This is a genomic window from Candidatus Methylomirabilota bacterium, assembly GCA_035709005.1.
GTDB lineage: Bacteria > Methylomirabilota > Methylomirabilia > Rokubacteriales > CSP1-6 > 40CM-4-69-5.
Genome location: DASTFB010000097.1, coordinates 1 through 56,525, shown reverse-complemented (window position 1 = coordinate 56,525; position 56,525 = coordinate 1). Strand labels below are relative to the sequence as shown.

Annotated in this window: 57 protein-coding genes; 43 read left to right on the top strand and 14 right to left on the bottom strand. The window is 71.0% G+C overall.

The features are described 5' to 3' along the window. Window positions 1-1,181 (bottom strand): histidine kinase dimerization/phospho-acceptor domain-containing protein (locus VFR64_18105; GenBank protein HET9491657.1); only part of this gene is annotated, 1,181 nt, incomplete at its 3' end. Between the two features lie 13 nt (window positions 1,182-1,194). Further along, window positions 1,195-1,620 (bottom strand): PaaI family thioesterase, encoded by a 426-nt coding sequence (locus VFR64_18100; protein ID HET9491656.1) that lies wholly within the window; start codon window positions 1,618-1,620, stop codon window positions 1,195-1,197. A gap of 24 nt (window positions 1,621-1,644) precedes the next feature. Between VFR64_18100 and VFR64_18095 the strand changes: the two genes are divergently transcribed. From VFR64_18095 to tcuA, 4 genes are read left to right on the top strand one after another with little or no spacing between them, the layout of a single operon-like run. Beyond that, window positions 1,645-4,611: an ATP-dependent DNA helicase gene (locus VFR64_18095; GenBank protein HET9491655.1), complete on the top strand. Its 2,967-nt coding sequence runs from the start codon at window positions 1,645-1,647 to the stop codon at window positions 4,609-4,611. A 15-nt stretch (window positions 4,612-4,626) separates the two neighbouring features. Next, the gene (locus VFR64_18090) at window positions 4,627-5,424 is read left to right on the top strand and encodes a DUF2470 domain-containing protein (protein ID HET9491654.1); all 798 of its coding nucleotides are present in this window, start codon (window positions 4,627-4,629) and stop codon (window positions 5,422-5,424) included. Window positions 5,425-5,483: 59 nt separating this feature from the next. Next, complete coding sequence (locus tag VFR64_18085) at window positions 5,484-5,798, top strand: EthD family reductase (GenBank protein HET9491653.1); 315 nt, start codon at window positions 5,484-5,486, stop codon at window positions 5,796-5,798. A gap of 1 nt (window position 5,799) precedes the next feature. After that, window positions 5,800-7,284 carry an FAD-dependent tricarballylate dehydrogenase TcuA gene (gene tcuA / locus VFR64_18080; protein ID HET9491652.1) on the top strand — a complete coding sequence of 495 codons (1,485 nt, stop codon included), beginning with the start codon at window positions 5,800-5,802 and terminating at the stop codon, window positions 7,282-7,284. 16 nt (window positions 7,285-7,300) lie between these two features. Here tcuA and VFR64_18075 read toward each other — a convergent pair whose 3' ends face one another. Next, window positions 7,301-7,681, bottom strand: coding sequence for a roadblock/LC7 domain-containing protein (locus tag VFR64_18075; protein HET9491651.1), 381 nt, complete (start codon window positions 7,679-7,681; stop codon window positions 7,301-7,303). Between the two features lie 346 nt (window positions 7,682-8,027). Between VFR64_18075 and VFR64_18070 the strand changes: the two genes are divergently transcribed. Then, a complete protein-coding gene (locus tag VFR64_18070; protein ID HET9491650.1) occupies window positions 8,028-9,428 on the top strand; it encodes an amidase in 1,401 nt (466 codons plus the stop codon). Here VFR64_18070 and VFR64_18065 read toward each other — a convergent pair. Beyond that, window positions 9,406-10,011: a hypothetical protein gene (locus VFR64_18065; protein HET9491649.1), complete on the bottom strand. Its 606-nt coding sequence runs from the start codon at window positions 10,009-10,011 to the stop codon at window positions 9,406-9,408. The genes VFR64_18070 and VFR64_18065 overlap by 23 nt on opposite strands. Window positions 10,012-10,059: 48 nt before the next feature. Here VFR64_18065 and VFR64_18060 point away from each other — a divergent pair, with 48 nt between their 5' ends. Then, a complete protein-coding gene (locus VFR64_18060; protein HET9491648.1) occupies window positions 10,060-11,208 on the top strand; it encodes a glycosyltransferase in 1,149 nt (382 codons plus the stop codon). On the opposite strand, the gene VFR64_18055 is transcribed toward VFR64_18060, so the two are convergent. After that, window positions 11,120-12,046 (bottom strand): hypothetical protein, encoded by a 927-nt coding sequence (locus VFR64_18055; GenBank protein ID HET9491647.1) that lies wholly within the window; start codon window positions 12,044-12,046, stop codon window positions 11,120-11,122. The genes VFR64_18060 and VFR64_18055 overlap by 89 nt on opposite strands. Here VFR64_18055 and VFR64_18050 point away from each other — a divergent pair. Together VFR64_18050 and VFR64_18045 are read left to right on the top strand one after the other, a co-directional pair. After that, window positions 12,045-12,632: an SRPBCC family protein gene (locus VFR64_18050; protein HET9491646.1), complete on the top strand. Its 588-nt coding sequence runs from the start codon at window positions 12,045-12,047 to the stop codon at window positions 12,630-12,632. The two genes, VFR64_18055 and VFR64_18050, sit on opposite strands and share 2 nt — an antisense overlap. A 29-nt stretch (window positions 12,633-12,661) precedes the next feature. Next, window positions 12,662-13,069: an NUDIX hydrolase gene (locus tag VFR64_18045; protein HET9491645.1), complete on the top strand. Its 408-nt coding sequence runs from the start codon at window positions 12,662-12,664 to the stop codon at window positions 13,067-13,069. 12 nt (window positions 13,070-13,081) lie between these two features. Here VFR64_18045 and mscL read toward each other — a convergent pair whose 3' ends face one another. From mscL to VFR64_18025, 4 genes are all read right to left on the bottom strand, one after another. Beyond that, entirely contained in the window at window positions 13,082-13,522 is a 441-nt protein-coding gene (gene mscL / locus VFR64_18040; protein ID HET9491644.1) for a large conductance mechanosensitive channel protein MscL, read from the bottom strand. Between the two features lie 25 nt (window positions 13,523-13,547). After that, a complete protein-coding gene (locus VFR64_18035) occupies window positions 13,548-14,837 on the bottom strand; it encodes a hydroxyacid-oxoacid transhydrogenase (GenBank protein ID HET9491643.1) in 1,290 nt (429 codons plus the stop codon). A gap of 187 nt (window positions 14,838-15,024) precedes the next feature. Further along, window positions 15,025-15,675: a transglycosylase SLT domain-containing protein gene (locus VFR64_18030; GenBank protein ID HET9491642.1), complete on the bottom strand. Its 651-nt coding sequence runs from the start codon at window positions 15,673-15,675 to the stop codon at window positions 15,025-15,027. Between the two features lie 215 nt (window positions 15,676-15,890). After that, on the bottom strand, window positions 15,891-16,124 hold the full coding sequence (locus VFR64_18025) for a hypothetical protein (protein ID HET9491641.1): 234 nt from the start codon (window positions 16,122-16,124) through the stop codon (window positions 15,891-15,893). A 91-nt stretch (window positions 16,125-16,215) separates the two neighbouring features. Between VFR64_18025 and VFR64_18020 the strand changes: the two genes are divergently transcribed. From VFR64_18020 to VFR64_17990, 7 genes are all read left to right on the top strand, one after another. Beyond that, window positions 16,216-16,818, top strand: a complete 603-nt coding sequence (locus tag VFR64_18020; GenBank protein ID HET9491640.1) for a response regulator — start codon at window positions 16,216-16,218, stop codon at window positions 16,816-16,818. 225 nt (window positions 16,819-17,043) lie between these two features. Continuing rightward, window positions 17,044-17,412 (top strand): response regulator, encoded by a 369-nt coding sequence (locus VFR64_18015; GenBank protein ID HET9491639.1) that lies wholly within the window; start codon window positions 17,044-17,046, stop codon window positions 17,410-17,412. Between the two features lie 91 nt (window positions 17,413-17,503). Beyond that, window positions 17,504-18,514, top strand: coding sequence for a D-cysteine desulfhydrase family protein (locus VFR64_18010; protein ID HET9491638.1), 1,011 nt, complete (start codon window positions 17,504-17,506; stop codon window positions 18,512-18,514). A gap of 12 nt (window positions 18,515-18,526) precedes the next feature. Next, window positions 18,527-19,378 (top strand): alpha/beta fold hydrolase, encoded by an 852-nt coding sequence (locus VFR64_18005; protein HET9491637.1) that lies wholly within the window; start codon window positions 18,527-18,529, stop codon window positions 19,376-19,378. 14 nt (window positions 19,379-19,392) lie between these two features. Beyond that, on the top strand, window positions 19,393-19,710 hold the full coding sequence (locus VFR64_18000; protein HET9491636.1) for a rhodanese-like domain-containing protein: 318 nt from the start codon (window positions 19,393-19,395) through the stop codon (window positions 19,708-19,710). Beyond that, window positions 19,710-20,486, top strand: a complete 777-nt coding sequence (locus VFR64_17995) for an enoyl-CoA hydratase-related protein (GenBank protein HET9491635.1) — start codon at window positions 19,710-19,712, stop codon at window positions 20,484-20,486. Before VFR64_18000 ends, VFR64_17995 begins: the two co-directional genes overlap by 1 nt. Then, window positions 20,483-21,229 carry an HAD family hydrolase gene (locus tag VFR64_17990; GenBank protein ID HET9491634.1) on the top strand — a complete coding sequence of 249 codons (747 nt, stop codon included), beginning with the start codon at window positions 20,483-20,485 and terminating at the stop codon, window positions 21,227-21,229. Before VFR64_17995 ends, VFR64_17990 begins: the two co-directional genes overlap by 4 nt. A 63-nt stretch (window positions 21,230-21,292) precedes the next feature. On the opposite strand, the gene VFR64_17985 is transcribed toward VFR64_17990, so the two are convergent. Beyond that, a complete protein-coding gene (locus tag VFR64_17985) occupies window positions 21,293-21,613 on the bottom strand; it encodes a hypothetical protein (protein ID HET9491633.1) in 321 nt (106 codons plus the stop codon). A 260-nt stretch (window positions 21,614-21,873) separates the two neighbouring features. Here VFR64_17985 and VFR64_17980 point away from each other — a divergent pair, with 260 nt between their 5' ends. From VFR64_17980 to VFR64_17865, 24 genes are all read left to right on the top strand, one after another. Further along, window positions 21,874-22,398 (top strand): adenine phosphoribosyltransferase, encoded by a 525-nt coding sequence (locus VFR64_17980; protein ID HET9491632.1) that lies wholly within the window; start codon window positions 21,874-21,876, stop codon window positions 22,396-22,398. Window positions 22,399-22,420: 22 nt separating this feature from the next. Continuing rightward, window positions 22,421-22,750 carry a hypothetical protein gene (locus tag VFR64_17975; GenBank protein ID HET9491631.1) on the top strand — a complete coding sequence of 110 codons (330 nt, stop codon included), beginning with the start codon at window positions 22,421-22,423 and terminating at the stop codon, window positions 22,748-22,750. A gap of 70 nt (window positions 22,751-22,820) precedes the next feature. After that, complete coding sequence (locus VFR64_17970) at window positions 22,821-23,681, top strand: 3-hydroxybutyryl-CoA dehydrogenase (protein ID HET9491630.1); 861 nt, start codon at window positions 22,821-22,823, stop codon at window positions 23,679-23,681. 88 nt (window positions 23,682-23,769) lie between these two features. Further along, window positions 23,770-24,495, top strand: coding sequence for a GntR family transcriptional regulator (locus tag VFR64_17965; protein ID HET9491629.1), 726 nt, complete (start codon window positions 23,770-23,772; stop codon window positions 24,493-24,495). 6 nt (window positions 24,496-24,501) lie between these two features. Further along, a complete protein-coding gene (locus tag VFR64_17960) occupies window positions 24,502-26,574 on the top strand; it encodes a hydantoinase/oxoprolinase family protein (GenBank protein ID HET9491628.1) in 2,073 nt (690 codons plus the stop codon). Further along, window positions 26,571-28,337 (top strand): hydantoinase B/oxoprolinase family protein, encoded by a 1,767-nt coding sequence (locus VFR64_17955; protein ID HET9491627.1) that lies wholly within the window; start codon window positions 26,571-26,573, stop codon window positions 28,335-28,337. Before VFR64_17960 ends, VFR64_17955 begins: the two co-directional genes overlap by 4 nt. Before the next feature lie 208 nt (window positions 28,338-28,545). Next, a complete protein-coding gene (locus VFR64_17950) occupies window positions 28,546-29,706 on the top strand; it encodes an acyl-CoA dehydrogenase family protein (GenBank protein ID HET9491626.1) in 1,161 nt (386 codons plus the stop codon). Beyond that, complete coding sequence (locus VFR64_17945) at window positions 29,703-30,881, top strand: 3-ketoacyl-CoA thiolase (protein HET9491625.1); 1,179 nt, start codon at window positions 29,703-29,705, stop codon at window positions 30,879-30,881. Before VFR64_17950 ends, VFR64_17945 begins: the two co-directional genes overlap by 4 nt. Continuing rightward, window positions 30,878-31,306, top strand: coding sequence for an OB-fold domain-containing protein (locus tag VFR64_17940; GenBank protein ID HET9491624.1), 429 nt, complete (start codon window positions 30,878-30,880; stop codon window positions 31,304-31,306). Before VFR64_17945 ends, VFR64_17940 begins: the two co-directional genes overlap by 4 nt. Then, window positions 31,303-31,818: a metallophosphoesterase family protein gene (locus VFR64_17935; GenBank protein ID HET9491623.1), complete on the top strand. Its 516-nt coding sequence runs from the start codon at window positions 31,303-31,305 to the stop codon at window positions 31,816-31,818. Before VFR64_17940 ends, VFR64_17935 begins: the two co-directional genes overlap by 4 nt. After that, on the top strand, window positions 31,815-32,195 hold the full coding sequence (locus VFR64_17930; protein ID HET9491622.1) for a cobalamin B12-binding domain-containing protein: 381 nt from the start codon (window positions 31,815-31,817) through the stop codon (window positions 32,193-32,195). Before VFR64_17935 ends, VFR64_17930 begins: the two co-directional genes overlap by 4 nt. Further along, entirely contained in the window at window positions 32,192-33,049 is an 858-nt protein-coding gene (locus VFR64_17925) for an alpha/beta fold hydrolase (GenBank protein HET9491621.1), read from the top strand. The genes VFR64_17930 and VFR64_17925 overlap by 4 nt, the downstream gene beginning before the upstream one ends. A 9-nt stretch (window positions 33,050-33,058) precedes the next feature. Continuing rightward, window positions 33,059-34,654 (top strand): methylmalonyl-CoA mutase family protein, encoded by a 1,596-nt coding sequence (locus tag VFR64_17920; protein HET9491620.1) that lies wholly within the window; start codon window positions 33,059-33,061, stop codon window positions 34,652-34,654. Then, window positions 34,648-35,337, top strand: a complete 690-nt coding sequence (locus VFR64_17915) for a thioredoxin family protein (GenBank protein HET9491619.1) — start codon at window positions 34,648-34,650, stop codon at window positions 35,335-35,337. Before VFR64_17920 ends, VFR64_17915 begins: the two co-directional genes overlap by 7 nt. A gap of 22 nt (window positions 35,338-35,359) precedes the next feature. After that, window positions 35,360-37,627, top strand: a complete 2,268-nt coding sequence (locus tag VFR64_17910) for a xanthine dehydrogenase family protein molybdopterin-binding subunit (protein HET9491618.1) — start codon at window positions 35,360-35,362, stop codon at window positions 37,625-37,627. Window positions 37,628-37,632: 5 nt separating this feature from the next. Next, window positions 37,633-38,826, top strand: coding sequence for a CoA transferase (locus tag VFR64_17905; GenBank protein ID HET9491617.1), 1,194 nt, complete (start codon window positions 37,633-37,635; stop codon window positions 38,824-38,826). After that, the gene (locus VFR64_17900; protein ID HET9491616.1) at window positions 38,826-39,860 is read left to right on the top strand and encodes an NAD/NADP octopine/nopaline dehydrogenase family protein; all 1,035 of its coding nucleotides are present in this window, start codon (window positions 38,826-38,828) and stop codon (window positions 39,858-39,860) included. The genes VFR64_17905 and VFR64_17900 overlap by 1 nt, the downstream gene beginning before the upstream one ends. Window positions 39,861-39,941: 81 nt before the next feature. Further along, window positions 39,942-40,979 (top strand): PQQ-dependent sugar dehydrogenase, encoded by a 1,038-nt coding sequence (locus VFR64_17895; protein ID HET9491615.1) that lies wholly within the window; start codon window positions 39,942-39,944, stop codon window positions 40,977-40,979. Continuing rightward, a complete protein-coding gene (locus VFR64_17890; protein HET9491614.1) occupies window positions 40,979-43,015 on the top strand; it encodes an acetate--CoA ligase family protein in 2,037 nt (678 codons plus the stop codon). The genes VFR64_17895 and VFR64_17890 overlap by 1 nt, the downstream gene beginning before the upstream one ends. After that, on the top strand, window positions 43,012-44,160 hold the full coding sequence (locus tag VFR64_17885; GenBank protein HET9491613.1) for an acyl-CoA dehydrogenase family protein: 1,149 nt from the start codon (window positions 43,012-43,014) through the stop codon (window positions 44,158-44,160). The genes VFR64_17890 and VFR64_17885 overlap by 4 nt, the downstream gene beginning before the upstream one ends. A 121-nt stretch (window positions 44,161-44,281) precedes the next feature. Continuing rightward, the gene (locus tag VFR64_17880; protein ID HET9491612.1) at window positions 44,282-45,499 is read left to right on the top strand and encodes an ATP-binding protein; all 1,218 of its coding nucleotides are present in this window, start codon (window positions 44,282-44,284) and stop codon (window positions 45,497-45,499) included. After that, a complete protein-coding gene (gene trpD, locus VFR64_17875; protein HET9491611.1) occupies window positions 45,500-46,579 on the top strand; it encodes an anthranilate phosphoribosyltransferase in 1,080 nt (359 codons plus the stop codon). It begins immediately after the preceding gene. A 245-nt stretch (window positions 46,580-46,824) separates the two neighbouring features. Beyond that, a complete protein-coding gene (locus tag VFR64_17870) occupies window positions 46,825-47,628 on the top strand; it encodes an aldo/keto reductase (GenBank protein HET9491610.1) in 804 nt (267 codons plus the stop codon). A gap of 13 nt (window positions 47,629-47,641) precedes the next feature. After that, window positions 47,642-48,352, top strand: coding sequence for a DUF72 domain-containing protein (locus tag VFR64_17865; GenBank protein ID HET9491609.1), 711 nt, complete (start codon window positions 47,642-47,644; stop codon window positions 48,350-48,352). Here the strand turns inward: VFR64_17865 and ligD are convergent. Beyond that, entirely contained in the window at window positions 48,336-50,294 is a 1,959-nt protein-coding gene (gene ligD / locus VFR64_17860) for a DNA ligase D (GenBank protein HET9491608.1), read from the bottom strand. The two genes, VFR64_17865 and ligD, sit on opposite strands and share 17 nt — an antisense overlap. An 81-nt stretch (window positions 50,295-50,375) precedes the next feature. On the opposite strand from ligD, the gene VFR64_17855 reads away from it, so the two are divergent. Genes VFR64_17855 through VFR64_17845 form a run of 3 tightly spaced genes read left to right on the top strand, consistent with a single transcriptional unit; the run spans window position 50,376 to window position 52,017 of the window. Next, on the top strand, window positions 50,376-51,263 hold the full coding sequence (locus VFR64_17855; protein HET9491607.1) for a Ku protein: 888 nt from the start codon (window positions 50,376-50,378) through the stop codon (window positions 51,261-51,263). A gap of 26 nt (window positions 51,264-51,289) precedes the next feature. Beyond that, on the top strand, window positions 51,290-51,535 hold the full coding sequence (locus VFR64_17850) for a hypothetical protein (protein HET9491606.1): 246 nt from the start codon (window positions 51,290-51,292) through the stop codon (window positions 51,533-51,535). Beyond that, a complete protein-coding gene (locus VFR64_17845; protein HET9491605.1) occupies window positions 51,532-52,017 on the top strand; it encodes a hypothetical protein in 486 nt (161 codons plus the stop codon). The genes VFR64_17850 and VFR64_17845 overlap by 4 nt, the downstream gene beginning before the upstream one ends. On the opposite strand, the gene VFR64_17840 is transcribed toward VFR64_17845, so the two are convergent. The 3 genes from VFR64_17840 to VFR64_17830 form a co-directional block, all read right to left on the bottom strand. Beyond that, a complete protein-coding gene (locus tag VFR64_17840) occupies window positions 52,004-52,918 on the bottom strand; it encodes an ABC transporter permease (GenBank protein HET9491604.1) in 915 nt (304 codons plus the stop codon). The genes VFR64_17845 and VFR64_17840 overlap by 14 nt on opposite strands. A 180-nt stretch (window positions 52,919-53,098) precedes the next feature. Beyond that, complete coding sequence (locus VFR64_17835; protein HET9491603.1) at window positions 53,099-54,046, bottom strand: ABC transporter permease; 948 nt, start codon at window positions 54,044-54,046, stop codon at window positions 53,099-53,101. An 18-nt stretch (window positions 54,047-54,064) separates the two neighbouring features. Continuing rightward, window positions 54,065-55,675, bottom strand: a complete 1,611-nt coding sequence (locus VFR64_17830) for an ABC transporter substrate-binding protein (protein ID HET9491602.1) — start codon at window positions 55,673-55,675, stop codon at window positions 54,065-54,067. Between the two features lie 119 nt (window positions 55,676-55,794). Here VFR64_17830 and VFR64_17825 point away from each other — a divergent pair. Then, a partial coding sequence (locus tag VFR64_17825; GenBank protein HET9491601.1) for an enoyl-CoA hydratase/isomerase family protein occupies window positions 55,795-56,525 on the top strand: 731 nt, incomplete at its 3' end.

Here is a 56,525-nt window from a genome sequence, read left to right as displayed (position 1 = left end):
ACGCGTGGCAGGCCCGGGCTCAGGCTCAGGCCCAGGCTCAGGCCGGCGGCGCCGAGCCCCGGGCGGACCAGCTCGATGGTCTCGCGCACGAGACCGTTGACGTCCACCGAGGCGGCCTCGCCGGTCGGGCGACGGGTGAGGTCGAGGAGCTGGGTGATGATCTCCGTGACGCGCGCCAGCTGACCCTCGACCACGTTGAGTCGCCGGGTGGTGGCCTCCGGCGGCGCGCCCGCGGTCACGTCCTGACGCAGCAGCTCCAGGTGGCCGGCGATGGAGTGCAGGGGCGTGCCGACCTCGTGAGCGATCTCGGCCACGATGCGCCCGGAGAGCGCCAGCCGCTCGGCGTGGCTGAGGCTCCGCTGCATCGCGAATAGCTGCTCGTTGAGCCGCTCCACTTCCCGATAGCGCGCCTGGAGCTGACGCGTCGCCTCCTCGATCCGGGCCTGGAGGTCGTCGTTGAAGGTCCGGATGCGGACGACCATCTCGTTGAATTGCCGGCCCAGCACGGCGAACTCGTCATCGCCCGTCACCGGCAGCGCCACCCGGGTGTCGCCCTGCCGGACGCGGTCGATCGTGTGCAGAAAGCGGCGCAAGGGGCGGTCGACGACGAAGTGAACGGCGAGGCTCATCAGCAGCCCCATCACCACGACCGAGACGGCGGTGAGGACGAGGGCGCCCCGGCTGACCCGGGCGGCCACCGCGTCGGCCCGGTCCAGCGAGAACTTGGCCGCCACCGCTCCCGCCACCGACTCACCCAGCGTGACCGGCGCCAGGACCTCCCAGTAGCGCCCGGACGCCTCGTGGATCAGGCGCGAGACGACGCGACCACGGCGGACCTGCTCCGTTTCCTTGCGGGTGAGGGGCAGGCGCACCTCCGGGTGGCTGGTGGCGACCACCCGGGCTCGGCCGCCGTCGAGGTCCAGCACGTCGAGCTGCAGGACGTTCTGGCGGACGGCCATGATGTCGCGGATCTGGCGCTCGAGGAGCAAACGACTCTCGAACTCGCGCCGATCGCCGATGGTCGCGGCGATCTCGCGCGCGAAATTGACGGCGCGCTCGCGCAGGTCTTCCTCCACCCACGCCCGGGACATGGCGTGGTTGAGCAGCGTGAAGGCGAACGAGACGACGACCAGGATGAGAAGGCTGAGGAGGACGAGCTTCCGGCGGATGGTGGCCTGCATGCCGGCGACGGGCTCACGTCCGGCTGAGGAGCATGTAGGTGGCGCGGCCGATCGCGAGCAGTCGGCCGGCGGTGTCGGTGATCCGGGCCTCCCCGAAGGCGATGGTGCGGCCCTTCCTCAAAATGGCGCCCTCGGCCACGATCTCGCCCTCGCGGATCCCGGCCAGGAAGCTGACGTTGAGGTCGAGCGTGGTCTGATCGAGCCCGCCGCTGGCCGGAGCCGCGTAGGTGCCCAGGGCGCCGCCCACCGCCATGTCGACCAGTGCGGAATAGATGCCGCCGTGCAGCGGGGCGCCGGTATCGTTGCAGAGGTCGTCGCGGACGGCCAGGCGCAGCCGCACCCAGCCTTCCCGCGCGTCGTCCACCTGCACGCCCAGGTGGGCCCAGAAGCGGTTGCGTCGGGCGCGCTCACGGACGGTGGCCACGAGGTCGTCCGCCACGGCTCGTAGTATAGTCGAGGCGGCATGGCCGCCGACCGCATCCTCGAAGGCCTCAACGAGGGTCAGCGGGCGGCCGTCACTCACGATGCCGGTCCGCTGCTGATCGTGGCCGGCGCCGGCACCGGCAAGACCACCGTCATCACGCGCCGCATCGCCTGGCTCATCGCCGCGCGCCGGGCCCGTCCCGAGGAGATCCTGGCCCTGACCTTCACCGACAAGGCCGCCGCCGAGATGGAGGAGCGTGTCGACACGCTCGTGCCCTACGGCTACGCCGACGTCGAGATCGCCACGTTCCACGCGTTCGGCGACCGCATCCTCCGCGAGCACGCCCTGGAGATCGGGCTCACCCCCGACTTCCGCGTGCTCAACCGCGCCGAGCAGATCATCTTCCTGCGCGACCGTCTCTTCGAGCTGCCCCTCAGCCATTACCGGCCGCTGGGCGATCCCACCCGGCACATCCACGCCCTGATCACGCTGATCAGTCGCTGCAAGGACGAGGACCTCGCGCCCGAGGAATACCAGGCCCACGCCGAGCACCTGGCCAGGGCCGCGGCGGCGGCCGACGACTTCGAGGCGGCCCGCGAGCGCGCCAGCCAGCAGCGGGAGCTGGCGGCCACCTACGCGAGCTATCAGGAGCTGATGGCCCGGCACGGGTACGTGGACTTCGGCGACCAGATCGTGCTGGTGCTCCGCCTGCTGCGCGCGCGGCCCTACGTGCTGAGCGGGTATCAGCGGCGCTTCAGGTACGTGCTGGTCGACGAGTTCCAGGATACCAACCACGCCCAGTTCGAGCTGGTGAAGCTCCTGGCCGCGCGCCACGGCAACGTGGCGGTCGTCGCCGATGACGACCAGGCAGTGTATCGGTGGCGCGGGGCGGCCATCTCCAACGTGCTCGGCTTCCAAACGGTCTATCCCGAGGCGCGCCAGGTGGTCCTCACCGAGAGCTACCGGGCGCATCAGTCGATCCTCGACGCCGCCCATCGCCTGATCACTCACAACAACCCCGACCGCCTGGAGGTGCGCAGCGGCATCAGCAAGCGCCTGGTCGCCGTGCACCAGCCGCCGGGACCGGCGCCGCTCCACCGGCACTTCGAGACGGGCACGCAGGAGGCGGACGCCGTGGCCGAGCTGATCCGCGAGCGGGTCGCCGCCGGGGTCTGGAAGCCGGACGACGTCGCCATCCTCGTGCGGTCCAACGACGACGCCGACCAGTTCCTGCGCTCCCTGAACCTCAAGGGCGTGCCCTGGACGTTCTCCGGCAACTCCGGGCTGTACGGCCGGCCGGAGATCCGCCTGCTCATCGCGTTCCTGCGCTCGCTCGTGCACACCGACGAATCGGTGAGCCTGCACTACCTGGCGTCGTCCGACCTCTACGACGTGCCCATCGTGGATCTCACCCGCTGCTCGACCCACGCCGACCGCCGGCACGTCCACCTGTTCGACGTGCTCCGGCGGACGGCCGAGATCCGCGAGCTCCGCGACGAGATCGGCGAGGCCGGCCACGCGGCGATCCGCCACCTGGTGGCCGACCTCGAGCGCTACATGGAGCTGGCCCGTGAGGTGCCCACCGGCGAGGTGCTCTACCAGTTCATCAAGGACTCCGGCTGGCTCACCCGCATGTACCGGGCCGAGACCGCGCGCGACGTGGCCGAGACGAAGAACATCGCGAAGTTCTTCGATCGCGTCCGCTCGGCCTCCCAGGCCCTGCGCTACGACAACGTGCGGGAGTTCGTCAAGCACCTGGACGCGCTGATCGAGGCCGGGGACGATCCCGCCGTGGCCGAGGCCGACGTGGAGACGCCCGCGGTGCGCGTGCTCACCGTCCACAAAGCCAAGGGTCTGGAGTTCCCCGTCGTCTTTCTGGTCACGCTGGTCCAGGACAAGTTTCCCTCGCGGCGCCGCCGGGACGCGCTCGAGCTGCCGGTGGAGCTGATGAAGGATGCGCTGCCCACCGGCGATCATCACCTGCAGGAGGAGCGCCGGCTGGCTTACGTCGGCATGACGCGGGCCCGGCGGGAGCTCTACCTCACCAGCGCCGGCGACTACGGCGGAGGCCGGCCGCGCAAGGTGAGCCAGTTCGTGCTGGAGGCCCTCGACTTGCCTCGCGACGCGGCCCACCCGGTCAAGGCGCGCGCCGTGGAGGAGATCGAGCGCTTCGGCCCGCCGGCCGTCGGCGAGGACGCGGCCCTGGGCCCGCTGCCCCCGGACAGCGAGCTGGTGCTCAGCCACAAGCAGATCGACGACTACCAGACCTGCCCGCTCAAGTACCAGAACATCCACGTCAAGCGGATCCCGATCCGCCGCCACCACGCCGTCGCCTACGGCGCGGTGGTCCACAAGGTCGTGGAGTACTACCTGCGGCGCCGTGCCGTCGGCAACTACACGCCGCTGGACGATCTGCTGGCCGTCTACGAGCGCGCCTGGGCCGGCGAGGACATCCTGCGCGACCGTCCCGGGGCCAGCGAGCCGGCCGAGGGCTTCCTCACCCGCGAGCACGAGGAGGCGCGCAAGGCGGCCGGTCGCGAGGCGCTCCGGCGCTTCTGGCACCAGGAGGAGGCGGACGGCGTCAAGCCCACGTGGGTGGAGAAGGAGTTCGGCTTCACGCTCGGGCCCGATCGCGTGCGCGGGCGCTTCGACCGGGTGGACGAAGACCTGCTGGGCGCGGTGATCATCGACTACAAGACGAGCGACGTGACCCGGCAGAAGGACGCGGACCGTCGGGTGGCCGGTAATCTCCAGCTCAAGATGTACGCGCTGGCCTGGCGGGAGATGACGGGCCAGTTGCCCCAGCGCGTGGAGCTGCGTTTCATCGACGCCAACGTGGTGGGGCGCCATACGCCCACCGCCGGCGACACCGAGGAGGCGATCGCCGCGGTCAAGACGGCTGCGGCCGGCATCCGGACCCGCCGCTTCGAGGCCACGCCGTCCTGGGGCGCCTGCCGCTCCTGCGCCTACAACCAGATCTGCCCCTTCACCGCCACCAGCGAGTAGGGAAGGAGTCCGGACTTGAGCTCCCACGCCGGGCCACCGGCGGCCCAGACCGACAGACCGCCCGTCCCCGAGCCCACGTTCGCCGAGCGGGCGCGGACGCTCGTGGCCCAGGCGCGCACCGGGACCCTGGCCACGCTGTCGCGCAAGCACCCGGGTCACCCGTTCGCCTCGCTCATGCCCTACGCGCTCGATCCCGCCGGCCGGCCGCTCGTGCTCATCTCCTCGATGGCCGTCCACACGCAGAACCTCACGGCCGATGCGCGGGCGAGCCTGCTCGTCACCCAGCCCGACCCGCCAGCCGAGCCGCTGGCCGGAGGGCGGGTGACGCTGATGGGTGAAGTCACGCAGGTCCCGACGAGCGAGCGCGCCGACCGGGAGATCTACCTGACGCGGCATCCCCCCGCCCGCTCCTGGGCGGAGTTTCCCGACTTCGCGCTGTGGCGCCTCGAGGTGCGCGACGTCTACTTCGTGGCCGGGTTCGGCGCCATGGGCTGGGTGAGCGCCGGCGAGTACGGCGCCGCACGGCCGGACCCGCTGGCCGACGTGGCGGGCGGAATCCTGGAGCACATGAACCGCGATCACGCCGAGGCCTTGCGGCTCTATGCTGGCTTCTTCGCCGGCACGGAGGCCGACGAGGCCAGCATGACCTCCCTCGACCGTCTGGGCTTCAAGCTGCGGCTGCGTCGCGGCCCCCGACGCTGGAGCGTGCGCGTCGCCTTTCCCCGGGAGGTCACCACGGCCGCCGAGGCCCGCGCCGTCTTGATCGAGATGCTGCAACAGGCGCGCGCCAGTCGGCCCCCCTCCAGTTCTTGACAGGCTCGCGCCGGGCGCTTAGCGTACCCGTCACACTGACACCCGCCGAGGAGGCAGCGATGATCCGGATCAGCGTGCTCTACCCCAACGAAGCGGGCAAGAAGTTCGATCACGCCTACTACAAGGACAAGCACATGCCGCTGGTCGCCCAGCGGCTCACGCCCTTCGGCATGATCCGGTACGAGGTCGACAAAGGCATGGCCGGTGGGGCGCCCGGCAGCCCGGCGCCGTTCGTGGGCGCCTGCCACATCTACTTCGACGCGCTCGCCAACTTCCAGAAGGGCATGGGCCAGCACGGCAAGGAGCTCATGGCCGACGTCGCGAACTACACGGACATCCCGCCGCAGATCCAGATCAGCGAGATCGTGAGCTGACGTGGCCAGGGCGGCCGACGTCATCGTGGTCGGTGGAGGCAGCGCCGCGCTCTGCGCGGCGCTGTCGGCGCGCGAGCACGGCGCCCGCGTCCTGGTGCTGGAAAAAGCCCCCGAGGCCTGGCGGGGCGGTAACTCGTACTTCACGGCCGGGGGCTTTCGCTTCGCCTTCAAGTCCTTCCAGGAGCTGCGCGCGCTGGTCGGCGACCTGTCCGACCAGGAAGTGGCCGCCATGGAGGTGGACCCGTACACGGAGGACACCTACTACGACGACCTGATGCGCGTGACCGAGGACTGCGCCGACGCCGACCTGGGCCTGCTCCTGGTGCGGCAATCGCTGCCCACGGTGCAGTGGATGCGGGACATCGGCATCCGCTGGATCCCCATGTTCGGCCGCCAGGCCTACAAGATCGGCAACCGGTTCCGGTTCTGGGGCGGCATGGTGCTGGAGGCGGTGGGCGGGGGCGCCGGCCTGATCGACATGGAGTACGCCGCCGCCGCCAAGGCTGGCATCGACGTGCGCTTCGAGGCCAAGGCGACCCGGCTCGTGACCGACGACCGCGGCAGCGTCACCGGCGTCGTCATCCGCACGCCGCAGGGCACCGAGACGATCGGCGCCCGCGCGGTCGTGCTGGCCGCCGGCGGGTTCGAGGCCAATGCCGAGATGCGCACGCGGTACCTGGGCCCGAACTGGGAGCTGGCGCGCGTGCGCGGCACCCCGTACAACACGGGTGACGCGATCCGGATGGCCCTCGACGCCAACGCCGTCCCCTGGGGCCACTGGAGCGGCTGCCACGCCGTGCAGTGGGACCTCAACGCGCCCTGGCACGGGGACCGCAAAGTGGGCGACAACTTCCAGAAGCACTCGTACCCGCTGGGGATCATCGTCAACCTGCGGGGCGAGCGCTTCGTCGACGAGGGCGCCGACTTCCGCAACTACACCTACGTGAAGTACGGTCGCGCCGTGATCCAGCAGCCCCGCCGCGCCGCGTTCCAGATCTTCGACCAGAAGGTGGTGTCGCTGCTCCGCGAGGAGTACCGGATCCGGGAGGTGACCAAAGCCGAGGACCCCACGCTGGAAGGGCTGGCCCGCAAGCTCGAGATCGACGTCGAGGGGTTCGTGCGCACCGTCCGCGCGTTCAATACCGCCGTGCAGCCGGGCGAGTTCAATCCCGCCGTCAAGGACGGTAAGGCCACCCGCGGCATCACACCCCCCAAGTCGAACTGGGCGCAGCCGCTGGATACTCCACCGTTCGTGGGCTACGCGGTCACCACCGGCATCACGTTCACGTTCGGGGGCCTGCGGATCGGCAGCGAGGCCCAGGTGATCGACTGCGAGGAGCGCCCCATCCCCGGGCTGTTCGCAGCCGGGGAACTGGTGGGTGGTCTCTTCTATCACAACTATCCGGGCGGGGCCGGGCTCATGGCCGGAGCCGTCTTCGGGCGCATCGCGGGGCGCTCCGCGGCGAAGGCCGCGCTGGGAGGCTAGGGCAGGGCGAGTCGGTTCAGGCGCAGGCCGGCCGGACCGCCTGCATCGCCGCGATCAGGGCGTGGCGGACGGCCTTGCGATTCATCTCGGGGTCGGCGAGGAGCACGATGAAGCCGACGGGCGTGGCGCACACGAACACGGTCCCGTCGCCGGTCGCGACGTGGGCCATCATGAAGGTCCCCCGGCGTATCGGCGGCTCCTGCAGCTCCAGATCACGTCCCAGCGTGGTGGCCATGGCGGCCAGCGGCTCGACGGCAAGCTCACGGGGCAGGTGGATCGCCATGACCCGGCCGTCCGGGGAGATCACGAGGCCGCCCTGGACGTGCTCGAGGCGGGCCAGGTCGGCCAGCATCAGATCGAGATCGAGGCTGGGCTTGGCGGCGGTGGGCGGGATCATCACGCGTTCCGCGTAGGCAACGCATTCAATTTCCCGGCCAAACCGGTTACCGACGGAAACGATGCGGCGACGCCGGGTTCGCGGCCGCGCCGCCACCCGGACATGACAGGGTGTCATGGGCCGCTCAAGTTGTCACCGACCTCGATGGAATCCCGTCGCCGGCGAGCGTATCCTTCCTGGCCGTGGAGGCTCCGCGACGCGATCCCACGCTCGCGATCGACCTGGCCTATCTCGCCGGCGCCATCGAGCGCTGGGCTGGTGATCTCGCTCTAGCCGAAGAGCCGGCGCGCTTCCAGGTGGTTCTGGAGTCGGCGAGCTCGGCCCCGTCGCCTGCGGAGCCCGCGTGATGACGGACTGGACGCTCGAAGCCCAGAGCGCGGCGGTGCAGGCTCGCCGGATCTCTTCGCTGGAGCTGGTCGAAGCGTGCCTGGCTCGGATCGCCCGCCTCGATTCCCGGTTGCGCGCCTTCATCACGCTCGACGCCGAGGGCGCACGGGCCACGGCCAAAGAGCGGGACGCGGAGCTGGCGTCGGGCCGCTGGCGAGGACCGCTTCACGGCCTGCCGCTGGCCTACAAGGACCTCTGCTTCGTCGCCGGGCTACCGACGTCCTGCGGGACGCAGACCGCCGAGTACTTCCGGACCGAGCGCGAGTGCACGGCCGTGGCGCGCCTGCGCGCGGCCGGAGCCGTCACCCTGGGCAAGCTCAACATGTCGGAGCTGGCCCTGGGCCCCTTCGGGGACAACGCCCACCACGGGCACGTGCAGAACCCCTGGCGGGTCGGCCACTGCTCGGGCGGCTCGAGCAGCGGATCGGGCGCGGCGGTCGCCGCTGGGCTCGCGCTGGGGGCGCTCGGCACCGACACCGGGGGCTCGATCCGGCTGCCGGCCGCCGCGTGTGGGATCGTCGGGTTCAAGCCCACCTATGGCCGGGTGAGCCGCGCCGGAGGGATGGCGCTTTCGTGGTCGAACGATCACTTCGGCCCCATGACCCGCACCGTCCGGGACGCCGCCGTGCTGTTGCAGGTGATCGCCGGGCACGACGCCGAGGACGGGACATCGAGTCGTCGCCCGGTGCCCGACTACCTCGATGGCCTCGAGGGCGGCGTGGCCGGTGTGCGGCTGGGCGTGCCGGAGAACTACTATTTCGACGGCATCGACGGCGCCGTCGCCGCCGCCGTCGAGGAGGCCGCCCGTCGGCTGGCCGAAGCGGGCGCGCGTCTGGTTCGCCTGCGTGTGCCGGACCCCGCGCCGGTGGCCGACGTGACGGGCGTGATCAGCCGGGCCGAGAGCGCCGCCATCCACGTGCAGATCTTGAAGGAGCGTCCCCACGAGCTGCAGCCCGTGGTCCGGGCCCGCCTGGAGGTCGGGCTGCAGATCTCCGCGTACGATTACATCCAGGCGCTCCGGCTCCGCGCCGGGATGGCCCGCCACTTCGTCGGCGAGGTGTTCGCGGACGTGGATGCGCTGCTGGCGCCGACGATTCCCGAGCCGGCGCCGAGCATCGACGAGGTGACGCGGCCGCCCGTCGGCGAGATCATCGCCCACATGACGCGGTTCTCGCGCCTGACCCGGCCCTTCAACGGCCTGGGGCTGCCGGCGCTGTCGGTGCCGTGCGGGCTATCACCCCAGGGGCTGCCGCTCGGTCTGCAGATCGTGGGCCGACCGTTCGACGAGGCGACGGTGCTCCGGGTGGGCCGCGCCTGGGAGCGGCTCGTCGGCGGGTTCACCGGCGCGCCGCCGACGTAGCCGCCGGCCGCTCCAGATATCGGGCCAGCAGCGTCTCGCGGGAGAGCCACAGCCGCCGCGCCTCGCGATAGGCCGCCGGGCGGGGGCGCCGGCGGCTGCCGGGATGAATCGTGGCCAGGAGCGCGCGCTGATACGCGGCGACCAGCCGCGGGCAGGCCGGGCGGCCGGGCTCGACGGTGAAGCCCAGCCGGACCAGCCCGGAGTGAAAGATGGTGGTCGCGGCCACGGCCCGCACGTCGCTCAGTTGCTGGCCGGGCGCCACCAGCGCCGCCAGCGCGCGCAGGGAGACGAGAAGCTGCCGGCGGAGCTCGAGGCCGACGCCCAGCGGCGAGCGAGCGTCGCCGTGAATGGCGACGATGCGAGGATTGTCGAGGTGACAGATGCCGACGCGGTCACCGAATCCCAGATGGGTGCCATCGGGGAGCGTCCGGGGTCGCAGGCAGCGCCGGATCTCGACGCTGAGCGCCGGACCGATCCTGGCGCCCGGCCGATCGAGCCCGTGCACCCACCGGTAGGCGCGGTCGTAGGCCACGACGGCCCACTCGGAGGCGTGCCGGCGTCCGCGCCTCGCCGGAGAGACCATCACCCCATCGTCGGTCTCCCGACGCGGCCGGTCATCTGAGGGCGCGCGATGACCGCACTGTCCATCTACCACCTCGTCGCAGGCGCGGGGCTCGCCGCCCTGAGCCTGCACACGCTGCTCAATCACCTGACGCTGCGCCGACTCGATCGCATGCGGTCGTCGGCGCCACCGCCCCGGATGTCCGTCCTGATTCCCGCCCGGAACGAGGCGGCGCGCATCCGAGCGTCGGTGACGGGCTGGGTAGGCCAAGACTATCCAACCTTCGAGGTCATTGTCTACGACGACGACTCCGCCGACGACACGGCCGCGCGTGCGCTGGCCGCCGCCGCGGGCCGGTCCCGTCTTCGTGTCGTCCGCGGCGGCCCGCTGCCCCCGGGATGGGCGGGCAAGCCGTGGGCCTGTCACCGGCTGCGTGCCGAGGCGGTGGGCGAGGTCCTCGTCTTCGCCGACGCGGATATCGTGCCCGCGCCCGACGTCCTCGGCCGCACGGCGGACGCGCTGGCCCTCCTGGGCGCCGACGCGCTGTCCGCAGTGCCTGCGCACGAGAGCCCGCACGTGGGCGTGCGCCTGCTGGCCGGGCTGCAGAACTGGGGAGCGCTGGTGTTCGTGCCGTCATGGCTGGACACCGGCCAGGGTCGCGTCCGCTGCGCCGCCCTGAACGGGCAGTTCCTCGCTATTCGCAGCACCGTCTACGACGCCAGCGGCGGGTTCAGCGTCGCCCGCGATTCGCTGGCCGAGGACGTGCACCTGGGCCGTCATCTCGCCGCCGGAGGTTACCGGGTGCGATTGCTCGACGGCGCCCGCCTGCTGCGCTGTCGTCCCTACGCGACCGTCCGCGACCTCTGGGGCGCGAACGCGCGCAACCTCCTCGCCGTCTTCTTCGACTCGCCCGCGGTGCTCCTGCTGGCGCTGGCGGCCCTGGCCGCGCTGTTCGTCGGCCCCCCGGTGATCCTGGGGCTGGGCGCGGCGCTCGGCCGGACTGGCGCGCTGTGGCGCTGGATGCCTCTGGCCGAGATCGCCGCGGCGGTCTTGCTCAGGCTGGCCTCGGATCTTCGCGCCGGATACCCGCCGTGGCTCGCGCTCGGGCAGCCGCTGGCGATCCTGGCCCTCATCGCCATGAGCCTGGACTCACTGCTCCGGCTTCGCGTGTGGAGGGTGGTCGAGTGGCGGGGCCGGCGCTACGACGTGGCGGCGTGAGCGACGCGTTGGCCAGGCCGCAGCCGTTCGGCGTGGAGGTGGACACCACGTCGAGCAGGCGCGCGCGGCGCGCCTGGGGGATCGGCGCCTCGGCCAGCCACGCGCAGAACGCTTCGGGCTGAGCGGCCGCCCACGCGGCCACGCCGGCCGTGACCCTGAAGCCCTCCGCGAGCTTGTCGTCGGCCAGATGGCCGAACACCGCGATGAGCACGCGGGCCACCGCCGCCGCCACGCGATTGTCGATGTGGACGTGGGCGGTGAGCCTGGGCTGGACACCGTCGCCGAGGGGCTCGAGCTCGAGGATCGTCAGCGCGCTGCCCCCGATGTGGCCCAGCAGCCGGCCGGAGTGCTCGCCGCGTGACAGCACGATGCGCCGGGTGGGCCCGCGGGCCAGGATGCGCCACACGCCGCGCGCGCCGTCGTTGTCGGTCGCCCGGTACCATCCATCGTCGATGGCCTCGACCTCGTACCGGGCCAGTCCCAGATGCCGCGCGGCGGCCGCCATCACTGCCGGCTCATCGACCAGCGCCAGGTAGAGCTCGAAGGGGACATGGGCCGGGTCCCCCTGGACGGTGCGCGTCAAGGTGGGAGCCGACCACAGACGTTCCACAGTGGCCACGATGTCCTCCGAGAACATCGAGGCCGGCGCCAGGAAGGGGGGCCAGTGGCGGTCACCGGCGTCGCCGGACGCCGTCGCCGCGCAGGTCAGGAGCAGCAGGAGGGCGATAATGCGACTTTTGGCTTTCAGGTCGGCCTGGGCCGTGGGAGACTTTGATCGTTCGCTGGCCGGGTCGAGCGTATCGCCCCTCCCGCCGGAACTCAAAACCGAGGTGTTCATGACCTACCGCGCCCTCGTTCTGGCCCTCCTCATTGTCGCAGCCTGGAGCGCCGACGCCAAGCCCGTCGGGCTCTCGCGCGACCAGCTCGATCGGCTCCAGCGCCGCGAGATCGTCCTGCTCGATCACCTGCCCCCCGGGGGCGCCGGCCAGTCCGCCCAGGGCGGCACCGGCGTCGCCCTGATTCAGGCTCCCGCGGAGGCCGTGTGGCGGCTGCTGGTCGACTACCCCGCTCACCGGGGGCTGTACCCGCACGTCGTGGACGCCGAAGTGGTCGAGGCCGACAGCCGTCACGCTCTCGTCCGCTACGTCGTCGGGGTCGGGCCATTCTCGTTCGGCTTCCACGTCACCAACTACCCCGATTCCAGCCGGCACCGGCTCGAGTGGCGACTGGCCGCCGACCGGTCCAACGCCCTGTTCCGCGACAGCTGGGGATACTGGCAGATCGACCCGCGCGGGCAGACGAGCTTCCTCACCTACGCGATGGCCGCGCGCACCGTGTTGCCGGCCTTCGTCACCCGTGCGGCCGAGCGCGACGGGGTGGTGGCGACGCTGAAGGCCGTGCGGGATCGTGTCGAAGGACGTTGAGCCGGCGGGCCTCGCGTATCATCTGAAGCATGGCCACGCGCCGCCCGATGCTCGAGTTCTCCGCCGGCGGCGTGGTCGTCGATGACCACGGCCGTGTCCTGCTCATCCGGGCCCGCGACTTGCGCGACCGCTCCGTCTGGACCTTGCCCAAGGGCGCCCCGGGGGCCGGCGAGTCGAGCGAGGACACGGCCATGCGCGAGGTCCGAGAGGAGACGGGCTACCGCTGTGAGATCGTGCGGCCGCTGGAGCCGGTGACCTACTGGTTCCAGCGCAACGGGCGCCGCATACGCAAGACCGTGCGGTGGTACCTGATGCGGCCCCTGGAGAAGGTCGGCGAGCACGACCACGAGGTGGACGAGGTCGCCTGGCTCGAGCCGGGAGAAGCGCTGGCCCGCCTGCGCTACGAGTCCGACCGCAAGCTGCTGTCTTCCCTCTGAGCGCTCCCCGGGTCAGGCGGCGGGGGTCAGCGCGCTGGTGCAGTGCGGGCAGCGCGTCGCCCGCACGTGGGCCCTGCCCAGGCACGCCGGGCACTCTCGCTCCGTGGGCACGGCCGGCGGCGGCTGGCGACGAGCCGCGTTGACCGCCTTGACCACGAAGAACAGCGCCGCGGCGACGAGCGCGAAGTTGATCACGGTGTTCAGGAACAGCCCGTAGTTGATGGTGGCGGCCCCGGCATCCTGAGCCGCCTTGAGCGAGGGGTAGCTCCCGGCGCCCAGGACGACGAAGAGATCCGAGAAGTCCACGCCGCCCAGGAGCTTGCCGATCGGGGGCATGAGCACGTCTTTGACGAGCGAGGCCACCACGGCGCCGAAGGCAACCCCGAGCACCACGCCGATCGCCAGGTCCAGCATGTTGCCCTTGAGCGTGAATTCCTTGAACTCCTTGAGCATATGAACCCTCCCCGCCTGGACCTGATCACCACAACGTCAAAGAGTCGCGCAGGATGAAATCCAGCTCCTGAGTCCCCACGGTCCGGGGGGCCCCGGCGAGCAGCCGCGGCTGCTTGAGCGTGCCCTCGATCAGGGCGGGCAGATCGTGCTCTCCGTAGCCGATCGCGGTCAGGCCGTTGGGGATGCCGACATCCCGCATGAGCGCCAGGAGCGCCCGCGGCAGCGCCTCGCGGCGCTCCCGCTCCGACAGCCCCGCCGTGGGGGCGCCCATCAGCTCGGCCGCGCGGAGGTGGCGGTCCGGCGCCGTCGGGTAGGTGAAGCGAAAGACCGCCGGGGCCGTCAGGATCACCGAGACGCCGTGGGGCACGAGCGGGTGGGAGGTGCGGTAGCCGGGTGGCACCCAGTCCCGGACGAGCCCGGCGATCGGGTAGGCGACGGCGTGCGGGATGTGCACGCCCGCATTTCCGAACCCGATCCCCGCGTAGTTCGCGGCCAGCGCCAGGTGCACGCGGGCCTCGAGGTCGAGCCCATTGAGGACCGCGCGGCGCAGGTACCGGCCCACGTACTCGATGGCCTTCTCGCACCAGATGTCGCTCGCCGGATTGGCCCCGATGTACGCCGGCCGATCGGGGGGATGGTGCTTGGACCGTGCGTCGAACGGCCGCGTCGTGTAGGACTCGATGGCGTGCGTGAGAATGTCGGCCCCCGCTGCCGCCGTGACCTCCGGCGGGGCGGTGAGGGTATTGAGGGGATCGACGATACCGAGAGACGGGCGCAGCAGCCGGTGCGAGACGCCGGCCTTGACGTGCTGCCCCAGCACGTGCGTCACGGCCACCGCGGTCGTCTCGCTCCCTGTTCCGGCGGTGGTGGGCACGGCGATCAGCGGCTTGAGCGGTCCCGGCACCGTCTTGCCCCCGCCGACCGGCTTGTTGACGTAGTCGAGAAGCGGGGCCGGGTAGGTGGTCAGCAGGTTGACCGCCTTGCAGGTGTCCAGGGCGCTGCCGCCCCCCACCCCGATCAGGCCATCGAACTCCTTGGTCCTGGCGTACTCGGCGGCCTCTTCCATCGAGCGGTCGGTCGGCTCGACCTGGACGCCGTCGTAGACGTCGGCCTTGATGCCCTGCTCGGCCAGGAGCGCCCGGACGCGCTCGGGCAGGCCCAGCTCGCCGATGACCCGGTCGGTCACGATGAGGACACGTCCGAGGCCCAGCCGCTGGGCGTCGTAGGCGATCTCCTCGGTGGCGCCGAGGCCGAACTTGATGGGAGACATCTCCATGACGAAAACCGTTTCGGTGGGTAGCGTGACGCCTTTCATCGAGGCACCTCCGGTGACGGCAACGGCCACGGCATTATAGCCCGTGTGCTGGACTCCGGGCCGTGGCAGCGGCTGCGCCGCTTACAGGGGCCGGGGCAGGCTCGGCGGGCTCGCAGAGCAGGGAGCGGGCGCCGGAAGCCGGTGCTTCCTTCCCGTCAAGACCGGGATCTGGGCTCGGGTCGAGCCGTCAGACCCGCGTCAGCAGGGTCAACAACGGTGGCTGCTGCGGAGCCTCCTGGAACCGGCAGCGCAGCGAGGGGCGTTCCAGGACCTCGACGTATGCCCCCATCACCATCCGGTAGTAGTGCGGGTGCCGGCCAGTGGGCCCGCCGTTGTACTCGGTCAACGCCTCTCGAATAGTGGCCCGCCGCTTCATGATGTCCCGCAGGTAGGCCATGGCGAAGCGCGTGCTGACCGCCGGATCGGCCAGGTCCCCCAGGTCCCGCCTGGGCTTGTTGAGCTGCGGGCGTCGGAACTTGCCGAGCTCGGGCTCGAAGATTGCCGCTGTGCTGGGCAGGATCTGGAAAAGGCCGATCTCTCCGGCCGCCCCGACCGCATCGTGCCTGAAATCCGACTCGACCTCGGCCTGGGCCAGCGCCAGGCAGTGATCGATCTTGGTTCGCTGGGCTTCCACCATGAGGGTCTCGGGGAAGCCCCGGAAGGCGCTGATCGGCGCCTGGGGGTTTTTCTCGGCTACGTGACTGAGGATGGCACGGCGCAGCCGCTCGAAATCCGCCTCCCCGGCTACCGCAATGACCTGCCGCGAGAGGGCCATCCCGCTCACCGCGACGACGATGAAGAAGGTCAAGCCCGCGAGGGTCTTGCTATGCCGACTCATACGGAGAATCCTCCTTAGCCTCACCTCAATCTCGATTCCGAACCGACTAGACGATCAGAAGGAAGGATCCTTACGTAACCGGGCTCATGATTGCACGGGCGCGAGGGCTTGCGCAAGGGGTGGGAGGCTATAACGTGTCAGCCCACTAGCCGAGGTAGTTCGGGCGTACTAGATACGGTAGTTGAAGTCCTTCGCCTACCGGCCCTGGAGTGCTTCTAGCGACCTCCCGGGAGCCGGGGTCGCCGGGGCCCGGCCGTCCGGTAGAACTCGGTCGGGTCGTTGTCCGTCTTACCCCCGACGGGGGTCCCGCACTCAGCGCAGACGTAGTCGTACTTGGTTCCGGTGGGCAGGACCAGCAGCAGCTTCTTGCGGGTCGGCGTGGCCCGGCGGCACCTGGGGCAGAACAGACTCGCCGCCTCGAACTCCTCGAAGGCGCTCCCCTCGGTCATCGCGGCGAATTGTACAGGAACCCGGGCGCTTGAGGAGGCCCTCGCAGAAGTTGACACCTAAATATCAAAACCGTCATACCTATCAGTAGGTATGTCCCGTCGCCCCCGGCAAGCCAGTCCTGACGGCACGCGATATCTGACCACCCGGGAGTCCGCCGAGCGGCTGGGCGTGACGATCAACGCGATCAAGGCCTGGATCCGCGAGAAACGGCTGCCTGCCCTGCGGACCCCCGGCGGCCACCACCGTATCACCGAGCGGGACCTGATGGCCTTCCAGGCCGAGCTGGTGGAGAGCTGCCAGAACGCCGCCCGGTCCCGGATCCTGGTCGTGGACGACGACGCCCCCCTGGCGGAGATCCTCAAGGAATCCCTCCAGGACGAGATGCCGGACGCGCAGATCAGGACGGCCACCGACGGCTACGAGGCGCTGGTGCAGGTGGGCGCGTTCCGACCGGATGTGCTCGCCCTGGACATCCGGATGCCCCGGCTGGACGGCTTCGAGGTCTGCCGCCGCCTCAAGGCTCGGCGAGACACCGCCGGGATCCGGATCCTGGCCATGACGGCGTACTCCGAAGGTGAGGTCAAGCGCAAGATCATCGCCTGCGGGGCCGAGGACTTCATCGAAAAGCCCTTCTCCATCACCGACTTCCGAGCCCACATCCTGACCCTCCTGGGCAAGGCCGCTTCCCGCTAAAAAGCCCTGGCCCCTGGCAGGACGGGGGCGCTCACTGCAACAGACCGCTCGTCGCGGCACTCACCATCGTGGCGGCCGCCGTGGCGTCGACGATGGCCATGCGCCGGGTAGTCGCGCGGCCTCTTGATCCCGTCCGCAGCGTCCGAGCCGATCGTCGAGCGTGCCCGATGGGCGCGCGAAGAAAATGATTTCAGGGCTTGCGGGCGCTGGCGCGAGACAGGTAGCGTGCTGTCTGTGGGCCGTCATGTCCTGGTCGTCGAGGACCATGCAGATGCCCGCGAAGCTGTGCGCTGCCTGCTCGAAGTCCGCGGGCATCGCGTCGACGTGGCCGCCGACGGACCCGGAGCGCTCGAAACCGCGTTGACCTCGTGTCCCGACGTCGTCCTGATCGACATCGGGTTGCCGGGGCTCGACGGCTTCGAGGTCGCGCGGCGGATCCGGGCGACCAACGAGGGCAAGCGCATGAGGCTCGTGGCCCTGACCGGCTACGGTGAGGTCGCCGATCGCCGGCGTGCGCTGGAGAGCGGCTTCGACGCCCACCTCGTGAAGCCCATCGATCCCGACCAGCTGTACCGGCTGCTCGAAAGTCCCTAGCCTCGACGCTGCACGCTCCGCGGTCCTGCAGGCCCGGACGCGTGTCGGCAACGCTTGCCTCCCGGCGGCCCCCCCTGAGATAGTGGTGGCGATGCCCACGGTGGCGTCGGCGATCCCGCGAGTCGAGCTGGCGCTCGGCCCCACGCCGCTGTTGAAGCTGGAGCGCCTGTCGGCGGAGCTCGGTGTGGAGCTGTGGATCAAGCGCGACGACCTCACCGGGCTGCTCGAGAGCGGGAACAAGATCCGCAAGCTGGAGTTCCTGGTCGGCGAGGCGCTCAGCCAGCGGGCCGACACCCTCATCACCTGCGGCACGCTGCAGTCCAACTGCTGTCGCGCCGTCTCCGCCGTGGCGGCCCGGCTGGGCCTGCGAGCGGTGCTCGCGCTCAAGGGGACCCCTCCCGAGGAGTACGACGGGAACCTCCTCCTGGATCACATGCTCGGCGCCGAGGTCCACTACTGCGACGACGCCGCCTGGCGACGCATCGACGAGGTGCTGGGCGACCTGGCCGACCGGGTCCGGGCCCGGGGCGGCACTCCGTACGTCATTCCGGAGAGCGGGGCCACCGTCACCGGCGCGCTGGGTTATCTGGCGTGCGGCCGCGAGCTCGCCGAGCAGGCCCGCCACGGCGCTCCCCCGTTCGACACGGTGGCGATCACGGCCTTCAGCGGCGGCAGCCAGGCCGGGCTCCTGATGGCCAAGCAGCTGGCCGGCTTGCGGGCGCGGATCGTGTCGATCCCCATCGCCTGGGAGGCCGGGCGCGTCCGCGCGTACGTCGAGGACGTCATCCGTCAGGCCCGCCTGCGCTACGGTCTCAACGTCGCCGTGTCCGAGGAGATCCAGCTGATCGACGGCTATCAGGGATCGGGCCGCGCCGAAGTACAGCCGGAGGAGCTTCGGACCGTCGTTCGGCTGGCCCGGCGTGAGGGAATCGTCTTCGATCCCGTGTACACGGGCAAGGCGTTTCACGGGCTGCTCGACACGCTCCGCCGCGAGCGAGGCGCCCTCGGCCGCCGCGTCTGCTTCATCCACACGGGCGGTATCTTCAGCATCTTTCCCTTCCGTCACGCGCTGCGCCCGCTCATCGACCGGCGCGACTGGTAGAATCCTCCTCCTATGCCGCAGTTGCGCCTGCGAGGAGGTGCTCTCGACGGCCTTGACCTCCACTACCTCGTCCAGGGACGGGGCCCGGTGGTGGCGCTCGTCCACGGACTCGGGGGGTTCGCGGCATCGTGGGGGCCCACTATGGAGGCGCTGGCCGGACGGGCCACTGTGCTGGCGCTCGACCTGCCCGGCTTCGGGCGGTCGGCCAAGCCGCGCACCCGTTACGGGCTCGGGTTCTTCGCCCAGGTCGTCGACCGCTTCCTCGACGCGCTGGGCGTGCGGCAGGTCGGTCTCGTCGGTCACTCGCTGGGGGCCGCCGTCGCGCTGACCTGCGCGCTCGCTCGCCCCGAGCGCGTCGACCGGGTCGCCTTCGTCGGCGCTCTCGTCCCGGGCTTCCCGTACCGGCTGTCGCCCGTGTATCGGGCCCTGGCGATCCCCGCGCTCGGGGAAGTGCTCGCCCTGTGTGGCTGCGCCGCCGTGTATCGGGCCGCCCTGGCCCGGTGCTTTCATCGTCGGCGGGCCGACGAGATCGAGTTCCTCGTGAACTGCGACTATGCGGTACGCACCGGATGGGGGGCGCGGGCGGCCTATCTCTCCACCGTGAGAGCCGTGCGCCAGGATTTTCACGAGCAGGGCGCGGAATATCGCCGACGGCTCCAGGCCCTGAGGATGCCGATGCTCCTCATCCACGGCCGGCAGGACCCCGTCGTGCCGGCGGCGCACTGCGAGGCGATGATGCGGGACCTGCCGCGCGCGGAGACTCGATGGGTCGACGCCTGCGGGCACTTTCCCCAGCTCGAACATCCCGAGCCGGTCAACGGCTGGCTGAGTCGCTTCCTCGTCGCCCGACCGGCCCCTCGTTGAAGGAGCAGCTTGCGATGAACGAGATCAGCCCCCAGGAACTGAAGCAACAGCTGGACGCCGGCCCTGGTCCGGTGCTGCTCGATGTCCGCGAGGACTGGGAGACGAAGCTGTGCCGCCTCCCCAACGCGGTGCACATCCCGATCGAGGAGATCGAGTTCCGCGTCGAGGAGCTCGACCCCGACGACGCGATCGTCGTGTACTGCCATCAGGGCGTGCGCAGCGCCGCCGTGGCCGAGTACCTCCGCGGGCTGGGCTTCTCGAGCGTCCGCAACCTGATGGGCGGGCTCGACTACTGGGCCCGCGCCGTCGACCCCCAGATGCGGCGGTACTGATGGCGGACGCGCCGGTCCGCATCGAGCGTGCGGGCCCGGTGGCATGGTGCACGGTCGACCGACCGCCCCTCAATCTCCTGGAGCCCGGGCTCATCCGGGCCCTGGGCGCGACGTTCGCCGACCTCGCGGCCGATGGCGCGCTCCGCGCCGTGGTGCTCACCGGCGGTGGTCGCGCCTTCTGCGCGGGGATGGACGTGCGCGTGCTCGGCGACCTCGACGGGCCCGGCGCGCGCGAGCTCATCACGGCGCTCCACGCGGCCATCGAGGCCGTTCATCACAGCCCGGTCCCCGTCGTGGCCGCGGTGAACGGCCCGTGCCTGGGCGCCGGCTTCGAGCTGGCTCTGGCCTGCGACATACGGCTGGCCTCCGCGGATGCCATCTTCGGTCTGCCCGAAGTGAGGGTCGGCGTTCCCTCGGTGATCGAGGCGGCGCTCTTGCCGCCGCTGGTGGGCCCCGGGCGGGCCGCCGAGCTGGCTCTCACCGGCGAGGCGATCCCGGCCGAGCGGGCGCTGGGCTGGGGGCTCGTCAACCAGGTGGTCGAAGCGCCGCGGCTTCGGGATGCCGTCGAGGCGCTGCTGACGAAGATCTTGAAGGCGGGGCCGGGCGCGGTCCGGCTGCAGAAGCGCCTGCTCGTGCGGTGGCGCTACTCGGACCTCGAGACCGCCATCCGGGCGGGCATCGAGGCGTTCGTCGAGGCCTACGCCACCGGAGAGCCGGCCGAGGGCGCAGAGGCCTTCCTGGCCAAGCGAGCCCCCCGCTTCGAGGGCGGCCGGTGAAGATCCGAACCGTGACCATCGACTTCTGGGGAACGCTTCTCTGGGACTTGCCGGTCAGTGACGAGCGCTACAAGCGTGTCAGGCTGGACGGCTTTCAGAACGCCCTGGCGGCCGCGGGCCTGACGGTGGCCCGTCCCGCCCTGGAGAGGGCCTACGAGGCATCGCGCGGGTTCCTGGCCCGGGTGTGGGCGACTCAGCGCGACGTGTCGGCGGAGGAGCACGTGCGGGCGATCCTGACGGCGGCCGATCCGGCGCTGCCGCAGCGGCTGCCGGCGGCGACGCTGGCGGCGCTCCTCGATGCCTTCGCCCGGCCTGCCCTCCTCGTGCCCCCGACCGTGGATCCGGGCGCGCTCGGCGCGCTGCCGGCGCTGCGGGCTCGTGGGCTCACCCTCGCGGTGGTCTCCAACACGATGCGGACGCCGGGCGCCATCCTGCGCCGGCTGCTGGCTCACTACGGGTTGCTCGAGCACTTCTCGCACACCACGTTCTCCGATGAGGTGGGGGTGCGCAAGCCGGCGCCGGAGATCTTCTGGCTGACGCTCAAGGCCGTGGGCGGGGAGGCCGAGAGCGCCGTGCACGTCGGAGACGACCCCGTGCTCGACGTGCAGGGCGCCCGTGTCGCCGGCATGCGGGTGGTCCAGGTGAGCCGCGGCGGGCGACGGGCCGCGGGCCTGGAGGCCGACGCGGTCATCGAGGGGCTGGCCGCGCTTCCCGACGTGATCGACGAGCTCGCAGCGCGCTGACGGCCCGGGGCCGGCCAACACGAGTCGGGCGCAGGGCTGCGCACCGTGCGCGCCGGGAAGGACCTACGCGGTTCTGAGCGCCGCGCTGCGCTGCTGGTAAGAGGCGAGCCCGACCTCACTCAGGTAGCGCCAGATCGGGTCCATGTTGCGCTGCGCGTACGCTTGCAGCAGCACGAAGGAGATCCCGCGGTGGTAGGTCGCTCCCGGCCCCGCCCCCGCGCGCCGCCCGAGGACCTTGAGCTTGCCGGTCGGGCGGTGTTGCAGCATGACGCCGAACGTGCCGTTTCCCGACAACCAGTGTTCCGGGTCGCGGACGGTCACCTCGGTGACCTCGCCCACCACTTGCCAGTCGGGCGCAAGCTCACCGAGGAGGCTTCGAACCATCTGAGCCGCATCGGAGCGAAACACCATGAGTCCTCCCCTCGCCTGGCTTCACGCGACGCGCCAACGAGGGAGCAAGGGAGGTGCCAGGGCGACCAGGAGCCATTGTTCCCGGGAAATCGCGGACGTGGTCGGGGCGGCCGGCGCGCGGATCGTCGCGAGATTGACACCCCGACGTCCGTGCGTGCCAGCGTGGCTGCGCGCCGGGCGCGCGCAGGGGACCGCCTTGCGCAGCGCGCCATGCCGCCGGTAATATACGCGCCGTGGACGTCGCCGGGCTGCGCTCGAAAATCCGTGATATCAAGGATTTTCCGACCGAGGGAGTCCTTTTCAAGGACATCACCACGCTGCTCAAGGACGCCTCGGCGTTCCGGTACGTCGTCGACCGGCTCTCCACGCTGCACCGCGGCGAGCAGGTCCAGGTGGTGGTCGGCGTCGAATCTCGCGGGTTCATCTTCGCCGGCGCCGTCGCACATCAACTGCAGGCCGGTTTCGTGCCCGTGCGCAAGCTGGGCAAGCTGCCGGGCAAGACGATCGAGGTGGAGTACGAGCTCGAGTACGGCCGTGATGCCCTGGCCATTCATGCCGACGCCATCCGGCCCGGCCAGCGGGTGCTCGCCGTGGACGATCTCCTGGCCACCGGCGGGACGATGGCGGCGACGCTGAGGCTCATCGAGCAGCTCGGCGGTCAGGTCGTCGGCGTCAGTTTTCTGATCGAGCTCGCCTTCCTGCACGGCCGGGAGAAGCTGAAGAACTATCCCTTGCACTCCCTGATCGTCTATGAGTAGCTTCGGGCGTAGGAGGCCGAGCATGGTGCCCTGGTTGACTCTGGTCGCTGCGCTGATCCTCGTGGCCGGTGCCGCGCCTGCCGCCGCCGACGAAGCCAAGACCCCGGTGAGCGCCTCGATGCTCCTGAACATCCTGTCGGCGCCCGTGTCTTCCCGCGACGTCGCCTACGACGAGTCACTCAAGGACGCGGGCTCGGCCCCGCCGCAGCGGGGTTTCGTGCTGCAGCCCGACGGCAGCCTGCGCTACGGCACCGACCGTCTGGGGGTGAGCGTCACGGTCAGGAACCCCTGCCCTCCGGGCTCGTTCCACGACGAGCCTCGCCCCCTGCCCGGTCGTCGCGCCCGGAACTGATCGCCCACCGAGCAGACCACCGTTGCGGCCCCGTCCCGCCGCCTGCGGGCCGAGGGCCTTCGGAGGCCCGATGATGGTTGTCAAGCACGTAGGCGTTCTGGGATGCGGGCTCATGGGTTCGGGCATCGCCCAGGTTTCCGCGCAGGCAGGCTTCCGGACAACGGTCCTCGAGGCCACACCGGAGCTGCTGGAGCGGGGAATGGGCAACCTCCGCGCCACGCTCGAGGGGCTAGCCGCCCGCGGCAAGCTCGAGCCCCAGGCGAAGGACGCCACGCTCGGGCGCATCGCCGGCACCGTGCGCATCGACGACTTCAAGGACTGCGATCTGGTCGTGGAGGCGATCACCGAGAACCAGACGCTCAAGAACGAGACCTTCGCCCGGCTGGACCGGGTCTGCCCGCCCCACGCGATCCTGGCCAGCAACACCTCGTCGTGCAACGTCACGGCGATGGCGGCGGCCACCAGCCGGCCGGGTCGCGTCCTCGCCCTGCATTTCTTCAACCCGGTCCCACTCATGAAGCTGGTAGAGGTCGCCCGCACGATCCTCACCGAGGAGGACGTCGTGTCGGCCGCCACCGAGTGGGTGCGGGCGGTGGGCAAGGTGCCCGTCCAGACGAAGGATTCCACGGGGTTCATCGTGAACCGCCTCCTGGTCCCCTATCTGCTCGACGCCGTCCGTCTCTACGAGAGCGGCCTGGGCTCGCTGGAGGACCTCGACCAGGCCATGAAGCTGGGCTGCGGGTACCCCATGGGGCCGTTCACGCTCCTGGACCTGGTGGGCCTGGACACGACCCTGTACGTGGCCGAGGTGATGTTCGAGGAGTTCCGCGAGCCCCGCTATGCGGCGCCCCCGCTGCTCAAACGCATGGTGATGGCCGGGCATCTGGGGCGCAAGACCGGACGCGGATTCTACAGCTACCGCAAGGGCTGATCGTCGCGTAACTCGCTGCCAGGCCCTCGTTTGACGTGACAGGCTTCCGGTGATAACTGTCTGGACATTCTGACAGCAGGAGGCCGCAGTGGATTATCGCCACGGAATTCCGCGGTACCTTCAGATAGCCGACGCGATCCGGCAAGATTTGCGGGGAGAAGGCGAACGGATCCCCTCCGAGCACCAGCTCTGTGCGAGGTTCCGGGTGAGCCGCCCCACCGTTCGGCAGGCCCTCGACGTCCTCGTGCAAGAAGGCCGGCTGTACCGCCACGCCGGCCGCGGCACCTTCAGCACTCCGACCCCGGGCGGCGATCCCAAGCTGCGCGTCATCGGCTCGGTCGATGACATGATCGCGCTCGGTGATGAGACCTGGTTCAAGCTCGAATCGCGCGACCGGGTCCGCCTGGCCCCGAACATCGCGCAGGCGCTGCGGCTGCCGCCGGGCGCCGACGGGTACCGGGTGGTCGGCATCCGGCATGCCGACGTCGGGCCGTTCCAGCACGTGACCGTGTACCTGCCCTTCGAGATCGGCCGGGCGCTGTCCGACGAGGACCTCTCGAAGACGTCGCTGGTGGCCGCGATCGAACGGCAGCTCGGCCTGCCCATCAAGGTGCTCGAGCAGGTGACCGACGCCGCCCTGGCGCCGCGGCACGTGGCCGAGCTGCTGCAGGTGCGGCCGCGCACCCCGCTGCTGCTGTTCGAGCGGACGTGGTTCGCGGTGAGCGGCGACCCTGTCGAGTACGTCGTCGCCTACCAGGCCGGGCGCCGGTATCCGTTCCGCGTGGTGCTCTCCCGTCCCGAGCGACGGAGCTGACCCGGCGTGCCCTACCGACTGGGCTTCGACGTCGGGGGCACGTTCACGGACTTCGTGCTGCAGGCGCCGGGCGGCGAGCTGGTCACGGCCAAGCGGCTGACCACGTATCCCGACCCCGCCCAGGCCTGCCTGGCGGGCCTCGACGAGCTGCTCGATCGGGCGGCGGTGGCCTGGCCCGCCGTCGCCGAGGCCGTGCACGGCACGACGCTGGGCTCGAACATCGTCATCGAGCGCAAGGGGCGTAACGTCGGCTTGCTGACGACCCGCGGCTTCCGGGACGTGCTTCTGATCGGCCGGGAGAAGCGCTACCAGGTCTACGATCTCAACATCGACAAGCCGCCGCCGCTGCTGCCCCGTCGCCTCATCGGCGAGGTCACCGAACGGGTCCTGGCCGACGGCAGCGTGCGCACGCCCCTCGACGAGGCCGACGCCCGCCGGGCCGTCCGCGAGCTGGCCGCGCGCGGAGTACGGACGCTGGCCGTGTGCCTGCTCCACGCGTACGTCAATCCCACGCACGAACAGCGCGTGGCCCGGATCGTCGCCGAGGAGGCGCCCCACATCGTCGTGAGCCTCTCTCACGAGGTGTCGCCCACGGCCCGCGAGTACGAGCGGACGTCGACGACCGTGGTCAACGCCTACGTGATGACGGCGGTGCGCGAGTACCTGCGTGATCTCCAAGTTTCGTTGCGGCAGCGCGGCTGCCGGGGCCGGCTCTTCGTGATGCAGTCCTCGGGCGGCGTGGCCACGGCCGAGGCGATGGAGCGGTATCCCGTGCGCATGCTGGAGTCCGGCCCGGCCGCCGGGGCGCTCATGGCCGCCGCCTACGGCGAGCTGGCCGGCTACCGCGACGTGATCGCCTTCGACATGGGCGGCACCACCGCCAAGCTCGCCCTCATCGAACAGGGCCGGCCCTTCACGACCGCGTCCTTCGAGCTGCATCGCGTGGGGCTGGCCCCGGGCAGCGGGCTGCCCATCAACATCCAGGCCCTGGACCTCGTCGAGATCGGCGCCGGAGGCGGCTCCATCGCCCGGCCCCGGATGGGCGTCATCGCCGTCGGCCCGGAGAGCGCGTCCTCGACGCCGGGTCCCGTCTGTTACGGTCGGGGAGGCGCGGAGCCGACGGTGACGGACGCCAACCTCGTCCTGGGCTACCTGAACCCCGACTTCTTCGCCGGAGGCGCCATGCGCCTGTCGCTCCCCGCGGCCGCCCGGGCCATCGAGGAGCGGCTGGCGCGCCCGCTGGGGCTGGCGCTGGAAGAGGCCGCCTGGGGCGTGCACCAGATCGTGACGACGAACATGGAGCTCGCCACGCGGGTGGTCTCGATCGAGCGCGGTCGTGATCCGCGCCAGCTGACCCTGGTCGCGTTCGGCGGCTCGGGGCCCGTGCACGGCTGCCGCCTGGCCCAGGCGCTCGGGGTCCCCCGGGTCATCCTGCCCGCCGCCGCCGGCGTGACCGGCGCCATCGGGCTGCTCGGCGCCGAGGTGCGCTTCGACGTGGCGCGCACGCACGTCGATCGCCTGGACGAAGCCGACCCGGCGGCGCTGGCCGCGATGTACGCCGAGATGGCGGACCAGGCGACGGCCGTGGTGCGCGATTCAGCGGTGTCCGGCCAGCTCACGGTGAGCCGCGCCGCGGACGCGCGCTACGTCGGGCAGGGCTACGAGCTCAGCGTGCCGGTGCCGGCCGGCCCGCTGAGCGCGGCCGGCCTGGCCCGGATCCGGGCCAGCTTCGACGAGATCTACGCCGCCCGCTACGGCTACGCCCAGCCCGCCGAGCCGGTGGAGGTCGTGACGTGGAAGCTCTCGGCGGTCGGGGGCACGCCGGGCCTGGCTCTGGCCAAGGCCGGGACGGAGCCCGGCGAGTCGCCTCGCAAGGCCGTGCGCCGGGCGTACTTCCCGGAGGCCGGCGGGTACATCGACACGCCCGTGTACGATCGCGACCGGCTGTGGGCCGGTCTGTCGCTGACGGGGCCGGCGATCGTGGAGGAGCGCGAGTCCACGACCGTGCTGCCGCCCGGCGCCCAGGCCGTCGTCGACGCCTATGCCAACCTTATCGTGACGCTCGCCGCGGCGGCATGACCGCGCTCGATCCCATCACCCTGGGTGTCGTGTGGGGGGCGCTGCAGTCCATCGCCGTGGAGATCGGCACGGCCGTCCAGCGGACCGCCTACTCCGAGCAGGCGCGCGAGGGGCAGGACTTTTCGGTCGCGGTCTTCGACCCGGCCGGGCGCATGGTGGCCCAGGGGCCCTACTCACCGGGACACATGGGCGCGATGTCCTTCGCCGTGCGCCACGCCCTGGCCGCGCACCCGCTCGAGACGCTGCGCCCGGGGGACGGCGTGCTGCTGAACGACCCGCTGCTCGGCTCCGGTCACCTCCCGGACTTCTTCATCACGCAGCCCGTGTTCTCGAGTGGGGAGCTCGTGGGATTCGTCGTGAACATCGTTCACCACACCGATGTGGGAGGCCAGCGTCCGGGCAGCCAGGGCGTGGTCGGCATCTTCGACTATCACCAGGAAGGCCTCCGGATCCCGCCGACCAGGGTGTGGCGCGAGTACCGGGAGGACGAGGCCGTCATCGGCCTCATCGCCGCGAATACCCGCACGCCGGACAAGGTGCTGGGCGATCTCCGGGCCCAGCGCAGCGCGCTGCGGGTGGGCGAGCTGCGGCTGCAGGAGCTGGTGGAGCGGTACGGGCGCGCCGTGCTGTCGGCGGCCATGGAGCAGATCCTCGCGCGGACGGAAGCCAGCGTGCGGGCGGCCGTCCGTGCGATCCCCGACGGCCGCTACACCTTCGAGGATTTCCTCGACGACTGGGGGCCCGGGACCGATCCCTTGCGGGTGTGCGTGACCGTGACGGTCGAGGGCGACGCCATCACCGTCGACTACGCGGGCTCCAGCCCGCAGACGCCCTCGGGACTCAACTCCTACATCAACTACACGCGCTCCTACTCCTATGCGGCGGTGAAGTGCCTGACCGATCCGTTGGGGCCGATGAACGAGGGCGCGTTCCGCCCGGTGACGGTCTCGGCGCCGGAGGGCTCGTTTCTCAACCCGCGCCCGCCGGCCGGCGGCGGGCCGCGCGCGCTCATCTGCTATCGGATCTTCGAGGCCGTGCTGGGCGCGCTGGCCCCGGCCCTGCCCGAGCGAGTGGCGGCGGCGGCCTCCCACATGGCCAACCCGACCTTCGGCGGCTGGGACCGTGGGCGCGGGCGCCGCTTCGTGGCCTACGAGCTGGTTCTCTCGGGCACGGGGGCCCGCGCCACCAAGGACGGGTGCGAGGCGATGGCCTGGGCCTTCAATGCCGCGAATATTCCGGTGGAGGCGCAGGAGGCGCGCCACCCGATCGTCGTGGAGCGCTTCGAGCTCATCCGCGACACGGGCGGCGCCGGCAAGTTCCGGGGCGGCTGCGGCATCCGACGGGACCTGCGCTTCCTGGCCGACGACGGCAAGCTCACCAACCTCACGGACCGACAGCGCATTCCCGCCTGGGGGCTGTTCGGCGGCCGGCCCGGCGCGCTGGGCCGCACCGTGATCAATCCGGGGCCCGACGAAGTCGTGGTGCACGGCAAGGAGTCGCGTGACTTCGGCTACGGCGACGTCGTCTCCTTCCAGCAGCCCGGGGCGGGCGGCTACGGCGATCCCTTCGAGCGCGACCCGGCCCAGGTCCTCGAAGACGTGCGAGAAGAGCTCGTGTCGCCAGCGTCGGCCCGCGCCGACTACGCCGTGGTCATCACCGGCACCGGCCCCGACCTGCGCGTGGACGAGCCCGCCACCCACACCCTGAGACAAAAAAGAAAGCAGAAGCAGCAGCAGAAGATACAGAAGAAGATCAATCGGTGAAACGGACGGAGCCACACCTGCCTAGAGCAGCCCACCCACGGCTCGAACCGGGCTGGCGGCACCCGCTACAACGAACGCAGCCACACGCACCCAAGGCAGCCCACCCACGCCCCGAGCCGGCCTCACGGCCCCCGCTACAACGGACGCAGCCACACGCACCTAGGGCAGGCCACCCACGCCCCGAGCTGGTCTCGCGGACCCCGCTACAATGATCCGGTTTACTACCGAGCAAGAGAGCTTTCGCCGCGCCGTGGCGCGCTTCGTCGACGCCGAGGTCGTGCCCCAGGCCCACGCCATCGACGAGCGCGCCCAGTTCCCCATGACGCTGTTCAAGCGGGTGGGGGAGCTGGGTTACTTCGGCCTGCGCTACCCCGAGCCGTACGGGGGCGCCGAGGCCGACATGGTGACGTACTGTCTCTTCGCGGAGGAGCTGGCCCGGGGCTCGCTCTCGCTGGCGGCGGCGGTGGCCATGCAATCGCTGATGGGCACCTACTTCGTTTACCGCTACGGGTCTCAGGCGCTCCACCAGCGCTATCTCGTGCCCGCCCTGCGCGGTGATCTGGTGGCGACGTTCGCGCTGACCGAGCCGGGCGCCGGCTCGGACGTGGCCAACCTCGCGACACGGGCCGAGCGCCGCGGTGATCGCTGGGTACTGCGCGGAGCCAAGACCTGGGTCACCAACGCGCCCGTCGCCGACGTCCTGACCGTCGCCGCCAAGACCTCGCCGGAGCGGGGCCTGGGAAACATCGCCCTGTTCCTGCTGGACCGTGCCACCATGCGAGGGATCACGCTGGGCAAGACGATCGACAAGATGTCCGTGCGGGCCTCCGAGACCGGCGAGATCCTCCTCGACGATGTCGAGGTGCCCGCCGAGCACCTGCTGGGCGGCGAGGGCGGAGGCGTGGAGAAGATCGGCACCATCCTGGCCGAGATCCGGGTCATGACGGCCGCCCTCGCTGTCGGCCTGGCCCGGGCCGCCTACGAGGCGGCCCTGGCCTACGCGCGCCAGCGTGTCGCCTTCGGCAAGCCGATCGTCGAGCACCAGGCGATCGCCTTCAAGCTGGCCGACATGCTCACCTCGCTCCACGGGGCGGCGCTCATGACCTATCAGGCGGCGGGCGCCATCGATCGGCGGCGTCCGGTCGCCCGCGAGGCGGCGATGGCCAAGCTCTTCGCTTCGGAAATGGCCGTTCGGGTGACCGACGAGGCGGCCCGGATCTTCGCTTCGTACGGGCTGGCCATGGAGTATCCGGCCCAGCGCTACTTCCGCGACGCCCGCTTCTTGCTGCCCGGGGGCGGGACGTCGGAGATGCTCCGCATCGTGATCGGGCGAGAGCTGGACTGGGATCGCGCCGAGGTATTCGCGTGAGCGCCTCGCGAGGGGTCGCGCTCGTCGGCGCGGGGGTATGCAAGTTCGGCGTCCGCCGGGCGAGCTTCCGGGAGCTCATCTGGGAAGCCGGCAAGGCCTGCTTCGACGCCGTCCCCGGACTGCGTCCGCGCGACCTCGAGGGGCTGGTGGTGGGCTCGGTGCTGCCGGAACGGACGGCGTTCCAGAGTCACATCGCCTCGCTGGCCGCCGAGGCGCTGGGGATCCGGCCCAGCGCGCTGAGCGCGCGCACCGAGCACATGTGCGCTTCCGGCACCGTGGGCATCCGCTACGCCTACGCCTTCATCGCCGCCGGCCTCGCCGATCTCGTCATGGTCCTGGGCGTCGAGAAGCTGAATCAGCCCTCGGGCGAGGAGGCCATCCTCAACATGGGCACGGGGGTCGACCGGGAGTGGGAAGCCGCCTTCGGTCTCACCGCGCCGCCGTGCTTCGCGCTGGCCGCCCAGCGCCACATGATGCGCTACGGCACGACCGAGGAGCAGCTGGCGCTGGTCGGGGTCAAGAACCATACCCATGCCGCCCGCAACCCCAACGCCCATTTCCAGAAGGGCGCCACGCTCGACCAGGTGTTGTGCTCCCGCATGATCTCGAGCCCGCTGCGTCTGTTCATGTGCTCACCGATCACCGACGGCGCCGCCGCGGTGGTCCTGGCCAGCGCCGAGCGGGCGCGGGATCTCACGGACCGTCCCGTGTGGATCCGGGGCACCGGGCAGGCCCTCGACGGCTTCCAGCTCAGCTCGCTGCCCGACGATCTGGCGCGCTGGCCCGCCCTCGAGCGGGCCGCGCAGGCCGCCTATCGTATGGCCGGGGTGGGCCCCCGGGACGTGGACGTGGCCGAGGTGCACGACTGCTTCGCCATCGCCGAGCTCATCGCCTACGAAGAGCTCGGCTTCTGCGACCAGGGCGAGGCCGGGCCGTTCATCGCGGCCAGGCGAAGCGACGACGGCGGCGATGTCGTGGTCAACCCGCGCGGCGGCCTGATCGGCTGCGGGCATCCCTTGGGGGCCACCGGCGTCGCCCAGGCCGCCGAGATCTTCCTGCAGCTGCGCGGCCAGGCCGGCCCGCGTCAGGTGCCGGACGCCGCCATCGGGCTCACCCACAACAACAGCGGCATGGGCGAGCACGTCGTGATGATCTACGGCAGGGAGCCGGCGTGACGTACTGGCGGGCCGTCGACCCGTTTCCGCTGCAATCGGCCGACCACACGAAGCTGGCCGAGTTCTATGCTCGGCTCGGCCAGGGTCGGCTCAGCACCACCCGCTGCGCCGGATGCGGCCGCCTGGCCTGGCCGCCGCGCGCCTTCTGCGGGGACTGCTGCGCCGACCGCTTCGAGTGGGTCGACCTCAGCGGGGAAGGCGCGATCCAGGCCTTCACGGTGCAGGAGACGGGGTTGCCCGCCGGCTTCCCGGGACCCCGGGTGTTCGCCATCGTCGCGGTGGACGGCCTGCGCATCTTCACCGTCATTCTGAACGGCGAGGCCGGCCGCGTGGCTGTCGGCCAGCGCGTGCGGCTCCGGCCGCTGCGTGTGGCCGACGGGCCCACCGGCGAGCCCCGCTGGCTGCCCGCCTTCGCCCCGGCATGACGCCCGTCGCCACGCTCGCGGTGATCGCCGACACCCACGGGCTGCTGCGGCCGGAGGCGGTCGCCGCGCTCCGGGGCGCCGACGCCATCGTGCACGCCGGCGACATCGGCTCACCGGACATCGTGCCCGCGCTGGCGGAGATCGCGCCGGTCACCGCCGTCCGGGGCAACAACGACCGGGGGGTGTGGGCCGAGTCGCTGCCCGACGATGCCATCGTCGAGATCGCCGGCGTGCGCGTCTACGTCCGGCACGACGTGAAGACGCTCGACCTGGATCCGCGGGCCCGGGGCTTCGCCGCCGTGCTGGCCGGGCACAGCCACCAGCCCCGCGCCGAGGAGCGCGACGGCGTGCTGTTCTTCAACCCGGGCAGCGCCGGCCCGCGACGCTTCCGCCTGCCCGTCACCGTCGGCCGCCTGACCATCTCCGACCGCCGCATCCGCCCCGCGATCATCCCCCTGCTGGGGCCGGGCCCGGGCGTGGCCAAGCCCGGATGCCCGCACCCTGTTCAATGAAAATCCTCATCGCCAAGCCCGGCCTCGACGGCCACGACCGCGGCGCCAAGGTCGTCGCCCAGGCCCTGCGCGACGCCGGCTTCGAAGTGCTCTATACCGGTCTCAAGCGCACCCCCGAGGAGATCATCGAGGAGGCGATCCAGGAAGACGTGGACGTGATCGGCCTCAGCATCCTGTCGGGCGCTCACCTGACGCTGAGCCGCCGGGTCATCGAGGGCCTGCGGCGCCAGCACGCCGACGAGATCGCGGTCGTGGTGGGGGGGACGATCCCGCCGCAGGACGTGCCGGCGCTGCTGGCCGCCGGGGTCCGCCGGGTGTTCCCCATGGGCACGTCCCTGCCCGACGTGGTGGCGGCGTTCCGCGAGGATCGCCTGTGAGCGCGAGCTGGCTCGACCCCGCGCTCTACCCGTTCGCGCCGCACTGGCTCGAGGTCGACACCGGCCGGCTGCATTACGTCGACGAGGGCACGGGACGTCCGGTGGTGCTGGTCCACGGCACGCCGACGTGGTCCTTCCTCTACCGCGATCTCATTCTGGCGCTGCGCGAGCGCGTTCGGTGCATCGCCCCCGACCTGCCGGGCTTCGGCCTCAGCGACAAGCCTCCTGGCGCCTGCTACCGGCCGGCGGAACAGGCCCGTCGCCTGAGCGGGTTGATCGACGCGCTCGGGCTCAAGGACCTCACGCTGGTCGTGCACGACTTCGGTGGTCCCATCGGCCTGGCCCATGCCATCGAGCGTCCCGAGCAGGTGCGGAGCCTCGTGCTCTTCAACACCTGGATGTGGTCGTTCGCCGGCGAGCCACGGATCGCCTGGGCCGGCCGCGTGCTCGGAGGCCCGCTCGGCCGGGTGCTCTACGAGCGCTGGGGCTTCTCGGTCAACGTCATGTTCCGGTACAGCCTGGCCGACCGGCGCCGCTACACGCCGGCCGTGCACCGGCATTACGCGTCCCCGCTGGGGCCCGGACAGCGGGAAGCCACCTGGGTGTATGCGCGCGAGCTGCTGGGGTCGAGCGCGTGGTATGACACGCTCTGGCAGCGGCGAGCCCGGCTGGCCAGAATCCCGGCCCTGCTCGTGTGGGGATTGAAGGATCGGGCGTTCGCCAGCGCGCTGCCGCGGTGGCGGACGGTGTTCGAGCAGGCCGAGGTGGTGACGCTGCCGGATGTCGGCCACGCGCCGCCCGAGGAGCGGGGTCCCGCGCTGGCCCCGCTCGTTGTCCGCTTCGTCGAGGGCTAGGAGGCCACGATGCGAGACGTCACGCTGCACGCCGGGATCCCGGTCAATCCGGTGTACGGGCCCGAGGACCTCGCCGGTCGCGACGTCGCCCGGGACGTCGGGCGTCCCGGCGAGTATCCCTACACCCGCGGGATTCACCCGCACATGTATCGCGAGCGGCTGTGGACGATGCGCCAGTACGTCGGCTTCGGCACGCCCGCGGAGACGAATGCGCGGTTCAAGTACCTCATGGCCCACGGCCAGGACGCTCTCAACGTCGCCTTCGACCTGCCCACGCAGCTCGGTCTGGATTCCGACCACCCGCGGGCCGAGGGGGAAGTGGGGCGGGTGGGCATGGCCGTCGACTCCCTGGCCGACATGGAAGAGGCGTTCGCCGGCATCCCGCTCGACCGGGTCAGTGTCTCGCTCACCATCAACGGTATGGCCGCGCCCATCACGGCCATGTACTTCGCGGTGGCCGACCAGCAGGGTGCCGCGGCCGACCGTGTGGTGACGACGCCGCAGAACGACATCCTCAAGGAGTTCATCGCTCGGGGCACCTGGATCTACCCGGTGGAGTCCTCGCTGCGCCTGGTCGGCGACCTCGTGGAGTTTTCCATCCGCCGCTATCCGCGCTCGAATCCCCTCTCGGTGTGTGGCTACCACATCCGCGAAGCCGGCTGCACCACCGCCCAGGAGATGGCCTACGGGCTGGCCATGGCGGCCGCCTACATCGAGCTGATGCAGAGCCGTGGCATCGCCGCCGACGAGTTCGCGCCGCGCCTGTCGTTCAACTTCACGTGCTGGGGGAAGATCTTCGAGGAGGTCGCCAAGTTTCGGGCCGGCCGCCGGCTCTACGCCCGGATGCTGCGAGAGCGCTTCGGCGCCCGCAATCCCCGCTCGTGGATGTTCCGCACCCTCATCGGCGGCGGCGGCTCGGCCTTCACGGCCGAGGAGCCGGAAAACAACATCGTGCGGGGCGCCTACATCGCGCTGGCCGCGGCGCTCAGCGGCGCCCAGACGATGGCCCTGCCTACCTACGACGAGGCCTACACGATCCCCTCGGCCCAGGCCCAGCTCCTCGCGCTCAGGACCATGCAGATCTGCGCCGAGGAGACGGGCGTCACCGATACCGCGGATCCGCTCGGCGGCGCCTATTTCGTGGAGACGCTCACCAACCAGATGGAAGAGCGCATCCTGGACGAGCTGGCCATGGTCGAGCGGCTGGGCGGCATCGTGGAGGCGGTGAAGACGGGGGCCATCCAGGCCGAGGTGGCCAGACAAGCGTACCGGTTCGAGCAGCAGCTGGCCGCGGGCGAGGTCCGGAAGGTCGGCGTCAACTGTCACGCGGGCGACCGGCTGACCGCCGACGACCGGGTGGTGGAGCCGTACACGGTCGATGCCCGCGTCGCCGGCGCGCAGGTGGCCCGGCTCCAGCGTTTGCGCCGGGAGCGGGACGGCGCGGCGGTCGACGCCGCGCTGCGGCGCCTCACCGACGGGGCGCGGAGCACCGTCAATCTCATGGAACCGATCATGGAAGCCGTGCGCGCGTACGCGACGGTCGGCGAGATAGCCGACGCCCTGCGGCGCGTCTTCGGCGAGCACAAGGAGGCGGTGAGATGGTGACGGCGGAGCGTTTCGCAGCCGGGATGACCTTCGCTCAGTACGTGGCGTACACGGGGAGCCCGGAAAACCTCGAGCGGGAGGGGTCCCACGGCGCCCGCAGGGACTGGAGCGGTTTTCTCGGCAAGGCGTACGAGGCGGCCCGTCTGTCCGAGGCCCAGGCGCAGGCGTGGAAGTGGCTGGCGGCCCAACCGGGCGGGCCGGCCAGGGTGCTGGTCATCTCGGAGGAGTGGTCGTCCGACTGTCGCCGCGACGTGCCGATGGTGGCCCGGGTCGCCGACGTCGCGGGCCTGGAGCTGCGCATCGTCCCCCGCGATGGACAGCGCTGCAGCCGGGCCGCCGCCCCGGACCCGGCCGAATCGCCCAACGCCGACCTCATGAGCCAGTTCCTCAACCTCAAGCGAGGGCAGACGTGGCAATCGATCCCGGTCGTGGCATTCTTCACCCGGCAGATGGAGCTGCTGTACCACTACATCGAGTATCCGGCCGTCTATCACAAGGACCGCATCCGAGCCAGCATGCGAGCCCGCCGGCCCGGTGAGAGCGAAGAGCAGGCCCAGGCCCGCGGGGACCGCGAGTTCATGGAGCTGCAGGCCTCGCCGTTCTTCCGCGTGTGGGCGTGCGCCGGGGTCGATGAGATGGTGAGCATGCTGTACGAGCGGATCCAGGTGGGCGCCCTGGCATGAGCCACGTCGGGGCGGGCAGCCGGTGAGCGGGCTCAGCGTCGTCGGCACGTCGGTCCCCAGGCGCGACGGTCTCGACAAGGTCACCGGGCGCACCCGCTATCTGCACGACCTCGAGCTGCCCCGGATGCTGTACGGCAAGATCCTGCGAACCCGGTATCCCCACGCCCGCCTGCTCGGCATCGATGCCTCACGGGCCTGGCGTGTGCCCGGCATCGTGGCCGTCCTCACCGGCGACGAGGTCGAGCAGCAGCCCTTCGGCTATGCCCGGGACCAGCTGGCCCTCAAGCGGGGCAAAGTGCGGTGCATCCGTGACGAGGTGGCGGCGGTGGCGGCCGAGACGCAGGCGGCGGCCGAGGAGGCCGTCGCCGCGATCGACGTGCAGTACGCCGAGCTGCCCGGGGTCTTCGATCCCGACGTCGCGCTCCGGCCCGGGGCCCCCCTCGTCCACGATGAGCTCGGCACCAACCTCACGAGCCTGCGCTATCAGTTCGCCCACGGCGACGTGGATCGGGCCGTCCAGGACGCGGCGGCCGTGGTCGAAGGCGAGTACCGCGTGCATTTCGTCACGCCGGCATGCCTGGGCACGATGGTCGCCATCGCCGACTGGGACCCGCAGGGCCGGCTGACCGTGTGGTCCACCACGCAGGTGCCCTTTGTCTATCAGCGCGAGCTGGCCGCCGCGCTCGGCATCGGCGGAGACCGGGTGCGCGTGATCCAGCCGCCGGTGGGCGGCAACTTCGGCCGCGGCCTGGATCTCTATCCGATCGACGTGATCGCGGCGCTGCTCGCCCGGCGGGCCCGCCGGCCGGTGAAGCTGGAGTTCGACCGGGTCGAGGAGTTCATCGCCTGCCCCACCCGCGAACCCTGCCGCATCCGCCTGCGCACGGCGGCCGATGCCGGCGGCCACATCCTGGCCCGGGAGGCCCACGTCACCATCGACAGCGGCGCGTACGTCTCGTGGGGCGCGACGACACCGTACGTGATGCTCGGGACCGTGACCGGCCTCTACCGCTGTCCCAGCGTCCGCTTCGATACCACCATCGTGTACACGAACAATCCCTATTCCGGCTCCATGCGGGGCTACGGCAATCTGGAGTCGACCTTCGCGGTGGAGTCCCAGATGGACGAGCTGGCCGTCCGCCTGGGGCTGGATCGTCTCGAGGTGCGCCGGCGCAACGTGCTGAACTCCGGTGACGTGACGCCGCAGGGATTCGAGATCACGTCCTGTGCGATGCGGGAGTGCCTGGAGGCGGTGGCCGAGGACATCGGCAGGCAGCCGCCGCCCCTGACCCCCGGCTGGCGCCGGGGCATCGGCTACGCGGCCATGTTCCACGTGGGGGGCGGTGCCCGCATCTATCGCTCCGACGGGTGTGGGGCCATCCTCAAGCTCGACGATTTCGGCATCGTGTCGCTGATCACCGGCGCCAGCGAGATCGGGCAGGGGGCGGACACCGTGCTGGCCATGATCGTGGCCGAGACGCTGGGCGTGCCGCTGGAGCGCGTCGAGGTCGTCAACGCCGACACCACCGTCAAGCCGTGGGACGTGGGTGTGCATGCCAGCCGCACGACGTTCGTCGCCGGCAACGCGGCCCGCCTGGCCGCGCTCAAGCTGCGGGCCGAGCTGCTGGCCCTGGGCGCCGCCCAGCTGGAGGTCCCGATCGAGCGGCTGGAGCTCAGCGATGGCTGGATCGCGGTCAGGGGAGAGCCGAGCCGGCGATTGCCCTACGAGCGCGTGGCCCGGGCCGGGCACCTCCGCGAGGGGGGCCGCCCGCTCGTCGCGGAGGCGTTCTACGACCCGCCCACCCGGATGCTCGACAAGGATCTACGGGGCAACGTGTCGGCGGCGTACGGCTTCGCCGCCCAGGCGGTGTTGCTCGACGTCGACGAGACGACGGGCAGCATCGTCGTCCGCCGGGTCGCCTCGGCTCACGACGTGGGCCGGGCGCTGAATCCCCCGGCCGCCGAGGGCCAGATCCACGGCGGCATCCACATGGGGCTGGGCTACGCGCTGAGCGAACGGCTCGTCGTGCAGGACGGCCAGGTGCTGACGACGAGCTTCCTGGACTATGCGATCCTGCGCGCCAGCGACATGCCCGAGCTCATCGTCCGCCTCATCGAGAGCGTGGACGCCGAGGGCCCGTTCGGAGCCAAGGGGCTCGGCGAATCGGGCGCCATCCCCGTGTCGGCGGCGGTGGCCAACGCCCTCGCGCAGGCCATCGGCATCCGCTTCACCGAGCTGCCGGTGAGCGCGGCCACGGTGCGCGCCGCCCTGCAGGCGCGGGGCCGCTGACCCCCATGCGGCTGTTGAACGGCGTTCGCGTCCTGGACCTGTCGCGCATGCTGGCCGGCCCGTACGGCTCCATGCTGCTGGCCGACATGGGAGCCGAGGTCATCAAGATCGAGGACCCGGAGGGGGGCGATCCGATGCGCGCCATGGGTCCGCCGTTCTTGCCCGATGGCGAGAGCGCGTACTTCCTGGCCATCAACCGCAACAAGAAGTCCGTGGCCCTGGGCCTGGCGGAGCCGGCGGGGCGCCAGGTGTTCCTGGACCTCGTACGCACCGCCGACGTGGTGTGGGAGAACTTCCGGCCCGGCGTCATGGCCAGGCTCGGCTGCGAGTACGCGTCGCTCGCGGCAATCAACCCGCGCCTGGTCGTATGCTCGGTCTCGGCCTACGGACAGCACGGCCCCTACCGTGACTGGCCGGCGTTCGACCTGGCGTTGCAGGCCATGGGTGGAGCCATGAGTCTCACCGGCGAACCCGGTGGACGCCCCGTGCGCATGGGGCTGCCGATGGGTGACCTGGCCGGGGCCATGATGGCCGCCTTCGCCGTGGTCGCGGCTCTGTTCCGCCGGCAGGTGACCGGCCACGGCGCCCATCTCGATCTGTCCCTGCTCGACTGCCAGGTCTCCCTGCTGACCTACCTGGCTCAGTACTTCTGGACCGACGGTTGCGTGCCCGGCCCTCAGGGCTCGGCCCACCTCTCGGTCGCGCCCTACCAGGCGCTGGCCACGCGCGACGGGCACATCATCGTCGCCGTGTTCGCGGAGAAGTTCTGGCGCGGCTTCTGTCTGGCCGCCGGGCATCCGGAGTGGGAACGGGATCCACGCTTCGCGACGAACCGCGACCGGGTCGCCAACCGCCAGGCGCTCACGCCGCTCATCGAGACGGTCTTCGCGGCCCGGACGAGCGTCGAGTGGCTGTCGCGGCTGACCGCCGAGGGCGTGCCGGCGGCTCCCATTCAGGCCGTCGACCGCGTGCTCGTCGATCCGCAGCTGCGTCTACGCCAGATGGTGGTCGAGATGCAGCACCCTCGTCACGGCACGATCCCGACGCTGGGCACCCCGATCAAGGTCGACGGCCAGCTCGGTCTCGAAGTGGCTCCGCCTCCGGCGCTGGGCGAGCACACCGAGGCCGTGCTCGGCGAGCTGCTCAACTACTCCGGCGATCGGATCGCCGGGCTGCGCCAGGCGGGAGCCATCAAGTGATGCCGGTCACCATCCTGGGAGGCGGCAGTGGCGCGTATGCGGTGGCGGCCGACCTGGCCCTGGCCGGCCACGACGTGCGCCTCTGGCGCCGCGCGGCGAGGGAGCTCGCGGCCATCCGTCAGGCCGGGGGCCTGACGCTGGCCGCCCCGGACCGCTCCGGCAAGGCGCCGCTCTCCGTCGTCGAGGACCTCGGTGAAGCCGTGGCGGGCGCCGACGTCATCATCGTCGCCGTGCCGGCCGCCGCGCACGAGGACGTGGCCCGACGGCTAGCTGCGCACCTCGACGACCGACACGTCGTCGTGGTCGCCCCCGGCACCCTGGGGGCCTTCGTCATGGCCCGGGAGATCACCCGCGCCGGCGGCCGGCTGCCCCGGGCGTTCGTCGAGACGGGCACGTTCCCCTACCAAGCTCGGCAGACCGGGCCGGCCGCAGTGCACGTCGCGCAGCGCGTCGCCAGCCTGCAACTTGGCGCATTCCCGGCAGCGCGCTCCACGGCGCTGGCGGCGGCGAGCGAGCTGTTCCCGTCGGCGCGGCCGTCGGTCGACATCCTCGACGCCGCCCTGACCGACGGCGGGCCGGTGCTCCACCCGGCGCTGGTCCTGCTGAACCTCGGCGGGATCGATCAAGGCCGGGATATCGATATGACGGCGAGCGCCCGGCGACTCGTGGACGCCGTCGACGCCGAGCGAGGGGCGGCTCGCGCCGGGTGGGGCTATTCGCCCGCCGCCTACGCGCTGGCCGCCAGCGACGGCGCCGTCGGTCTCGACGGGCCCGTGAGTCTCACCCACCGGTACGTCACCGAGGACGCGGCTCTCGGGCTGACACTCCTCGAGTCCGCGGCGCGGACGGTGCAAGCGGACAGTGGGGCGTGCAGCGGGCTCCTGCTGGTGTTCAGCGCGCTCCTGGGCCGTCCGCTGTCCGGCCGCGGTCGGGCCCTCGAGCATCTGGGTCTGGGCGACCTCGCCCTGCGGGAAATCCGGGAGGTCCTCCACGCGGGCTGGACCTCGTCCCTCTGGAGGCGGGTCGTCCGCTGAGGCGGCACCGGCGTCTGTCGCGGCCGCCGGTTTGCTGGACGATGGGCGCGAACGCTACACTCGTAGCTTGTGAAGGCCCTCGTGGCCGGGCTTGTCGTGCTGGCGGGCGTGCTCGCGGGCTCACCGCTGCAGTCGCAGCCACGGGTCACGGTCGTGGCCAGCGGGCTGCAGGTGCCGTGGGCGCTGGCCTTCGCCCCCGACGGGCGGCTCTTCCTCACCGAACGGGCCGGCCGCATCCGCGTCGTGCACGAGGGGCGGCTGCATCCCAAGCCCGTGGCCACGCTCCCGGTGGCCGCGCGCGGGGAGGGCGGTCTGATGGGGCTCGCCCTCGACCCGGAGTTCGCGAAGACGGGTCGGCTGTACGTCTGCTACACGCTGAGCAAGCGCGTCAGCCTGGTGAATCGGCTCGCGCTGCTCACGCTCGGCCAAGGCCGAGGCGCCGTCGAGCGCGTGCTCGTCGACGACATTCCCGGCGCCACCGTGCACGACGGCTGTCGTGTGAAGTTCGGTCCCGACGGCAAGCTCTACCTCACCACCGGAGACGCCTCGGAGCCGCGCCTGGCCCAGCGGCTGGACTCGCTCGCTGGAAAGATCCTGCGCTACAACGCCGACGGCACCGTGCCTACCGATAACCCCTTTCCCGGCTCGCCGGTGTACAGCCTCGGCCATCGCAATCCCCAGGGACTGGCCTGGGACGGCGCCGGGCAGCTCTTCGCCTCCGAGCACGGGCCCTCCGGCATTCCGGGCGGGCACGACGAGCTGAGCTTCATCCGGCCCGGTCGTAATTACGGCTGGCCGGACGTCTACGGCCGGGCTGGCCGGGAGGGCTTCGAAGATCCCGTGCTGGAGTCGGGGTTCCGGACCTGGGCGCCGGCCGGCATGGCGATTCTGGACGGCGTCGCCTACATCGCGACGCTGCGGGGCCGGCAACTCCTGCGCGTGAACCTGGCCGCCGACGGATCGGCGACGATGGCCTCGCCCCTGCTCGACGGCGACTACGGGCGGTTGCGCGACGTGGTGGTCGGTCCGGACGGGGCGCTCTACATCGCCACGAGCAACCGGGACGGGCGCGGCTCCCCCGCCGCGAGCGACGACCGCATCCTCCGCCTGGTCCCGTGATGGACGGCCTCGAGGCGCTCTTCGCCCCGCGCTCCGTCGCGATCCTGGGCGCCTCGCGCGATCCCGCCAAGCTCGGCTTTCGACTGCTGAAGAACGTGAAGGACGGCGGTTTTTCCGGAGCGCTCTACCCGGTGAACCCGGCCGGCGAGCCGATCCTCGGCCTGCCCACGGTCCCCGTCGTGGAGGCGTTGCCCGAAGGGATCGACCTGGCCCTGGTGAGCCTGCCCGCCGCGGCGGTGCCCGCGGCGGTCAAGGCGCTGGCCATGCGGCGGACCAGGGCGGCCATCGTGCTCTCGTCGGGCTTCGGCGAGGTGGACGAGGAAGGTCGCAGCGCCCAGGCCGAGCTGCTGGCCAGCGCGCGAGCCGCCGGGCTCAGGCTGGTGGGACCGAACTGCATGGGTGTCTACTCGGCGCCGGCCGGGCTCAACGGCACCTACTTCTGGGATCTGCCGCGGCGGCCGGGCGGCATCGGCATCGTCTCTCAGAGCGGCGCCTACGCGGGGCTCATCTTCCGGCACCTGGGCAGCCGCGATCTCGGCGTGGCCCGCTGTCTGTCCATCGGCAACCAGGCCGATGTGCAGGCGGCCGAGGTGATCGCCTTCCTGGCCGAGGACGAGGCGACGACCCTCATCGCCTGCTTCCTCGAGGACATTGTCGATGGACGGCGGTTCGTCGCCGCCGCCGAGCGCGCGGTGGGCCGCAAGCCGGTGGTCGTGCTCAAGGCCGGCGGCTCGGAGGCCGGCCGGCGGGCCGCGGCCTCGCACACCGGAGCCGTGGCTGGTCCGGGCGCGGTGTTCCGCGCCGCCTGCCTGCATGCCCGCGTCGTGCACGTCGAGGAGACCGAGGAGTTCTTCGACGCCATCGAGGCCCTGGCCCTCAGCGGGCCGGCGCGACCGGCGGCGCCCAGCGTCGCCATCATCACCGTCTCGGGCGGGCCCTCGGTCGTCGCCGCCGACTGTGCCGAGCGGGCCGGGCTGGCGGTACCGGCGCTGGACGAGGCCGCGCGAAGCCGGCTGCGGCCGCTCGTCCCCGCGTTCGCAGCCCTGGGCAATCCCGTGGATCTCACGCCGCAGGTGGTGCCCTCGCGCATCGTCGAGGCGGTCCGTGTCGTCTTCGATCAGCCGACGATCGCCGGTGCGGTCGCCATCGACGTCGGTCTGGATATTCCCGAGTTCGCCGAGGCGGTCGTGTCGGCCACGCGGGCGACGGGCAAGCCCGCCGTGGCCTTCGCCGCCGACGCCCCCGGGGTCGCGGCCCGCCTCCGCGCCGGCGGCGTTCCGGTCATGCCCGGGCCGGAGCGCGCCGTGCGGGCCTGGCGGGCACTGTGGCGCTCGCCGCGCTCGACGCCGTGCCGTCACGGGCACGACTCGTCCGCGCCGGCTGGCGCCGCCGCGGCGAGCCGGCCGCTGTCCCACGCCCAGGCGCGACGACTGCTCGAGACCTACGGCATCACGTTCTGTCGTGAAGGCGCCGCGGGGTCTGCCGACGAGGCGGTGATGGCGGCCGAGGCGATCGGCTACCCGGTCGTCGTGAAGGTCGACGCCCCCGGAGTGATCCACAAGACCGAGGTGGGCGGCGTCGCGCTCAGCCTCCGTGACGCGGCGGCCGTGCGGGAGGCGTGCCGCGAGCTCGCCGGGCGGGTCGGCGTCGAGCGCTTCGTGGTCCAGGCCCAAGTGGGACCCGGGGTCGAGCTCTTGCTGGGGGCGCGCCGCGACGAGGTCTTCGGTCCGGTCGTTGCGGTGGGCGCGGGCGGAGTGCTGACCGAGGTCGTTCGCGACGTCGCGCTGCGGCTCGCCCCCGTGGCCGACGACGACATCCGCGAGATGCTGAGCGAAGGCGGGCTGCCCCGCCTGCTCGGGGGACCCCGGGGGTTGCCGCCGGTGGACCGGGGCCCACTGGCCGGTGCGGTCCGCGCGCTCGGAGAGCTCATGATGGCGGAGGCGCACGTGCTGGAGGTGGACCTCAATCCGATCATCGCGGCCGGGGACCGGCTCACCGCGGTGGATGCTCTGGTGATCGCGGGAGCGCGCCCATGAAGACGGAGTTCCAGCTGACCGACGAGCAGCGGATGATCCGCGACCTCGCGCGGAAAGTCGCGCGCGAGCGGATCGCCCCGTTCGCCGCCGATGTCGACGAGCGCGAGCGGTACCCCGAGGAGGCGATGCGGGCCATCATCGACGCCGGCCTGTTCGGCATCTGGGTGCCGGAAGAGTACGGAGGCAGCGACCTGGGATGCCTGGCCCTGGCCCTGGTCTGCGAGGAGATCGCCTGGGCCTGCGCGGCGTCGGCCACCCAGTATCTCGACCAGCCCCTGGGGGGCCTGCCCATCCTGACCTTCGGGACGCCGGAGCAGAAGAAGAAATACCTGCCCCGGCTCGCCACCGGCGAGCTGCTGGCCGCCTACTCGCTGTCGGAGCCGGAGGCCGGCTCCGACGCCGCCGCCCTCAAGACGACCGCGATCCGCCGCGGGGACCACTACGTGTTGAACGGCACCAAGCAGTGGTGCACCAATGGCGATCACGCGGACTTCATCTGCGTGTTCGCCACCGTCGACCCGTCCCGGCGCGCCAAGGGCGTCACGGCGTTCCTCGTCGACAAGACCACGCCTGGCTTCACCGTGGGCCGGAAGGAGCGGAAGCTGGGCATCCGCGGCTCGCCCACGGTGGCCCTGCACTTCAACGATTGCCGCGTGCCCGTGGAGCAGCGACTGGGCGGCGAGGGGCAGGGTTTCAGCATCGCCATGCAGACGCTGGACACGACCCGCCCCGCCACCGGGGCGATGGCCGTGGGCATCGGCCAGGCCGCTCTGGACGCCGCCGTGGGCTACGCCCGCGAGCGCCGGCAGTTCGGGCAGCGGATCGCCGACTTTCAGGGCATCCAGTTCATGCTGGCCGACATGGCCATGCAGATCCACGCCGCCCGGCTCATGGTCCACCATGCGGCTCGCCAGGTAGACGCGGGGATCCGGGGCAACACCTACGAGGCCTCGATGGCGAAGTGCTGGGCCGGGGACGCCGCCATGAAGGTCACCACCGACGCTGTGCAGATCTTCGGCGGCTACGGCTACACGCGCGATTTTCCGGTGGAGCGCTTCATGCGCGACGCCAAGATCATGCAGATCTACGAAGGCACCAACCAGATCCAGCGCGTGATCATCGCTCGCGAGCTGCTCGGTGAGTGACGGGCCCGCGGGCACCGCCCGGCGACCCGCGACGACCTGACCAGGCCGGCGCGGCCGTTCACCGGCGGCCTGCACGCGATCCTCGACGAGCGAATCGGGAAACGGTATCTTGGCCGATGGCATGCAGACGCTGGCGGTGCTCGTCATCGCGACGCTGGCCGCGGCCGTGGGGGGCCTGGCGGTCTGGGTCTTCACGCTGCGCCGGCGGGTGCACGGCCTGGAGCGCGACCTCCAGAACGCCCGGGCCCAGGCCGAGCGACTGAGCCGGCTGGGGGCCCTCGGCGAGATGGCCTCGAGCTTCGCTCACGCCTTCAACGACGTGCTCACGCCGGTCATCGGGCGCACGCAACTGCTCATTCAGCGCGTGAGAGACCCGCAGCTCCGCGAATGGCTGGACACGATCGAGCGGGCTGCGCTGGACGGGGCCCAAACGGTACGCCGGATCCAGGAGTTCATGCGGGCCCGGCGCGACGAGCCGGCGACGGCGGTGGATCTGCTGACCACGCTCCGCCAGGCCATCCAGGCCACGGCGTCGCGGCGTCCCGGTGTGCACTTCCAGGAGCAGCTGGACCATCTGCCCCCGATCACCGGCGACCCCCAGAGCATGCAGCATGCGCTGGCCCACATCCTGGCCAACGCGGTGGACGCCGCGCCCGACGGCGGCGTCGTGACCGTCTCGGCCCAGATGGAGGGGGGCGAGGCCATCGTCAGCGTCACCGACACCGGCTCGGGGATGACGCCCGGGGTGCAGGCACGGGTCTTCGAGCCGTTCTTCACCACCAAGCCCGGAGCCACCGGGCTCGGGCTCTGCCTGGCTCACGGGATCGTGGCCCGCCACGGCGGGCAGATCGAGATCGACAGCACCGCCGGCCGGGGCACGACGGTGCGGGTCAAGTTCCTGGTCGAGGGCGTGTCGCGGGCCGAGCCCGCGGCCTCGGCGCCCGCCGCGCACACGCCGAGCGGCCCGACCCGGTGCCTGGTGGTGGATGACGACCCTCAGGTGCGCCAGATGATCAGCGACATTCTCTCCAACGCCGGGCACGGCGTCGTCATGGCCGTCGATGGCGCGGACGGCATCGACAAGTTCAAGAACGACTCGTCCTTCGACGTCGTGGTGACCGATCTGGCCATGCCCAAGCTCAACGGGCTGCAGCTGGCGCGCATGTGCAAGACGCTCCGCCCCTCGGTGCCGGTGGTCATGTTGACGGGCTGGGGGGTGCTGCTGACGGAGGACGAGCTGGCCGAGCACGGAGTGGACGAAGTCCTCTCCAAGCCCGTGCGCATGGACCAGCTCCTCAGCACCCTGACGGCGGTGCTGGCGCGGACGGCGAGCGCCTAGATGACGAGCCCCATCATCACCGAGGCCCTGCGGGCGCTGGTCGAGCGCCGACACCTCACGCGGATCGAGGCGGCCGCGGCCATGGAAGCGATCATGTCGGGCGCGGCCACCAACGCTCAGATCGCCGCCTTCCTGATCGCGCTCCGCATGAAAGGCGAAACGGTCGAGGAGCTGATCGGGTTCGCCCAGGTCATGCGCCAGAAGGCGGTGCGCATCCGCCGCCGCGGCGACGGCGTCGCCGCGCTGACCGGGACCGATCGCGAGATGCTCATCGACACGTGCGGCACCGGCGGCGACGCCGCCGGCACCTTCAACGTCTCGACGGCGACCGCCTTTGTCGTGGCCGGGGCCGGCCTCCGGGTGGCCAAGCACGGCAACCGCTCGGTGTCCTCCCTGTGCGGCTCGGCCGACGTGGTGGAGACGCTGGGGATCAACCTCGACCTGGGGCCGGCCCAGGTCGCCCGCTGCATCGACGAGGTCGGCATCGGTTTCCTCTATGCCCCGTTACTGCACACGGCGATGCGCCACGTCATGGCCGCCCGCCGGGAGATGGGCATCCGCACCGTCTTCAACATGCTGGGGCCGCTCACCAACCCCGCCTCCGCCAATGCGCAGGTGGTCGGCGTGTACGCGGCCGAGCTCACCGAGCCGCTGGCCCGGGTGCTGGCCGAGCTGGGCACGGCGCGCGCCTTCGTGGTCCACGGCGCCGACGGGCTCGACGAGATCTCGAACACCGGGGACAGCCGTCTCAGCGAGGTTCGCGAAGGGACGGTGCAGACCTTCACGCTGCGGCCGGAGGACCTCGGCCTGCCCCGAGCCAGCATCGGCGATCTCAAGGGCGGCGACCGGGAACAGAACGCCGACATCATTCGCGCGCTGCTGAGGGGCGAGCCCGGGCCCAAGCGGGACATCGTCCTGATGAACGCGGCGGCGGCGCTGGTGGCCGGGGGCCGGGCGCGGGAGCTGAAGGAGGCCGTGGCGGTCGCGGCTCGCTCCATCGACAGCGGGGCGGCGCGCGCCAAGCTCGAGACCCTCATCGGCCTCAGTCAGCGGCTGGCCGCCGACAAGCCGGAAAAATAAAACCGCGCCCATAGGGGCGCATGGGCGCGGCTGGCGGCGACCCGGTCGGAGGCCCGACCGACCCACCTTCCGCCATTCACTACAGCAAGACCTGTACCGCCGGGTTCGCCCGGCCAGTGGTCGGTTTCCGCCGGTGCCCGTGAAGCCGTTTACCGTTCTCGGGAGCTTGCTTGCCCTGGTTTGGGAGGGCGTCGCCTTAGACCGGCGCCGACCCGGGCGCGTGGCCGGCGGTACACTGTGTCGCCGTGGAGCGGCGCCGCCTGGGCCGCAGTGGTCTCGAGGTTCCCGTCATCGGGATGGGAACCTGGCAGACCTTCGACGTCCGCGAGCCCGGCCTGGTCCAGCCGGTGACGGACGCGGTCATGACCCACGGCGGGATCTTCTTCGACTCCTCACCCATGTACGGCAATGCCGAGCGAGTGCTGGCCGCCACGCTCGGGCCGAGACGCGCGGACGTCATCGTGGCCACCAAGGTGTGGGCCAGCACGGCGCGCGAGGGGCGCGAGCAGATCCGGCGCGCCCTGGCCTGGTACGGCGATCACGTCGACCTCTACCAGATCCACAACCTGCAAGCGTGGCAGACGCACCTGCCCTACCTGGAGGAGCTGAAGAGCCAGAGTCGCATCCGCGCCATCGGCATCACGCACTGGAGCGCCGCCTGCTTCGACGAGATGGCGGCCATCGTCGCCACGGGCCGCGTCGACGCGATCCAGGTGCCGTACAACCCCCGGGAGCGGGAGATCGAGCGGGGGCTCCTGCCCCTGGCGGCGGCTCGCGGTGTCGGGGTCGTGCTGATGCGTCCCCTCGGTCAGGGGACGCTGGCCCGTCGGCCGCCGCCGGCCCGGGAGCTCGCCTTCCTCGAGGCCTACGGGCTGTCGACCTGGGCCCAGGCCCTGCTGAACTGGGGCGTCAGCGATCCGCGGACCTCCGTCAGCATTCCGGCCACCCGCGACGTCGCCCACGCGGTGGACAACTGTGCCGTCGGCCGCGCGCGTCGCTTCGATGAAGCGGCGCGCGAGCGCGTGGCCGCGCTCGCCACACGTCCGTGAGGCGTCGCCGAGCGTGAAGGCCTGGGTGGGGACGTCCGGCTACAACTACCGCGAGTGGAAAGGCACCTTCTATCCGGCGGATCTGCCCGCCGCGCGGATGCTCGCCTTCTACGCCGAACAGTTCTCCGTGGTCGAGATCAACGCGACGTTCTACCGGATGCCCACGGCCAAGACCCTGGCGGGCTGGGCCGCCGCCACGCCGCCCGGGTTTCGGTTCGCGCTCAAGGCGCCCCAGCGCATCACCCACTTCGCGCGGCTGCGCGACGTCGACGAGCCAGTCCGGTACTTCTGCGACGCCGCCCGCACGCTCGGCGACAAGCTCGGCCCGCTACTGTTCCAGCTGCCGCCGAACTTTCCGTGTGACCTCAGCAGGATCGCCGATCTGCTGGCCCTGCTGCCGGCCGGGCTGGCCTGCGCCTTCGAGTTCCGTCACGCTTCCTGGTTCGCCGACGAGGTCTACGAGCGGCTGCGGGCCCGCAATGCCGCCCTGTGTATCGCCGACACCGAAGCGGGGACGACCCCCCTGGTGCCCACGGCCGACTTCGGGTACCTGCGGCTGCGCGATGAGGGGTACGACGACGCCGACCATCGCGGCTGGGCCGACACGATCAGCAGTCTCGGCCAGGGCTGGCGGGACGCCTACGTGTTCTTCAAGCACGAGGAGTCGGGCACCGGCCCGGCCTTCGCCCGCCGGCTCGCCGGGTTGCTCAGCCCTTCGGCCTGAGCCGGCCGCGGGCGTGGCCGGCGCCGGGCTCACGCTCGATCCGCGTCAGGGCCGCGGCGATGTCGATCCCCTCGGTCAGCACGGCGCGCATGGGGTCACCGGGGTCCTCCGCGCGGGCTCGCGCGTTCTTGATCGTGAAGCTCCGGGGATCGAGCTGGGCCGTCACCTCGTTCCAGGCGAGCGGGCACGAGATGGGGGCGCCGGGGAGCGGACGCACCGCGAACGGGGCCACCACCGTCTGGCCCCGGCCGTTCTGCCCCCAGTCCACGTAGACCTTCCCGCCGCGCGCGCGCAGCGGGCGTTCGACGGTGGCGATGCGCGGCTCGGCCTCGACCGCCAGGGTGGCCAGCAGCCGGGCAAAGGCCCGCACCTGCTCATACGGGTAGCGGGCGCCCAGGGGCACGAAGATGTGCAGCCCCGTCTTGCCCGATGTCTTGACGTAGCTCGGCAGCTGCAGGCGCTCGAGGATCCGCCGGAGGGTCAGGGCCACCGCCACCACGCTGGTGAACGGAGCGCCCTTGGGGTCGAGGTCCAGCACGAGCCAGTCGGGCCGCTCCAGGGTGGGGACCCGCGACGCCCACACGTGCAGCGGGATCGTGCCCAGGTTGATCACCCAGCGCAGGACGTCCACGTCGCTCACGACGACGTAGTCGATGTCGCGGTTCACCTCTTCGGCTCGGATGCGGACCGTGGGCACCCACGACGGCGCGGATTTCGGGGCGTCCTTCTGATAGAAGGACTTGCCGTCGATCCCGTCGGGATACCGGGTCAGAACCACGGGCCGGTCCCGGAGATAGGGCAGGAGCCAGGGCGCGATAGACTCGTAATAGGCGACCAGGTCGGCCTTGGTATACCCGTCGGTGGGGAAGAAGATCTTGCCGGGGTTGCTGATGGTCACCCGCCGGCCGTCGTCGGCGCCGCCCAGCGGCATCGGGACCTCGCGCCGGCAATCGCGAGCGTGTTTGTCCTCGCGCAGGCCGAGGAAGGCCGGATGCCGCAGACCTCCGTCGTCGGTCCACTCGGTGAAGCGGACCTCGGCCACCAGCGTGGGCTCGACCCAGTGATGGCCGCGGCCCGTCGGCGTGCCGGCGGCGAACGGCGAGGTCGGCCGCCGTAGCGGCGCGAGCCGCTCCCACACCTGCTTGAGGGTCTTGGCATCGAAGCCGGTGCCGACCTTGGAGACGTACACGAGACGGTCTCCCTCGTACAGCCCCAGGTGCAGGGCCCCGAAGTAGCCGCGCGAGCCCTGCGGCTCGGTGTACCCGCCGATGACGAACTCCTGGCGCTGCTGGCACTTGATCTTGAGCCAGTCCCGGCTGCGCCCGCCCACGTAGCGGCTGTCGGCCTTCTTGGCCACGACGCCCTCCAGGTGCCGGGCGCAGCACGCCCGGAAGAACTCCTCCCCTTGCTCGTCGACGTGCGCGCCGTAGCCCAGCCCGCCGCGGGGCGGCAGCAGGAGCGCCAGGCACGCCTTGCGCTCGCTCAAGGGCAGCCCTCGCAGGTCGCGCCCGTCCAGGGCCAGGGCATCGAAGAACACGCCGCTCACGGGCACCAGCGCTCGGGCCCGCTCGACATCGGCCGGGCGGGTGAGCCCCATGCGCGCCTGCAACCGCTGAAACGACGGCCGACCCGCCTCGTCCAGCGCCACGATCTCGCCATCGATGAGGAAGCGCTCGAGCGGGAGCGCGCGCAGGGCTGTCGTCAGCTCGGGATAGCGGGCCGTCACCTCCTGGCCGCTCCGCATGTAGAGCTCTACCCGGGCGCCGTCGCGGAAGGCGAGCAGGCGGACGCCGTCGTACTTCGGCTCGAACAGCCAGCCGGCCCCCGAGAACGGCTTGTCCACCAGGGTCGCCAGCATGACCGGCGCGCGCGACGGCGTCACGTCGCGGCGGGGGGCATCGGCGCGGTCCAGGCGGGCGCGCAGGGTGGCCAGTGGCTTCACGGCTGCAGGATACGCCAACCGGTCGCCCCTGGCCCCAACGGGTCACCCTACCGGTTGCGAGCGGCAGAGCTGGAGAATCGCGTGCCCCCGCGTGGTATCGTTTCGACCATGCCGCCGCACTCCATCGGCTCCGGCACGATCTCGTTCGGACTGGTTTCGATCCCCGTGAAGATGTACACGGCGACTTCTTCAGCCGCGGTGTCCTTCAACATGCTCCATGCGAAGTGCGGCACGCGGGTGCGCCAGCAAATGCTGTGTCCGACATGTAACGTCGTCGTCGACCGCGCCGACCTGGTGCGCGGCTACGAGTTCGCCAAGGACCAGTACGCCCGGGTCGCCGATCAGGAGCTGAAGGCTCTGGAGGGCGAGGCCTCGAAGATCATCGACATCGCCGAGTTCGTTCCGCTCGACAAGGTCGATCCCATCTACTTCGAGCGGACGTACTATCTCGGGCCCGACAAAGGCGGCGAGAAGGCCTACCGCCTGCTGGCCGACGCCATGGCCAAGAGCGGGCGGGTGGCGCTGGCCAAGTTCGTCATGCGCGGCAAGGAGAGCCTGGTGCTGATCCGCTCGGCCCAGGATGGGCTCATGCTGCACACGATGTACTTCGCGGACGAGGTACGGGACTTCGGCGAGGTCGACAAGGGGCAATCGGCCAAGATCAAGGGCGGCGAGATGGAGCTGGCCCAACAGCTCATCGACGGCCTGACCAACGACGAGTTCAAGCCCGAGCAGTACGCCGACGAGTACCGCCAGCGTGTCCTCGACCTCATCAACCGGAAGGTCCAGGGCCAGGAGGTGACGGTGGCGGCGCCGGCGGCGCCGCGCGCCCAGGTGGTCGACCTGATGGAGGCGCTCAAGGAAAGTCTGGCCAAGCGCAAGCCGCCCGCCAAGGTGCCCGCCAAGCGCGCCGAGCCGTCTCGGGCAGAGCCCGTCCGCGCCGCCCGCCGCGCTCAGGGCAAGAGGTAGCCCGCCGCGGGGCGGAATCACCGCCTATGGAAGCCGTGACACTCCTCATCGCCGTGGTGGCCCTGGTGCTCGCCGTGATCGCGTTCATCCGGACCGGCGGGATGCCCGACATGCGCCGGCAGATCGACTCGATGAGCGCCCGGACCGAAGCCGCCCGTGACCGGACCGCCGACGCCCTGGACCGGCTCGAGCGGTTCATCCGGGGCCGGGACAAAGGCGAGGGCGGCGAGCCGGGCGCCCCTCCACCCGGTCCACCCGGGCCCACGCTGTGAGCTATCGCTGGGCCTTCGTCGCCGTCTTCCTCGCCGGCATCGCCGTCGGCGTGGTGGCCACGCTGTTCGGCCCGCGCTGGGCGGACCCGTATCTGCCCCAGGCCATGCGCGGGGCGACGGCGCTGATCGAGGGCGAGGTCGTTCGCAAGCTCCGAGAGGCGGACCGGCTGCTCTTCACGGTGCTCACCCCCGAGGGCGCCGTGCTGGCCACGTTCAAGGAGCGCGTCACCGAGATCGAGCAGCTCGTCGACGAGGGGGATCGCATCACGCTGGCCCTGGCCCGCTATGCCCCGTTCGTGGAGGACCCGAAGATCGCCAGGGTCACGAAACCCCGGCCCGCGACGGCGGAGGATAAACAGGCGCCGGCGCCCGCCCCTCCTGGCCCCGCGGCCCCGGCCGCGCCGGGCTCCGCCCCCGTCGCACCGGGCCCGGCCCCGGTCGCACCCGGCCAGGCGCCGCCGGCGCCGCTCAGCCGCCCTTGAGCCGCGGATCCAGCAGGTCACGCAGGCCGTCCCCCAGCATGTTGAAGCCGAAGACGGCGAGCGACAGGGCCACCGCGGGCCAGATGGCCAGCCAGGGCGCCTGGTACATGTAGTCCAGCCCGGCCAGCGAGAGCATGCCTCCCCAGGTCGGGTAGGGCGGGGGGATGCCCAGACCCAGGAACGACAGGCTGGCCTCCACCAGGATGACCGTCGACAGCCCGGTCGTCGCCACCACGATGATCGTTGGCAGCACGTTGGGCAGGATGTGCCCCATGGTGATGCGGGCGTGGCCGGCGCCGGCCGCTCGGGCCCCTTCGATGTAGGTGTGCTCCTTGATCGCCAGCGCGACACCCCGGATGACGCGTGAGTTCTGGACGCCGAAGGCCACGCCCAGGACGAGCGTGATGTTGAGCACGCTGGGCCCCACCAGGGACATGATCGACATCAACAGTAGGAGCGGCGGGAACGCCATCCACGCGTCCACGCCACGCTGCACGAGGAGATCGGCCCGCCCGCCGAAATAGGCGCACAGCACGCCGATCAGGGTGGCCAGCACGCTGCCCAGGCCGACCGCGCCGAAGCCGACATACAGCGAGATCCGCGCCCCGTAGAGGAGACGGGTGAGCAGGTCGCGGCCCAGGTGATCGGTGCCGAGCCAGTGGGCGGCGCTCGTGGGAACGAGTCGCTCGCGCAGGCTCGTCTCGGCGAAGCCATACGGCGTGAGGACGTCGGCCAGCAGCGCGGCGGCGAGCATGCCGAGCACGATCACGCCGCCGCACGTCCCCAGCGGCTTGCGGCGCACCATCTGGACCCAGACGTCGAGATACCACGCCCGGGCCGGCGGCAGCGCCCGAAGCTCGACGGCGACAGCCGGAACGGGCGCGGGCGCAACCGTTGCCATCAGGCGTCGCCACCAGTGTTGGGAGGGGCCACGCTGTCACCCCCCGTGTGAATGGGTGAGGTCTGGAGGGAGGTCCGCCGTGTCACCCCGCGTAAATGGGGGAGTTGGAGGGGGGCCCGGTGTGGCACCCCGCGTGAACGGGGGAGGTTTGGAGGGGGGCAGGAACTGCCCCCCTCCAAGCTAACGATACCGGATGCGCGGATCCAGGAACGCATACGCGAAGTCGATGAGGAGGTTGAGCCCGACCACCATCGCCGCCACGATGAGGTTCACGGCCTGCACCACCGGGTAGTCGAGCCGCATCAACGCTTCGAAAAAGAACAGGCCCACGCCGGGTAGGCGAAAGATGGCCTCGATGATCACGGACCCCCCGATGTAGAGCGGCGTCTGCAGGCCCACCAGGGTGAGCACGGGAATCATCGCGTTCTTGAGTCCATGGCGCAGCACGATGGTCCGCTCGCTCAGCCCCTTCGACCAGGCCGTGCGGATGTACTCCTGACGCAGCACCTCCAGCAGCGAGGACCGCATGATCCGCATGATGGGACCCGCCCGCGTGACGCCGAACACCAGGGCCGGGACGATCATGATCTTGAGGTTGGCGAGCGGATCGCTGGTGAAGGGCACGTAGGTCCAGACCGGGGTCCACTTGAAGTAGATCGACGGCACGACCACGACCACCACCGCCAGGCCGAAGTACGGCACCGACAGGGCCAGGATGGCGAAGACCCGCCCCAGGTAATCGGCGGCGGTGTCCTGGCGGACGGCCGACACGATCCCTACCAGGATCCCGATCACCACCGAGACCAGGATGGTGAGCAGGGCCAACTCGAGGGTCACCGGGAAGCGGCGCACGAACTCCTCGAGGATCGGCAGACGAGTCCAGTACGAATGCCCGAAGTCTCCGCGCAGGACGATGCCCCCCATCCACTCTAAGTATTGGGTGGCGATCGGCCGGTCGAGGCCGAGGTCACGACGCAGGGCCTCCAGGGTCGGGGCATAGGCGTGGCCTTCCACCATGCGGGTGGCGACGTCGCCCGGCATCAGCCGCATCATCAGGAACACGATGATGCTCACGAGCAGCAGGGTGGGGACCGCCAGCATCACCCGCCGCAGGACGTACTGCTTCATCCCGTCGGCCGCCGCCGGTTACCTGTCCAACCAGGTGTGCATCAGCCGCATCCCCAGGCCGTAGCCGTCGTGATGCTTGAACCCTTTCACGTGGGGCGGGTGGGTGATGTACTGGGGCGCGTTCGGCAGGTAGACGTAGTACGCCTTGTCGGCGAGGTAGCGCTGGATCCGGTCGATGATCTCCCGGCGCTTGGCCGGATCGAGCTCGCGGCGTTGGGCGACCAGGAGCTTGTTCAGCTCGGCGTCGGCCACGTGGCTCCGGTTGTTGGGCTGCTCGGGGACGTGCGTGCCGTAGAGGAAATCGTCCACCTCGGTGAACGGCGTGATCGGCCCGATGGCCATCTTCTCGAACTTGCCGAGGTAGGTCGTGCTGATGTACTTGCCGTACTCCTCGGGCTTCAGCTCCGCGGTCAGCCCGATCTTGCCCAGGTTGTCGGCGGCCAGCTCGTAATACGATCGCCAGGGCGGCGCGTAGCCCGGCCAGTGGAACATGGGCACGGTCAGGCCGCCGCCCAGGCCGGCCTGGGTTAGCAGCGCCTTCGCCTCGGCCGGATCGTACCCCACGAGATACTTGGCCCGGGCCGGCTCGAGCTTGGCCGCATCGAGCTTCCAGTCCTTCATGGCGCACGGCACCGGCCCGCTGTCGATGCAGCCCTCGCCGAACAGCAGCGCGTCGTTCCAGCCCTTGCGATCGATGGCCAGCGCGATGGCCCGGCGCACGCGGACGTCGTTGAAGGGCGGCTGGTCGGTGCGCATGTAGATCACGCCCTGCCCGACGACCATCGTGGGGGTGACGACCATCTCGGGGTTCGTCTTCTGCACCGATTTGCCCTGCTCGGGGGAGAGCCAGCCCCACATGTGCCCGAGATCCACCTTGCCGGCCCGTAACACGCTGAGCCGGGCCGAGGCGTCCGGGGTGATCTCGATCACCACCCCGTCGAGATAGGGCTGCCCCTTCATGAAGTAATCGGGGTTCCGCTCGAAGACGACGCGCACCCCGCGCTCGTAAGTCTTCAGCACGAAGGGACCGGTCCCGATCACGGCGTCCGGGTGGTTGAAGTCCTTGTGGCGCTGCTCGACCTCCCGGGGAAGGATGACGGCGTAGGAGGGGCTGGCCAGGTGGTTGAGGAACGGCGCGTAGGGTTCCTTCAGGGTCACGCGGACGGTGTGGCGGTCCACCGCCTCGATCGACTGGACCTGGTCGAAGCGGGAGCGGAAGCCCGACTTGGCCATGAAGCGCTCGAGCGAGTACTTGACGTCGTCGGCCGTCACCTCGCGCCCGTTGACGGGGGGCTTGTTGTGGAACTTGACGCCCTTGCGGAGCGTGAACACGACGGTGGTCGGGGTCTTGTACTCCCATTTTTGGGCGAGGTCGGGCACGATCGAGAAGTCGCCGGAGTGCTTCTGCTCCGGACCGTAGGGGAAGCGCACCAGATGGCTGTAGACCATGCTCGCCCACGTGTGGGTGATGAAGCTCACCGAGAGGTGGGGATCGAGGTTGGGGGCCTCGCGGTCCGCGATCCGCAGCACCCCGCCCCGCTTGGGCGTCTGCCCGAACGCCGGAGGCAGGCCGAGCGAGAGCGCGATGACGGCTACGAGGGCGATGCCGAGCAGGCCGCGTCGACCCATGGCGTTCCTCCTGTGAGCGGGCGAGGGTAAGTTGGCCCATTATCGTTGGCGCGCGCACCTTGTCAATCGCGCCCACGCGGTGTAGAAGAAGCCGGATCGCACCCGGAGGGAGAGCGCCGATGGACTACGCCGAGTACAAGCACCTGCTCTTCGAGCGCCGGAAGAACGGCGTGCTGCTCATCACCATCAGCCGCCCGGAGGTGCTCAACGCCACCAACGACCGGCTCCACTGGGAGCTGACCCAGATCTGGCTGACCATCGATGCCGATCCCGACACCCGGGTGGCCGTCGTCACCGGCGCCGGCCGGGCCTTTTCCGCCGGCGGCGACCTCGACATGGTGGAGGCCAACGCCACCGACCCCCGCCGGCTGGCCCGGACGGTACGCGAGGCCTCGGACATCGTCTACAACATGATCAACCTCGACAAGCCGGTCGTCTCGGCCATCAACGGCGTGGCCGTCGGGGCCGGGCTGGTGGTGGCCCTGCTGGCCGACGTGAGCATCATCGCGGAGAACGTGCGCTTCACCGACGGCCATACCCGGCTCGGCGTGGTGGCCGGCGATCACGCGGCCATCCTGTGGCCGCTGCTCTGCGGGATGGCCAAGGCCAAGTACTACCTGCTCACCTCGGACTTCATCGACGGCCGGGAGGCCGAGCGCATCGGCCTGGTCAGCCTCTGCGTTCCCCCCGGCGAGCTCTTGACCAAGGCCTTCGAGGTCGCCGACAAGCTCGCCCTGGGTAGCCAGCAGGCGATCCGGTGGACCAAGCGCTCCCTGAACAACTGGCTCCGCATGGCCGGCCCCATCTTCGACCAGTCCATCGCCCTGGAGATGCTCACCTTCATGGGCGA

Excerpts from the sequence above, each read along its gene's own strand:
- VFR64_17975 (HET9491631.1), top strand. The coding sequence starts at position 22,421 with ATGGTGCCCTGGTTGACTCTGGTCGCTGCGCTGATCCTCGTGGCCGGT.
- VFR64_18085 (HET9491653.1), top strand. The coding sequence starts at position 5,484 with ATGATCCGGATCAGCGTGCTCTACCCCAACGAAGCGGGCAAGAAGTTC.
- VFR64_17920 (HET9491620.1), top strand. The coding sequence starts at position 33,059 with ATGCGAGACGTCACGCTGCACGCCGGGATCCCGGTCAATCCGGTGTAC.
- VFR64_17850 (HET9491606.1), top strand. The coding sequence starts at position 51,290 with ATGGAAGCCGTGACACTCCTCATCGCCGTGGTGGCCCTGGTGCTCGCC.
- trpD (HET9491611.1), top strand. The coding sequence starts at position 45,500 with ATGACGAGCCCCATCATCACCGAGGCCCTGCGGGCGCTGGTCGAGCGC.
- VFR64_18050 (HET9491646.1), top strand. The coding sequence starts at position 12,045 with ATGACCTACCGCGCCCTCGTTCTGGCCCTCCTCATTGTCGCAGCCTGG.
- VFR64_18055 (HET9491647.1), bottom strand. The coding sequence starts at position 12,046 with ATGAACACCTCGGTTTTGAGTTCCGGCGGGAGGGGCGATACGCTCGAC.
- VFR64_17840 (HET9491604.1), bottom strand. The coding sequence starts at position 52,918 with ATGGCAACGGTTGCGCCCGCGCCCGTTCCGGCTGTCGCCGTCGAGCTT.
- VFR64_17915 (HET9491619.1), top strand. The coding sequence starts at position 34,648 with ATGGTGACGGCGGAGCGTTTCGCAGCCGGGATGACCTTCGCTCAGTAC.
- VFR64_18070 (HET9491650.1), top strand. The coding sequence starts at position 8,028 with ATGACGGACTGGACGCTCGAAGCCCAGAGCGCGGCGGTGCAGGCTCGC.
- VFR64_18045 (HET9491645.1), top strand. The coding sequence starts at position 12,662 with ATGGCCACGCGCCGCCCGATGCTCGAGTTCTCCGCCGGCGGCGTGGTC.
- VFR64_17830 (HET9491602.1), bottom strand. The coding sequence starts at position 55,675 with ATGGGTCGACGCGGCCTGCTCGGCATCGCCCTCGTAGCCGTCATCGCG.
- VFR64_17885 (HET9491613.1), top strand. The coding sequence starts at position 43,012 with ATGAAGACGGAGTTCCAGCTGACCGACGAGCAGCGGATGATCCGCGAC.
- VFR64_17900 (HET9491616.1), top strand. The coding sequence starts at position 38,826 with ATGCCGGTCACCATCCTGGGAGGCGGCAGTGGCGCGTATGCGGTGGCG.
- VFR64_18075 (HET9491651.1), bottom strand. The coding sequence starts at position 7,681 with ATGATCCCGCCCACCGCCGCCAAGCCCAGCCTCGATCTCGATCTGATG.
- VFR64_17955 (HET9491627.1), top strand. The coding sequence starts at position 26,571 with ATGACCGCGCTCGATCCCATCACCCTGGGTGTCGTGTGGGGGGCGCTG.
- VFR64_17935 (HET9491623.1), top strand. The coding sequence starts at position 31,303 with ATGACGCCCGTCGCCACGCTCGCGGTGATCGCCGACACCCACGGGCTG.
- VFR64_17970 (HET9491630.1), top strand. The coding sequence starts at position 22,821 with ATGATGGTTGTCAAGCACGTAGGCGTTCTGGGATGCGGGCTCATGGGT.
- VFR64_17905 (HET9491617.1), top strand. The coding sequence starts at position 37,633 with ATGCGGCTGTTGAACGGCGTTCGCGTCCTGGACCTGTCGCGCATGCTG.
- mscL (HET9491644.1), bottom strand. The coding sequence starts at position 13,522 with ATGCTCAAGGAGTTCAAGGAATTCACGCTCAAGGGCAACATGCTGGAC.
- VFR64_18030 (HET9491642.1), bottom strand. The coding sequence starts at position 15,675 with ATGAGTCGGCATAGCAAGACCCTCGCGGGCTTGACCTTCTTCATCGTC.
- VFR64_17930 (HET9491622.1), top strand. The coding sequence starts at position 31,815 with ATGAAAATCCTCATCGCCAAGCCCGGCCTCGACGGCCACGACCGCGGC.
- VFR64_18060 (HET9491648.1), top strand. The coding sequence starts at position 10,060 with ATGACCGCACTGTCCATCTACCACCTCGTCGCAGGCGCGGGGCTCGCC.
- VFR64_18010 (HET9491638.1), top strand. The coding sequence starts at position 17,504 with ATGCCCACGGTGGCGTCGGCGATCCCGCGAGTCGAGCTGGCGCTCGGC.
- VFR64_17950 (HET9491626.1), top strand. The coding sequence starts at position 28,546 with ATGATCCGGTTTACTACCGAGCAAGAGAGCTTTCGCCGCGCCGTGGCG.
- VFR64_18065 (HET9491649.1), bottom strand. The coding sequence starts at position 10,011 with ATGGTCTCTCCGGCGAGGCGCGGACGCCGGCACGCCTCCGAGTGGGCC.
- VFR64_18020 (HET9491640.1), top strand. The coding sequence starts at position 16,216 with ATGTCCCGTCGCCCCCGGCAAGCCAGTCCTGACGGCACGCGATATCTG.
- VFR64_17995 (HET9491635.1), top strand. The coding sequence starts at position 19,710 with ATGGCGGACGCGCCGGTCCGCATCGAGCGTGCGGGCCCGGTGGCATGG.
- VFR64_18005 (HET9491637.1), top strand. The coding sequence starts at position 18,527 with ATGCCGCAGTTGCGCCTGCGAGGAGGTGCTCTCGACGGCCTTGACCTC.
- VFR64_18025 (HET9491641.1), bottom strand. The coding sequence starts at position 16,124 with ATGACCGAGGGGAGCGCCTTCGAGGAGTTCGAGGCGGCGAGTCTGTTC.
- VFR64_18035 (HET9491643.1), bottom strand. The coding sequence starts at position 14,837 with ATGAAAGGCGTCACGCTACCCACCGAAACGGTTTTCGTCATGGAGATG.
- VFR64_18095 (HET9491655.1), top strand. The coding sequence starts at position 1,645 with ATGGCCGCCGACCGCATCCTCGAAGGCCTCAACGAGGGTCAGCGGGCG.
- VFR64_17835 (HET9491603.1), bottom strand. The coding sequence starts at position 54,046 with ATGAAGCAGTACGTCCTGCGGCGGGTGATGCTGGCGGTCCCCACCCTG.
- VFR64_17880 (HET9491612.1), top strand. The coding sequence starts at position 44,282 with ATGCAGACGCTGGCGGTGCTCGTCATCGCGACGCTGGCCGCGGCCGTG.
- VFR64_18000 (HET9491636.1), top strand. The coding sequence starts at position 19,393 with ATGAACGAGATCAGCCCCCAGGAACTGAAGCAACAGCTGGACGCCGGC.
- VFR64_17890 (HET9491614.1), top strand. The coding sequence starts at position 40,979 with ATGGACGGCCTCGAGGCGCTCTTCGCCCCGCGCTCCGTCGCGATCCTG.
- VFR64_17985 (HET9491633.1), bottom strand. The coding sequence starts at position 21,613 with ATGGTTCGAAGCCTCCTCGGTGAGCTTGCGCCCGACTGGCAAGTGGTG.